The 57,671-nt window shown below is 54.4% G+C and carries 51 protein-coding genes and 1 other RNA gene (2 of these 52 only partly in view); 35 read left to right on the forward strand and 17 right to left on the reverse strand.

The features are described 5' to 3' along the window. The 11 genes from G006_RS0118195 to G006_RS0118245 all read left to right on the forward strand — a co-directional run. Positions 1-27: the 3' end of an RNA polymerase sigma factor gene (locus tag G006_RS0118195; RefSeq protein ID WP_020484655.1), read on the forward strand. It extends 483 nt beyond the left edge of the window; only the last 27 of its 510 coding nucleotides appear in the window; its start codon lies beyond the left edge, outside the window; the stop codon is at positions 25-27. Between the two features lie 64 nt (positions 28-91). Then, on the forward strand, positions 92-1,066 hold the full coding sequence (locus G006_RS0118200) for a FecR family protein (RefSeq protein WP_033194336.1): 975 nt from the start codon (positions 92-94) through the stop codon (positions 1,064-1,066). 104 nt (positions 1,067-1,170) lie between these two features. Continuing rightward, positions 1,171-3,630 carry a TonB-dependent siderophore receptor gene (locus G006_RS0118205; protein WP_020484657.1) on the forward strand — a complete coding sequence of 820 codons (2,460 nt, stop codon included), beginning with the start codon at positions 1,171-1,173 and terminating at the stop codon, positions 3,628-3,630. Between the two features lie 367 nt (positions 3,631-3,997). Then, the gene (locus G006_RS0118210) at positions 3,998-5,260 is read left to right on the forward strand and encodes a PepSY-associated TM helix domain-containing protein (protein ID WP_020484658.1); all 1,263 of its coding nucleotides are present in this window, start codon (positions 3,998-4,000) and stop codon (positions 5,258-5,260) included. 149 nt (positions 5,261-5,409) lie between these two features. Then, positions 5,410-5,931: a sigma-70 family RNA polymerase sigma factor gene (locus tag G006_RS0118215; protein WP_026147148.1), complete on the forward strand. Its 522-nt coding sequence runs from the start codon at positions 5,410-5,412 to the stop codon at positions 5,929-5,931. A gap of 90 nt (positions 5,932-6,021) precedes the next feature. Continuing rightward, a complete protein-coding gene (locus tag G006_RS27230) occupies positions 6,022-7,011 on the forward strand; it encodes a FecR family protein (RefSeq protein ID WP_020484660.1) in 990 nt (329 codons plus the stop codon). A gap of 191 nt (positions 7,012-7,202) precedes the next feature. Further along, entirely contained in the window at positions 7,203-9,692 is a 2,490-nt protein-coding gene (locus G006_RS0118225; RefSeq protein WP_020484661.1) for a TonB-dependent siderophore receptor, read from the forward strand. A 208-nt stretch (positions 9,693-9,900) separates the two neighbouring features. Next, positions 9,901-11,130, forward strand: coding sequence for a PepSY-associated TM helix domain-containing protein (locus G006_RS0118230; RefSeq protein ID WP_020484662.1), 1,230 nt, complete (start codon positions 9,901-9,903; stop codon positions 11,128-11,130). 265 nt (positions 11,131-11,395) lie between these two features. Further along, positions 11,396-11,902 (forward strand): RNA polymerase sigma factor, encoded by a 507-nt coding sequence (locus G006_RS0118235; RefSeq protein ID WP_020484663.1) that lies wholly within the window; start codon positions 11,396-11,398, stop codon positions 11,900-11,902. Positions 11,903-11,992: 90 nt separating this feature from the next. Continuing rightward, positions 11,993-13,051 (forward strand): FecR family protein, encoded by a 1,059-nt coding sequence (locus G006_RS0118240; RefSeq protein ID WP_020484664.1) that lies wholly within the window; start codon positions 11,993-11,995, stop codon positions 13,049-13,051. 296 nt (positions 13,052-13,347) lie between these two features. Continuing rightward, positions 13,348-15,705, forward strand: coding sequence for a TonB-dependent receptor domain-containing protein (locus G006_RS0118245; RefSeq protein ID WP_020484665.1), 2,358 nt, complete (start codon positions 13,348-13,350; stop codon positions 15,703-15,705). Between the two features lie 229 nt (positions 15,706-15,934). Here G006_RS0118245 and G006_RS0118250 read toward each other — a convergent pair whose 3' ends face one another. Genes G006_RS0118250 through G006_RS26690 form a run of 5 tightly spaced genes read right to left on the reverse strand, consistent with a single transcriptional unit; the run spans position 15,935 to position 23,033 of the window. Continuing rightward, the gene (locus tag G006_RS0118250; RefSeq protein ID WP_020484666.1) at positions 15,935-16,570 is read right to left on the reverse strand and encodes an NAAT family transporter; all 636 of its coding nucleotides are present in this window, start codon (positions 16,568-16,570) and stop codon (positions 15,935-15,937) included. A 32-nt stretch (positions 16,571-16,602) separates the two neighbouring features. Further along, positions 16,603-17,925 carry a sulfate adenylyltransferase subunit 1 gene (locus tag G006_RS0118255; RefSeq protein ID WP_020484667.1) on the reverse strand — a complete coding sequence of 441 codons (1,323 nt, stop codon included), beginning with the start codon at positions 17,923-17,925 and terminating at the stop codon, positions 16,603-16,605. Further along, positions 17,925-18,860, reverse strand: a complete 936-nt coding sequence (cysD, locus tag G006_RS0118260) for a sulfate adenylyltransferase subunit CysD (protein ID WP_020484668.1) — start codon at positions 18,858-18,860, stop codon at positions 17,925-17,927. The genes G006_RS0118255 and cysD (G006_RS0118260) overlap by 1 nt, the downstream gene beginning before the upstream one ends. Before the next feature lies 1 nt (position 18,861). Next, the gene (locus G006_RS25935) at positions 18,862-21,444 is read right to left on the reverse strand and encodes a YbcC family protein (protein WP_020484669.1); all 2,583 of its coding nucleotides are present in this window, start codon (positions 21,442-21,444) and stop codon (positions 18,862-18,864) included. Next, positions 21,441-23,033, reverse strand: a complete 1,593-nt coding sequence (locus G006_RS26690) for an NADH-quinone oxidoreductase subunit L (RefSeq protein ID WP_020484670.1) — start codon at positions 23,031-23,033, stop codon at positions 21,441-21,443. Before G006_RS26690 ends, G006_RS25935 begins: the two co-directional genes overlap by 4 nt. A 188-nt stretch (positions 23,034-23,221) precedes the next feature. Between G006_RS26690 and G006_RS25940 the strand changes: the two genes are divergently transcribed. From G006_RS25940 to G006_RS0118320, 9 genes are all read left to right on the forward strand, one after another. After that, a complete protein-coding gene (locus tag G006_RS25940) occupies positions 23,222-24,151 on the forward strand; it encodes a LysR family transcriptional regulator (protein ID WP_051067722.1) in 930 nt (309 codons plus the stop codon). A 400-nt stretch (positions 24,152-24,551) separates the two neighbouring features. Beyond that, positions 24,552-24,866 carry a hypothetical protein gene (locus tag G006_RS0118280; protein ID WP_020484673.1) on the forward strand — a complete coding sequence of 105 codons (315 nt, stop codon included), beginning with the start codon at positions 24,552-24,554 and terminating at the stop codon, positions 24,864-24,866. A gap of 340 nt (positions 24,867-25,206) precedes the next feature. Next, positions 25,207-25,893 (forward strand): molybdate ABC transporter permease subunit, encoded by a 687-nt coding sequence (gene modB / locus G006_RS0118285; RefSeq protein WP_020484674.1) that lies wholly within the window; start codon positions 25,207-25,209, stop codon positions 25,891-25,893. Between the two features lie 11 nt (positions 25,894-25,904). Then, a complete protein-coding gene (modC, locus tag G006_RS0118290) occupies positions 25,905-26,981 on the forward strand; it encodes a molybdenum ABC transporter ATP-binding protein (protein ID WP_409521193.1) in 1,077 nt (358 codons plus the stop codon). A gap of 362 nt (positions 26,982-27,343) precedes the next feature. Next, positions 27,344-29,380, forward strand: coding sequence for a TonB-dependent receptor plug domain-containing protein (locus G006_RS0118300; protein WP_051067723.1), 2,037 nt, complete (start codon positions 27,344-27,346; stop codon positions 29,378-29,380). 27 nt (positions 29,381-29,407) lie between these two features. Then, on the forward strand, positions 29,408-30,496 hold the full coding sequence (locus tag G006_RS0118305; RefSeq protein ID WP_020484678.1) for a lipocalin family protein: 1,089 nt from the start codon (positions 29,408-29,410) through the stop codon (positions 30,494-30,496). Between the two features lie 153 nt (positions 30,497-30,649). Then, positions 30,650-31,315, forward strand: a complete 666-nt coding sequence (locus G006_RS0118310) for a YfiR family protein (protein ID WP_235048887.1) — start codon at positions 30,650-30,652, stop codon at positions 31,313-31,315. Between the two features lie 4 nt (positions 31,316-31,319). Beyond that, complete coding sequence (locus tag G006_RS0118315; RefSeq protein WP_020484680.1) at positions 31,320-34,352, forward strand: hybrid sensor histidine kinase/response regulator; 3,033 nt, start codon at positions 31,320-31,322, stop codon at positions 34,350-34,352. A gap of 2 nt (positions 34,353-34,354) precedes the next feature. Then, positions 34,355-35,278, forward strand: coding sequence for a diguanylate cyclase domain-containing protein (locus G006_RS0118320; RefSeq protein WP_020484681.1), 924 nt, complete (start codon positions 34,355-34,357; stop codon positions 35,276-35,278). 47 nt (positions 35,279-35,325) lie between these two features. On the opposite strand, the gene G006_RS0118325 is transcribed toward G006_RS0118320, so the two are convergent. Continuing rightward, complete coding sequence (locus tag G006_RS0118325) at positions 35,326-36,180, reverse strand: SIR2 family protein (RefSeq protein WP_020484682.1); 855 nt, start codon at positions 36,178-36,180, stop codon at positions 35,326-35,328. 249 nt (positions 36,181-36,429) lie between these two features. Between G006_RS0118325 and G006_RS0118330 the strand changes: the two genes are divergently transcribed. Together G006_RS0118330 and G006_RS0118335 are read left to right on the forward strand one after the other, a co-directional pair. After that, complete coding sequence (locus G006_RS0118330) at positions 36,430-37,614, forward strand: WD40/YVTN/BNR-like repeat-containing protein (protein ID WP_026147152.1); 1,185 nt, start codon at positions 36,430-36,432, stop codon at positions 37,612-37,614. 5 nt (positions 37,615-37,619) lie between these two features. Next, the gene (locus G006_RS0118335) at positions 37,620-37,898 is read left to right on the forward strand and encodes a MoaD/ThiS family protein (RefSeq protein ID WP_026147153.1); all 279 of its coding nucleotides are present in this window, start codon (positions 37,620-37,622) and stop codon (positions 37,896-37,898) included. Positions 37,899-37,937: 39 nt separating this feature from the next. Here the strand turns inward: G006_RS0118335 and G006_RS0118340 are convergent, their stop codons facing one another. Continuing rightward, entirely contained in the window at positions 37,938-38,489 is a 552-nt protein-coding gene (locus G006_RS0118340) for a hypothetical protein (protein ID WP_020484685.1), read from the reverse strand. 148 nt (positions 38,490-38,637) lie between these two features. Between G006_RS0118340 and G006_RS0118345 the strand changes: the two genes are divergently transcribed. Together G006_RS0118345 and G006_RS0118350 are read left to right on the forward strand one after the other, a co-directional pair. Continuing rightward, positions 38,638-39,120 carry a YajQ family cyclic di-GMP-binding protein gene (locus G006_RS0118345; RefSeq protein ID WP_020484686.1) on the forward strand — a complete coding sequence of 161 codons (483 nt, stop codon included), beginning with the start codon at positions 38,638-38,640 and terminating at the stop codon, positions 39,118-39,120. A gap of 200 nt (positions 39,121-39,320) precedes the next feature. Continuing rightward, positions 39,321-39,977, forward strand: coding sequence for a redoxin family protein (locus tag G006_RS0118350; protein WP_020484687.1), 657 nt, complete (start codon positions 39,321-39,323; stop codon positions 39,975-39,977). Between the two features lie 239 nt (positions 39,978-40,216). Here the strand turns inward: G006_RS0118350 and G006_RS0118355 are convergent, their stop codons facing one another. Beyond that, complete coding sequence (locus G006_RS0118355; protein WP_020484688.1) at positions 40,217-40,957, reverse strand: hypothetical protein; 741 nt, start codon at positions 40,955-40,957, stop codon at positions 40,217-40,219. Between the two features lie 489 nt (positions 40,958-41,446). Between G006_RS0118355 and G006_RS0118360 the strand changes: the two genes are divergently transcribed. The 5 genes from G006_RS0118360 to G006_RS0118380 all read left to right on the forward strand — a co-directional run bounded on the left by G006_RS0118360 (position 41,447) and on the right by G006_RS0118380 (position 46,230). Beyond that, positions 41,447-42,952 carry a helicase HerA-like domain-containing protein gene (locus tag G006_RS0118360; protein ID WP_020484689.1) on the forward strand — a complete coding sequence of 502 codons (1,506 nt, stop codon included), beginning with the start codon at positions 41,447-41,449 and terminating at the stop codon, positions 42,950-42,952. A gap of 82 nt (positions 42,953-43,034) precedes the next feature. Then, on the forward strand, positions 43,035-43,409 hold the full coding sequence (locus G006_RS0118365; protein WP_020484690.1) for a VOC family protein: 375 nt from the start codon (positions 43,035-43,037) through the stop codon (positions 43,407-43,409). Positions 43,410-43,458: 49 nt separating this feature from the next. Beyond that, positions 43,459-44,145 (forward strand): helix-turn-helix transcriptional regulator, encoded by a 687-nt coding sequence (locus tag G006_RS0118370; RefSeq protein WP_020484691.1) that lies wholly within the window; start codon positions 43,459-43,461, stop codon positions 44,143-44,145. 118 nt (positions 44,146-44,263) lie between these two features. After that, the gene (locus G006_RS0118375; protein ID WP_020484692.1) at positions 44,264-45,685 is read left to right on the forward strand and encodes a phosphomannomutase; all 1,422 of its coding nucleotides are present in this window, start codon (positions 44,264-44,266) and stop codon (positions 45,683-45,685) included. 98 nt (positions 45,686-45,783) lie between these two features. Beyond that, positions 45,784-46,230 (forward strand): hypothetical protein, encoded by a 447-nt coding sequence (locus tag G006_RS0118380; RefSeq protein WP_020484693.1) that lies wholly within the window; start codon positions 45,784-45,786, stop codon positions 46,228-46,230. A 101-nt stretch (positions 46,231-46,331) separates the two neighbouring features. Here the strand turns inward: G006_RS0118380 and cysN are convergent, their stop codons facing one another. From cysN to cysD (G006_RS0118405), 5 genes are read right to left on the reverse strand one after another with little or no spacing between them, the layout of a single operon-like run. Continuing rightward, positions 46,332-47,957, reverse strand: coding sequence for a sulfate adenylyltransferase subunit CysN (gene cysN, locus G006_RS0118385; protein WP_020484694.1), 1,626 nt, complete (start codon positions 47,955-47,957; stop codon positions 46,332-46,334). A gap of 56 nt (positions 47,958-48,013) precedes the next feature. Continuing rightward, the gene (locus G006_RS0118390) at positions 48,014-48,391 is read right to left on the reverse strand and encodes a type II toxin-antitoxin system death-on-curing family toxin (RefSeq protein WP_020484695.1); all 378 of its coding nucleotides are present in this window, start codon (positions 48,389-48,391) and stop codon (positions 48,014-48,016) included. Positions 48,392-48,393: 2 nt separating this feature from the next. Next, positions 48,394-48,597, reverse strand: a complete 204-nt coding sequence (locus G006_RS0118395; protein ID WP_020484696.1) for a hypothetical protein — start codon at positions 48,595-48,597, stop codon at positions 48,394-48,396. Positions 48,598-48,616: 19 nt separating this feature from the next. Beyond that, positions 48,617-49,048, reverse strand: a complete 432-nt coding sequence (locus tag G006_RS0118400) for an excalibur calcium-binding domain-containing protein (RefSeq protein ID WP_020484697.1) — start codon at positions 49,046-49,048, stop codon at positions 48,617-48,619. 27 nt (positions 49,049-49,075) lie between these two features. Beyond that, the gene (gene cysD, locus G006_RS0118405; RefSeq protein ID WP_026147155.1) at positions 49,076-49,984 is read right to left on the reverse strand and encodes a sulfate adenylyltransferase subunit CysD; all 909 of its coding nucleotides are present in this window, start codon (positions 49,982-49,984) and stop codon (positions 49,076-49,078) included. Positions 49,985-50,074: 90 nt separating this feature from the next. Between cysD (G006_RS0118405) and G006_RS0118410 the strand changes: the two genes are divergently transcribed. Both G006_RS0118410 and G006_RS0118415 read left to right on the forward strand, forming a co-directional pair. Beyond that, positions 50,075-50,497 carry a hypothetical protein gene (locus G006_RS0118410; protein WP_020484699.1) on the forward strand — a complete coding sequence of 141 codons (423 nt, stop codon included), beginning with the start codon at positions 50,075-50,077 and terminating at the stop codon, positions 50,495-50,497. A gap of 115 nt (positions 50,498-50,612) precedes the next feature. After that, a complete protein-coding gene (locus G006_RS0118415) occupies positions 50,613-51,983 on the forward strand; it encodes an O-linked N-acetylglucosamine transferase, SPINDLY family protein (RefSeq protein ID WP_020484700.1) in 1,371 nt (456 codons plus the stop codon). On the opposite strand, the gene trxC is transcribed toward G006_RS0118415, so the two are convergent. The 4 genes from trxC to G006_RS0118435 are packed head-to-tail and all read right to left on the reverse strand — an operon-like array spanning position 51,978 to position 54,682. Next, positions 51,978-52,412 carry a thioredoxin TrxC gene (gene trxC / locus G006_RS0118420; RefSeq protein WP_020484701.1) on the reverse strand — a complete coding sequence of 145 codons (435 nt, stop codon included), beginning with the start codon at positions 52,410-52,412 and terminating at the stop codon, positions 51,978-51,980. The two genes, G006_RS0118415 and trxC, sit on opposite strands and share 6 nt — an antisense overlap. A gap of 56 nt (positions 52,413-52,468) precedes the next feature. Then, entirely contained in the window at positions 52,469-53,422 is a 954-nt protein-coding gene (locus G006_RS0118425; protein ID WP_020484702.1) for a zinc metalloprotease HtpX, read from the reverse strand. A 3-nt stretch (positions 53,423-53,425) separates the two neighbouring features. After that, entirely contained in the window at positions 53,426-53,734 is a 309-nt protein-coding gene (locus G006_RS0118430; RefSeq protein WP_020484703.1) for a chaperone modulator CbpM, read from the reverse strand. Between the two features lie 3 nt (positions 53,735-53,737). Continuing rightward, positions 53,738-54,682, reverse strand: a complete 945-nt coding sequence (locus G006_RS0118435) for a DnaJ C-terminal domain-containing protein (RefSeq protein WP_020484704.1) — start codon at positions 54,680-54,682, stop codon at positions 53,738-53,740. A gap of 260 nt (positions 54,683-54,942) precedes the next feature. Here G006_RS0118435 and ssrA point away from each other — a divergent pair. The 4 genes from ssrA to G006_RS0118450 all read left to right on the forward strand — a co-directional run. Continuing rightward, positions 54,943-55,323, forward strand: a transfer-messenger RNA (tmRNA) gene (gene ssrA, locus G006_RS27990). 162 nt (positions 55,324-55,485) lie between these two features. Beyond that, complete coding sequence (locus tag G006_RS0118440) at positions 55,486-55,794, forward strand: nucleotidyltransferase domain-containing protein (RefSeq protein WP_020484705.1); 309 nt, start codon at positions 55,486-55,488, stop codon at positions 55,792-55,794. Then, on the forward strand, positions 55,791-56,249 hold the full coding sequence (locus G006_RS0118445; RefSeq protein WP_020484706.1) for a hypothetical protein: 459 nt from the start codon (positions 55,791-55,793) through the stop codon (positions 56,247-56,249). Before G006_RS0118440 ends, G006_RS0118445 begins: the two co-directional genes overlap by 4 nt. A 56-nt stretch (positions 56,250-56,305) precedes the next feature. Continuing rightward, positions 56,306-57,671 carry the 5' portion of a class I SAM-dependent DNA methyltransferase gene (locus G006_RS0118450; RefSeq protein WP_235048888.1) on the forward strand. It continues 425 nt past the right edge of the window, so 1,366 of the gene's 1,791 nt are visible here — the first part of the coding sequence; the start codon lies at positions 56,306-56,308; its stop codon lies off the right edge, out of view.

The raw sequence follows: 57,671 nt of genomic DNA on the forward strand, positions 1-57,671 counted from the left end.
TGCCGGCAGGCTGTTGATAGCCAATGAGCTTAGTGTGGATTTAAGCGCCGTGGATCGTTATAGTAAATATCCCGCTCCAAACAACGCCGTAATGAACGAAACTTCTTCAACTCGCCGAGAAGCCTTGCAGCAACAAGCCGTTGCCTGGCACGTGCGCCTAAAGTCCGGTGCTGCCAATGACACGGTATTGGCTGAGTTCGAAAACTGGCGGTCGCAAAACCCCGAACACGAGCAAGCCTATCGTGATGTCGAGACCCTTTGGCAACACCTGCCGCGGCCGCTGCTCGCTGACCGGCAACGCCGCCGCGCGCTGGCGATAAGGCAGCGGCGAGGGCGTAGGCTAAAGCGCGGATTGGGCTTGGCTGCGGCCGCTTCGCTGCTGCTGAGCGTGATGAGTGGTTTTTATCCGGATTACTTGCAACATCCGCTGGCAGACTACCGTACCCGCATCGGCGAGCAGACCTCAATTACGCTGGCCGACGGCAGTATCGCGCACCTGAATACCGATACCGCCATCGATGTGTCAATCAATGCCAATGAGCGACGCATTGAATTGCTGCGCGGCGAGGCCGAATTTGACGTGGCGCATGACGAGCACAAGCCGTTTCGGGTCGTATCCGGTTCTACGTCCACAGAAGCGTTGGGCACCCGCTTTATCGTCCGTTACGACGGCCAAGCCGGCGCGGTTACGCTATTGCAAGGCAAAGTCCGGAGTAGCAGGCCGTCCGCGCACGGTGCGCAAGCCGATAGCGCCACACTGCAACCCGGCCAACAACTATGCTTCAATACCGAGATGCTGGGCGTGCCGCAAGCAGTCGAATTAAGCAACGCCGACGCCTGGCGCCGCGGCCGCTTGTTGATGAATTTCGTACCGTTAAAACAGGTTATCGCCGAAATCAACCGCTACCGGCGCAGCCAAATCCGTTTATTGGACGACAGTCTGGCGGAACGCGAAGTGAATATCGCCGTAGACATCAAGCAAATCGATGTCTGGCTACAGGCTTTGCAGCAAACTTTGCCAATCAAGGCCGTTGAAGCGGGGCCGTTCGTGTTTTTGCAGTCTTGATGGCCGGCTTTGCTGCCTGCGACAATTTGCCACACATCCTTTAGTACGGCTCAGCCAGCCGCCAATCGTTCTCAGCTAAAACCCACTCAAACTGAGGACACATCATGAGAAAAACCGGAAACCCAAGCCGGACGCGAAAAGCCCAAACTAAAGGCTCATCCGCCATCGGCGCATTGCCGCTTTGTCTGGGCTTGATAACCGCTGCGACGCTGCCGACGGCTCAGGCCGAAAGCCTCAGCGCCACTAGCGAAAGCCGCACCTACAACATCGCCGCGCAGCCTTTGTACTCCGCACTCAGCACACTGGCTGAACAGTCCGGCGTGCAGTTTGTTTACAACTCGGAGTTGGTGAAGGGTATCGATTCGCAAGGCGTCAGCGGACAGTATTCGCTGGAAGGCGCATTGAAACGCTTACTGTCCGGGTCGGGGATTAGTTATCGATTCAGTAGCGGCAACACTGTCACGCTGCAAAATACGGCCGAGTTGGAGCCGCAATCGGCGACGACGATGCCGGCTGTGACGGTCATCGGCAAAACCGATCTCGACCCCGACGATCCCTATAACCTCAGTTATACCCGCACCAACACCGCGTTGGCGACCAAAACCGACACGCCCATCATGGAAACGCCTGCCTCCATTCAAGTCGTCAACAAGGCGGTTCTGCACGACCAACAGTCCTACCGCTTACAAGACGCGATCAAGAACGTCAGCGGCGTACAGTCCTATCATTCGTACGGCGGCGACCACGAACAATTCGTGATGCGCGGCTTCCTGCAAAGCACCGTTAACTATCGCAACGGCATCCGCATACCGTTCACTAAATTCGACCTGGCCAACGTCGAGCGCGTGGAAGTCATTAAAGGCGCATCGGCGATGCTGTTCGGCTTCGGCGATCCCGGCGGCTTGATCAGTACCGTGACCAAGCAGCCCAGCTCGACGCCTTACTATTCGCTGGAACAACGTTTCGGCTCCTACGATTTCTATCGTACCGAAGCCAGCGCCACCGGTCCGATCAGCAAGGAAGCCGGCCTGAATTACCGGCTGGACATGTCGTATCTGGATGCTGGTTCGTTCCGGCAAAACATGGGTAACGACCGGATCTTTTTCGCGCCCACCCTGAGTTGGGCAGCCACGGCGGACACCAAGTTCACCTTGTCCTACGAATACTTCGACGAGAACAACGCCTATGACTACGGTATTCCGGCGGTCGGCAATCAATTGGCGCGAATTCCGATTTCCAGAGCCTTCGTCGGCCGCTCGGATTTAAGAAACTCCACCACCAATAATTTGGTCGATTTTCGGATAGACCATCGCGTCAACGATCAGGTCAAGTTAAACGCCGGCGTAGTCTCATCGCAATACCAGAAATATTGGCAGGGCTTTTATACCGGTCGCGTCAACGAGACCCCCGGCAACTCCTTCGGGAACGCCACGCGCAATTACTGGTTTAGTCCGGAAAACGCCGAGTCGCTGACGGCCTGGGTCAACGGTACTTTCGATTTCGAAACCTACGGTGTCAAACACAAAGTATTACTGGGCGGCGAATACTATAACAGTCAACTGAAATACGAGGTTGCCAGCGGCAATGTGGACACGATCAACATCTTTAACCCGAATATCGCGGCCGTTTCCGACGTCCAGTTAAACCGAATCCGCAACGCCCGGTTCAACGACGTCATCGCTACCGAGAATACCTCAAAGGCCATTTACGTTCAGGATCAAATGACGCTTTGGGACAAGCTGCACATCATGGGCGGTTTCCGCTACGATTGGGTGGATCGGATGCAAGACCTCAGTTGGTGGGCGCCGGCCGGCAAGGACGCTCGCAATGACGATGTGGTCAGCCCCAGGGTCGGCATCGTTTACCAACCGTTAAAATGGTTGTCCTTGTTCGGCAGTTTCACCGAATCGTTCGGTCCGGCCAATGATTACGATACCGGGGGCGCCAAGCTTTACGATTTATTTGACGCTACCCAGTTCGAGGGCGGGGTGAAAACCCAGTTTTTCGACGGCAAGCTTAACGCCAGCGTGGCTTACTTCGATTTGGAGAGGACCCAATTTTTCCAAGACCCTAACAGCAATCTGATCAATGCGCAGGTGCCGGTCAAGGGCAGCAGCAAGGGTGTCGAAATTGATGTGCAAGGGCAACTTTATGAGGGTTTGAGCGTGATAGGTACTTATGCCTACACCAACGCCAAGGTTACCGACGACGTGACGGCACCCGCCAACATCGGCAAGCGCATGCCCTTCGCGCCCAACCATCAAGGCAGCGCTTGGTTGAAGTATGACTTCGACGGCGAATTGCTGAAAGGCTTTAGTGTCGGTGCCGGGGTTTATGTTTCCGGACGTCGTTATGGCGATGCTGCAAACAGCTATTTCGATAGATCCTACGCGCGACTGGATCTAATGGCGGCGTACAAGCGCAAACTGGGCGACATGAATTTGACGACACAGGTCAACATCAACAACGTCAACGACGCTGAGTATTATGTGCTACGTTCGCGCCGCACCAACTTGCCCGCCGAGCCATTGGCCGTGATGGGGTCGATTAAGTTGGAGTATTAAACTGCTCTGTTGGTCATGTAGGTCGGGTTAGGCGTTAGATCGTAGGTTGGGGTGAGGTAACGAACCCCAACATTTTTGGGCTCTAAATTACCGGTCTCTTTGATGTCCTGTTGCCGATAGCTGGAGGATGATTTTGAGGTTGTTGTGTTGGGGTTCCTGTCGTCACCCCAACCTACGTTCTCCCGGCAAAATGGGACTAGGGATTTTCCGGAGCCCAAACGTCTTATTCAGCAATCGCCACCTTTTGATTTTTCCGGTTTCCGCATGCATCGGACTAAGCCGATGGACTCAATCGGGTTTTTCATAAGGCGGCGGTTTTTTCCTCGCATATTTTTCGCAACCTTTACCTGACCGGCTTACTATCGCCATGAACGCCATCCATCAACCATCGCGCTCGACCATTCCGGCGACTGCGCAAAATTCGGCCTTGTCCCGCCTGAAAGCCCGCCGCAAACGCTGGCTGGACGTGCACTTGTGGCTGGGTGTGAGCTTGGGATTTTTGCTGTCGATTTACGGTATCACCGGCAGTTTTCTGGTGTTCTACGCCGAGATCGACGAATGGCTGCATCCCGATTTGTTAACGGTTGAGCGTCAGCTGGACGGTCAGTACCGGCCGCTGGCCGAAATCTTTGCCGCCGGTAAAACCGTCATGCCGCCGACGGCCAAACACGTGTTTTCGGTGTACCCGCGCAACGAGAACGCGGCTTTCAAGCTGCGTTACCAATTCCCAGTCTCCGACACGGAAAATGAACGCTGGATTGTTGGTGTCAATCCTTACACGGCACAAGTGACCGGAAAAATGTTGCTGACCCGCGCCGGCGATTGGTTACCGGCAACCTTCATCGATTGCGTGTTCGAATTGCACTACGCCTTGTTGATTCCGTCCGAGGACATCAGTGCTGTAATCGTCGGTGTCTCGGCGGCATTGCTGATCATATCGACTTTAACCGGAATAATCGTCTGGTGGCCGTTGACCGGCAAATGGCGGCAGGCGCTGACTTTTAAATCCGGGGCCGGCAAAGTGCGCTTCAATTACGATCTGCATAAAATCAGCGGCTTTTACTCGGCACTGGTGATGTTGCCGGTCCTGTTCTCAGGGATTTATATGGTGCTGCCGCATAACGTGGTGCCGGTTTTGGAGTTGTTCTCGCCGGTGACATATCGCTATTGGTTTCAGTCCAAACCGCCCTATCCCGACGCACCGGCGATAGGCATGGACCAGGCGGTGGCGATTGCCTTTAAACAGTATCCGCAAGGCCGGCCGCACTGGATTTATGGGGCTGCGGAACCGACTAAAACCTATACGGTTTGCCAGGACGGCGTCGACGCGCCGGGCAGTATCTTGCAACGCCGCTGTACGGTGATCGACCGCTACACCGGCAAGATTCTGGATCTGGACGACCCCAGCCTGCCGACAGCCACAGCCGGCGAAATCTTTACTCATTGGCAGTGGCCGTTGCATTCCGGCCAAGCTTTCGGTATGACCGGGCGGATTTTGGTGTTTATTACCGGACTGGCGTGCCCGGTGTTGTTTGTCACCGGTGTGATCCGCTGGTTGCAAAAGCGGCGAGCAAACAGCCTACCTGCGAAGATTAATAGCGACCGAAGCGAGTCAAATAACACAGTTTAAAATATCGAGGTGCTAACCCTCGCGGAGCTTAGAGCAAAAATTCTTCAGCATTCCAGGCGTCACCTATGCTGAGGGCCCATCAGTTCAAGTCGGGCGCGGATATTGCTATTCAAAAAGCCACACCTTGGCCGCCCTGCGTTATTTGTCCCATGCTTGAATTAACCGCTACCGACATTGCCGACCTGATGCATAAGCATCGCCGCGAATTATTGGGTTTTCTGTCGCAACGCATCAGCTGCGCGGAAACCGCGCAGGATATTTTTCAGGAGACGTTTATCCGCTACGCCGGCTACGGCGGCAAAGACCGCGTCGAAAACCCCCGCGCCTTTATTTTCCGCATCGCCGCCAATCTGGCCACCGATTATCTGCGCAGCCACAACCGCCATTCAGGAAGAGACGTCGAAGACTCCACCGACGACGAGGCGGAGGGCGGCGAGCAATCTGTCTTATCCGTCGAACGGACCGTCATGTCGCAACAACAACTGGAGCATTTGATCGCCGCGCTGGACGAGTTATCGCCCAAATGCCGGGAAGTATTTATTCTGCTGAAGCTCAAGCATTGCAGTTATGCGGAAGTGGAGCAAAGGCTGGGCATCTCGCAGACCATGATTTTCAAATATTTGACCCAGGCGTTGCGCCATTGCCGGCAGAGGATCGGCGAGCTGGATTGACCGGGATTCTTTTCTCCCCAAACGCGCCTGTGTTTATCCGGCCGGCGTTTTATAATCCGATTCCCGAACCGACCGCGGCTTTGCCTTTTTATGAACCAACCCATCCCGCCTTTACCCGACGCCGACGCGAATGCGCAAGCCGAATACTGGCGGGCTTTGCGCGAATCGCCGTTCTTCGACCGTGAGCAGGATTTGCGCTGGCAAGCTTGGTTGGAGGCCAGCAGGGAAAATCAGGAAGCCTGGCGGCAGACACAGCAGTTTTTTGACTGTATAGCGGGCTTAAACCCGGCGCAAATCGACCGAATCGAACGGGAAGTAAGGGCCTCGAACGGAACGCAACACAAAACGCCTGCCCGAACACTGCCCAAGCGCAGCCTCTGGATGTTGCCGATTGCCGCCTGCCTGATGCTGGCCTTGTGTTTGGGTTGGGCATTCAGCGCCGGTTTCTTTGCCGATTTCCGTACCGGTACCGGCGAGCAGCGCCGGATTCAACTCAGCGACGGCTCTTCGGTAATCCTGAATACTGCTTCGTCGTTGTCGGTGGAATTTTCCGAAAGACAACGCCTTATCCGCCTGCACGGCGGCGAGGCTTATTTCAAGGTGGCCGCCGATGCGGCCAGGCCGTTCGAGGTGGTGACGAGTGGTGGCCGGGTCAGGGCCTTGGGTACGGCTTTTGATGTTAAACAATGGCAGGGCGACCTGGCGGTGACGGTCTACGAACACAGCGTGCGCGTCGCGTTCGCCGATGGCGAGACCGTGGAAAGTCTGGCGGCAGGCCAACGCGTTGTATCGGCTGGCGGTAAAGCCGGACTGCCGGAACCCGTCAATCTTAAACAGGCCGGTGCCTGGCAGGAGCGGCGCCTGGTGTTCAAGGAAAAGCCGCTGCGACAAGTGGTGGATGACCTGAACCGCTACCGTCCCGGAAAAATAATCATCGCCGATCCGGCTTTGGCCGAGCATCTGGTCACCGGCATATTCGACGCCGACGACCCGGAGGCGGCATTGAATGTCATCGAAAAAACCTTGGCGGCCAGCGAAACCCGCTTGACCGACGCCTTGGTGATCTTGCGCCGCCAATAAGTTTTCGCCGCGTTGTTTTCCTGGTCAATGGCCGCGAAACCGCGCCGTTTGGCCTTCGGCTAAATAAATTTTCTCATCCGGGTTATAAAACCGACTCGCTCGGTCGTCTTTGCTTACGAACCCACACGGCTACCGCGAAGGAGCGCCTTCTTCGCCAGCCGTTTTCAGCGTATTTAAAGCCAGGAGGCCGGATGAGTCAGCGTTATTCCTTTGTTAACCCGCTCTGTTTTACCCTTTTTGCCGCGACCCTAAGTGCCAGCCCCTTGTGCGCGGCGGAGAGTGAAATCAATTTTGTAATCCCGGCGGCGCCGTTGGCCGACGCCCTGCTGCAATTTTCCGAGATCAGCGGCGTCAAGGTGTTCTTCAGCTCGCAATTGACTGACAGTCTGCGCGGTAACGCCGTGCAAGGTCGATATACGCCGCAACAAGCATTGCGCAAACTATTGGACGGCTCCGGTCTGGCCGCGAAATCAGCGGGCGACGGTACCGTAACCTTGGAAAATTCGACAAAGTCGGTAGAACCGCAATCGGCAAATTCTATAACTATGCCGGCGGTGACGGTCACAGGCAAATCCGGCTATGCCGACAGCGACCCTTATAATCCCGACTACAACCGCACCAGCGCCAGTGCCGCCACCAAAACCGATACGCCGATCATGGAAACCCCGGTATCGATTCAGGTAGTGCCCAGGGCGGTGATGAACGATCAAAAAACCACGACCATTAAAGATGCTCTAGAAAATGTCAGCAGTATACGTCCGCAATCCTCATTGGGATTAAGTAATGCCTATATAGTCCGCGGGTTTCGGAACGGCCGAGTTTATCGAAATGGTCTGGTCGCCAACGGCCTGGGTATTGGCGAAGGCGCTCAATTCGATTCCGGCAATCTGGAACGTATCGAAGTGCTCAAGGGTCCAGCAGCAGTTTTATTTGGACGTATCGAACCGGGTGGCTTAGTTAATCTGGTGACCAAAAAGCCTCGCGACGAAGCTTATTATTCCGTAGAACAGCGTTTCGGCGCGTACGATTTCTATAGAACCGAATGGGATGCCACCGGACCGGTGACCGGCGATAAGTCATTAAGCTATCGTTTTTCCGGCGCTTATCAAAACAACAAATCGTTTCGGGATTTTAATTTTAATGACCGGGTTCTGGTCAATCCTTCCGTGACTTGGCGACCCAGCGATGCGACGGAAATGTCCCTGGAGCTGGAAGCCTTACATGAGGATTACCAGGTGGATAGAGGCTTGTTTGCTATCGGTAATCGCCCGGCGCCGATTCCGGTTAGCCGGTCCTTTATCGACCCTAACGATCCCGTCGATACTAACTCCAAGGTAAACCTAGGCTTCAATCTAAGCCATGCTTTCAACGATAACTGGACCTTGCGCAATCGCTTCCTGGCTTCGTTTATTTACGATAAAAATACCTCAGTCAAACCCGCCAACGGCTTTACCGTCGAACAGTTTCTCGATCCGAGCACGGGTAATCGCCGCTATGCGCGGAATATATTTTCTCAAACCTCCGACAACGAAACCTATACGACCAATCTGGATTTGACCGGGAAATTTAACTTATGGGGACTCAGCCATCAGACTTTGGTCGGTGTCGATTATTTAAGAGCGGTTGGCAGCTATGAATTTTATGGCAACTACCAGGACCCGGTGCCGGGTTTGGAGATCGATATTTATAATCCCCAATACGGTATCGATCCGGCCTATTACGCCAATGCGCTGGCTACGCCCTCCGACGGCGGGACTAACCATTACCTGTTCCGGGACGACTGGTACGGTGCGTATTTTCAGGACCACATTACCCTATGGGATAAAGTACATATCCTGGGCGGCGGCCGTTACGACTGGGCGAGAACCGGTTTGGGCATAGGTGATTCGGCCAGCACCGCCGATGCCGCCTTACCGTCGCGCCGGGATGAAGGCTTTAGTCCACGGGTGGGTGTTCTCTATCAACCCTGGACCTGGGCCAGTATCTACGGCAATTGGACCACTTCTTTCGGCGCCAATAATGGCATAACAGCCACCGGCGCGACGATTAATCCGGAAATCGGCGAACAATTCGAAGCCGGGGTTAAAACCGAGTTTTTCGATCAGCGCTTGTCCACGACCTTGGCGTATTACCATTTGACCAAAGAAAACTTGATGACCCGCGATTTCAACAGCCCGGACCCGTTCGCTAGTGTGGCTATCGGTAAAGCTCGCAGCCAAGGTATCGAGCTGGATATAGCCGGACGGCTTACCGACGAGTTCAGTATCATCGGCAATTATGCCTTTACCGATGCCCGGATCACTAAAGACTTTTCCGGTCTGCAGGGCAACCGTCTGAACAATGTGCCCGAGCATTCCGGCAGCTTATGGCTCAAATACGATATTCATCACTACGAACCGTTGAACGGTTTGAGTTTTGGCCTGGGTTTGTTTGCCGCGGGACAACGGCAAGGCGATAACGACAATACCTTTGTTTTACCCGGCTACGCCCGTTTGGATGCCTTTGCCAGCTATACGTATCAACTTGGTAAATCCCGGTTGATTACGCAATTCAATATCCGCAATCTGCTGGATAAAACCTACTACGAGTCTACCGATCCCTTCCAAAACGCCCCGCCGCGCGTTGGTATTTACCCTGGTGCGCCACTGACGGCCATGGGGTCTGTGCGCTTGGAGTTTTAGTTCGTTCCGGCAGGCAAATTCGACATCTGAACAGGTCGGGTTTACACGCTCGACCTCTATGTTGCTAATTCACTTGACCCGCTCGCGACATCCGAGCGGACAAAAATTGAGCAAATGACAATTGGCGTGGGGATTTTCTTTGCTGAGACGTCCTATAGATGACCACCCGCCTTTGCCATCACGACCAAATTTGTTTTCGACTAAAACCATGGACATCAAAGCCAACAACCTAACGGTGATAACTCTTCGCCATACTTCAAGCCAGCGCCTGACTATTTTGAAAACCCGGCGCCAACGCTGGTTGACTGTCCATCTCTGGCTAGGGTTGACGCTGGGCCTGTTGCTGTCGATCTACGGCATCACCGGCAGTATCTTGGTATTTCACGCGGAAATAGACGAATGGCTTAATAACGAACTGTTGACCGTAGTCCCTTCGGAACAAACCGCCAGTTACCAACCGTTAGCGGAAGTTTTTGCTGCCGGACGAGCCGCCATGCCGCCGACGGCCAAATTGAGTTTCGCCACCTATCCGCGCAATCAATTGGCCGCGTTTCAATTGTCCTATGTCTTGCCTATTAGCCCGGACATCACCCAAAACTGGCAAGTGTATGTCGATCCATACTCCCCGAGGGTAACCGGCAAGCGCTTGATGCGAAACTCCAATGACTGGTTGCCCAACACCTTCATTGATTTGATTTTCGAACTGCACTATGCGTTGCTGATTAGGTCCGAGGGAGTCAGTACCGTAATCGTTGGCGTTTCTGCGGCGCTGCTGATCATCTCCACGTTGACTGGCCTGATCGTCTGGTGGCCGCTGACCGGGAAATGGCGGCAGGCGCTGACGTTCAAGGTGGGTGCCGGCAAGGTACGCTGCAATTACGATTTGCATAAGGTTAGCGGTTTCTACACACTGCTGGTGCTGATTCCGGTGTTATTTTCCGGGATTTACATGGTGCTGCCGCATAATGTGGTGCCGGTTTTAGAGTTGTTTTCGCCAGTGACTTACCGTTATTGGTTTCAATCCGCGCCACCCGTTGCAAATGCGCCGGCCATCAGCATGGATAAAGCTGTTGAGATGGCCATGCAACGTTATCCGAGTGGCCGGCCACATTGGATTTACGGTGCAGTGGAGCCAACAGATACCTACACGGTTTGCCAGGACGGTGTTGATGCGCCCGGCAGCATCTTGCAACGCCGTTGTACGGTGATTGACCGCTACAGCGGCAAGATTCTGGATCTGGACGACCCCAGCCTGCCGACTGCCACTGCCGGCGAAATTTTCACCCACTGGCAATGGCCTTTGCATTCCGGCCAAGCCTTCGGCATGACCGGGCGGATTTTGGTGTTTATCACCGGATTGGCTTGCCCGGTGTTGTTTGTCACCGGTGTGATCCGCTGGCGGCAAAAAGCCGCAACCCGGCGCAAACGGAAGGGCTGAAATCGATCGGTCATCAGGTACTGAAACGATTGGGCAATATGTTCGACCAACAAGAGATGTCTGAATTTGCCCATGTCAGTCGCGCATCGCAGCGGGAGGCTAGTTTAAAAGTGTGTCATATGCCGCACTTTGGTCGTTGCGCTTTCGGGGATTTCGCCATCAATGCTGCCAACTGATGGGGCAATCGCTACATAACGCTGGTTTCTAAGGGTAGTGGCTTAAAATTTGCTGTAGCAGAAGACGTTTCATTGCCGACTATGTGTTCATGGATGCAATCACCGATTCCGACTTACTGGCTAGCTTTCTGCTCTATCGGAAGGAGCTCCAGCAATTTTTGACGCATAAGGTCAATTGTGCGGAAACCGCGGCCGATTTGATCCAGGAAACCTATTTGCGCATCGCCCGCTATTCCGCCGTCGGCGAGATCGCCAATCAGCGGGCGTTCGTGTTTCGCATCGCCGACAACCTGGCCCTGGACCATTTGCGCAGCAGAGCCCGGCAAGAACAACGCGACGGCGGTCCGGTCGGCGAGGATATCGCTTGCAGTCAACCGCAACCGGATAGCACGCTGGAGGGGCAACAACAAATGGAATTGTTCGAAACACTCATCTACGAACTGCCGCCGCAATGTCGCAAGGTGTTCTTGTCGTGCCGCGTGGAAGGCAAGCGTTATTCCGAAATTGCCGCCGAGCTGGGCATATCGGCACGCACCGTGGAAAGTCATATGTATAAGGCCTTGAAGCACTTGAAAGACCGCATCGATTTCCTTTGATGCGCCGTGCGCTCGTATCATGCAACTTAACCCCGTTTTAAAATCGTGGCATCATGCCTGCCTCGGCTCAACGCTTCGCGCCCCCTAACCATGTCCGATAAGCCCCAATCCCCGTCTTCCGGTTCGCTTGCAAACCAGGCATTCGCCTGGTTTGCCCGCTTGCAAGCGGATGACGTCAGCGACGAAGCGCGTCGCCAATTTGAAATTTGGTACCACGCCGATCCCCGTCACGCCGAAGCCTACGACAAATCCCGCAAGCTATGGGACTTGCTGCAACAGCCGGCGGAGCGGGTTCAGCAACGTCTACAAGCGGATGCCGCCCAAACCAAAACGGAACCCTCTCCCGCCGGGACGACTGCATGGATGCAGGAGGTAGGGCAACGTCTGGAACAGTTGCCGAGAGGGCTGGGTAAGGGGCGTTTGTCATCGCCAGCTAGTAGCAGAAACCTGCACCGGGTTGCCTTTGGTTGTCTCGGGCTGTTGCTGTTGGTTGGCGGCTGGCGCTTGCCAGAGCAATGGCAAAACTGGCGTAGCGATTACCATACCGCAGCCGGCCAACAACTCGGCGTCGATTTGGCGGACGGCTCGCGGCTGACCTTGAATACCGATACGGCCTTGGTAGTTCGTTATAGCGACAGCCTGCGGCAAATCGAATTGTTACGCGGCGAAGCCTATTTCGAAGTCGCGCCTAATAAGCAAAGGCCGTTTGTCGTCGACGGCGGCCAAGCGACCGCGCGCGCGGTCGGTACCGCCTATAGTGTTCGCAGACAAGCCGACGAGCTGCGCGTCGTCGTCAGCGAAGGCACCGTGGAGGTCGGCGCCGATAGCGCCAAGGCTTTGGTGCACGCCGCCGAGCAAGCCGAGTATCGGCAAGGCCGGTTGCAAGCCGTCGCCCAGCTCGACAACGACGATGCTCTGGCCTGGCGACGGCGCCAAACCGTATTTCATCGTCAGCCGTTGACGCAAGTGCTGGCGGAAGTTAACCGCTATCGGCGCGGCCGTATTGTCGCTGTCAATCCGCAGTTGGCCGAACGGGTCGTCAACGGCGTCTTCAACAACGGCGATCCCGATGCAGTGCTGGCCGCGCTGGCAACCACGCTGCAAGCCAAGGCCTTGCGGATGCCGGGCGATTTGGTGTTGTTGTATTAACCTGGTCGGCGGGCGCTTTGCGCTAATAGTCAACGACTATAAAAAATATTCAGCATAGGTTAACAAGGCGCTTCAATACCGGCTTTCCCCCCTTTGATAAAGTAATCAAAGGGCATAAAGGAGAAGGTTGGAATGAGGGGATTAAAATCAATTTACATCCCTCACCCTAGCCCTCTCCCAGAGGGAGAGGGGATTTTTAAAGGTTCCCCAAAATATTTTTTTTCAGCACTAAGGGTAAGCCTGAGTCTGCGTCGTCTTTGTCGGTAACACCATCCATCGACGAAGGAGATAGACATATGAAATATCCCGCACCGGCTTGCCGTGCCCCACTCTACGTAGCGTTTGCTGCCGGCCTGTTGACTTCTACTGTTACCCTAGCTGCCGAGCAAAGCTTTGATATCCGCTCTCAAGCGCTGTCCGCCGCATTGACCCGTTTTTCCGCGCTCACCGGCCTGCAAGTGCTGTATGAGGGCGACATTGCCGAACGCATCACCGCGCCGGAATTAAAAGGCCGTTATACGCCGGAACAGGCTTTGCAGAACTTGCTGCGCGGTTCCGGGCTGCACTACCGGTTCAGCAACGGCAATACCGTCACCTTGGAAAAAGCGGCGGCGGTGGAACCGCAGTCGGCGGCCGGTACGACAACCTTGCCGAGTCTAACAGTGACGGGCAAAGCCTTAGGCAGCGAAAGCCTTAGCCTGACTACGCCGTCGATGCAAGAATCGCAAACCAAACTCAATCGAGTGGCGGGCGGCACCACGGTGATCGACGGCGAACGGATCACCGAAGGTGCGCCTTTGTCGGTCAGCGATGCCCTGGCGACGGCGCCGGGGGTTTATGTGGGCGACATTAGCGCCGGCGCGGCCGGCGGATCGCGCATCTCCATCCGCGGTTCGGACGGCAATTCCGATATTTCGCCGATTCGCGGGATCAAAATTCTGCGTAACGGCATGCCGTTTACGCACGCCAACGGGACTTTCGATACCGAGTCTCTCAATCTTTATGCCATCGATCATATCGAAGTCTATCGCGGTGCCAATGCCTTGGAATACGGCGGCAGCAATCTAGGCGGTGCTATCAATTACATCACGCCGACCGGTTACACCGCCGATTCGCTGAAAATCGGTATTGTCGGGGGGACTAACGATTATTACCGCCCGTATTTCAGCGGGGGCAAAGCGTTTGAAAACGGCCTGGATGTTTTTGGCACGTTTTCCTACGTCAATACCGATACGACCCGGGAAAACAATCATCAAGAGCAGTTTTTGGGACATGGCAATATCGGCTATCGCTGGAACGAAAATCACGAAACCCGTTTGTATTTCGATGCGCAAAACCATAATTTCTTGTGGCCGGCATCGCTGAGCAAGCGACAAATCGACCAAAATCCGCAACAAAACGCCAACGACTGGTCCTTGCCTAATGGCTTTTCATCCTACCGCTTCGATTTGAAACACTCGGTAAAATTGAATGGCGGCGACCGCTTCGATATCGGTACTTATTATTCGATCAATAACTATCGTTACGACTATACCGATAGCGGGAATCATGACCAGTGGCAGGATGTCGGCTTCAATTGGCGCCATGAACTCAACGGTCAATTATTGGGTTTAAAAAACCGGGTGGTATGGGGCGGTCTAACTCAGTGGCAATTCATCAACGATAAAAACTACGGTATCGTCGGCAGGCAGCTTGGGCCTTTGTTGACGGCGGAGCGCGACCGCTGGCTGAATGTCGAAGCTTTTATGGAAGACCAATTGAGTTTGACCGACGCGTTTACCTTGATAGCCGGCATTCAATTAAATTATCGCGACGTGAATTACGAGCGTTACGAGGGCTATGTAGCCAGTGCCGCCAGACCCAGCAATCAGGCCAATCAAGATTTTTTCACAGCCAATCCTAAACTGGGCTTTACTTGGCAAGCCACCGACGAAGCGCAAATTTACGGTAATGTCAGCCGCAGCTCCGAACCGCCAAAAATGGCCGATCTTGCCAATATTTATCTACAACCCAAAAGAAATCTGCAAACCGCCAGCACCGTGGAAATCGGTACGCGCGGGCAAGCCCAGCGCTTGAAATGGGACTTGGCTTTTTACCAGTCATGGGTCAACAACGAGTACTTGATTGTTTCCAATCCCAGAAATCCAACGGCCTTTTCCTCCACCAACGCTGATAGTACGACGCTGCATCGTGGTGTCGAACTCGGCTTGGAAACTACTTTGCCGCTAAATCTGGCAGCGTCCGGCGACAACCTGCGACTCAGCGGCAACTACACCTGGAACGACTTTACGTTTGACAGCGACCCCGCGCTAGCCAATAACCACTTGCCCGGCGTTCCCGAACACAATGCTTTCGTCGAAGCGCTGTACCAGCATCCCAGCGGTTTTTACATCGGCCCCAATGCCCGCATCGTCAGTTCCAACTGGGCGGACTTTGCCAATACTTTGGCCGCCAAGCCTTATGCGCTGTTGGGTGCGCGTATGGGCTGGGATGATGGCAAACATTGGAAGCTGTTCGTGGATGGTCGAAATTTGACCGACGAACATTACGCGTCTTCGGTTTGGGTGATAGGGAATGCCAATGGTGCCGATTTGGAACAATTTAATCCCGGCGCCACCCGGTCGGTGTTTGGCGGGGTGGAATACCGGTTTTAATCTCGAGGTGGTTTCAGGCTCCAGACAAAGCTATTAACCCGGCCCTATTCATCACGGGGATTCCGTTCGGGTTGAGTTCGTCGAAGGATGGACGGGAAAATCCGGGCATCCGCCGCCCCAAACCGTTCATGCTTCGACTGAGCTCGACAATTGCTTCTGCATCCATGCAAGTCGAGCACGAACGGTTTGGCCGGTAAGTCATTTCGGGAAGTTATTTTTAGTGCAATCCTCAGCCTCTCGCCAAAATAGGAAATAGCTCCGTAATGCCGCCGGCGATAAATTCCACAGCGGTCGAGGTCAACAACAAGCCCATCACCCGCGTCACCACATTCATGCCGGTTTGTCTCATCACGGCGATAATGCGCGGTGCCAGCAACAGAATCAGCAACACGATCAAACTGACGGACGCGATCACGCCGCTGAACAACAAATAGTGCGCCAAGGACAAATCGCGATGTGCATAGACGATGGTGGTGCTGATCGCGCCAGGCCCTGCCAACAAGGGAATCGCCAAGGGCACCACCGCTACCGAGGACTTTTCGTGCGACTCGGCGTCTTCTTCCGGTGTGTGCCGAGAACGATCATCGCTGACTCGCAGCATCGATATGCCCATCAACAGCAACAACAGACCACCGGCCACCCGAAACGCAGGCAGGCCGATGCCGAAGAAATTCAGGATAGGCTCTCCTGCCAGCAGCGAGGTGAACAACACCATCGCCACCGCAAATGCGGTGGTCATTGCTGTCTGCCGACGTTGCCCAGCTGATTTTGTCGCAGTCAACGACAGAAAAATCGGCATGGCACTGATCGGATTGACTACGGAAATCAAGCCGGCGAGCAATTGCACATATTCGTTCCAATTCATTTGGAGGATTCCTGTTTTTAGACCCTATAGCGTTAAATAATCACGCCAGCCGCTACCGTGTGCAAAGACGCCGGATCGATGACGATGAAACTGCCGGTGGTGCGGTTATCGACATACGCATCGACTAACAATGGCTGTTGCAATTTCAGTTTGACCCGCAGTATGTCGTTCATAACCGCCGTTTCCGGGGTGGCCTGGTGGTCCAGCGTGTTGACGTCAACCCGGTAACTTAACTCTTCGAAGAAAGCATTAACGGTGCGGGTGGTATGTTTAATCAGATACTTAACCCGCGATTGCAGTGGCTGCTCTGACAACCAGCACATATCGGCAGTGAGTGTCTTGACGACCCGCGGCGGCTGAATGGCGTTGGACAGCATATCGCCGCGCGAAATGTCGATTTCACTATCCAGCGCCACTACCACCGCGCGGTCTGTGCTTGCGACGGCCAATGACTGTTCGGCCACATGCAAACCTTTGACGCGCGCCCGCTGGCCGGTCGGCCACACCGCTATTTCGTCGCCAATGTGCAGCTGTCCCGAAGCCAGTGTGCCTTGATAACCGCGAAATTCCTTATCGTTTGCACCGTTGGCGGCATTGCCCAGCATCACCCGCACCACACGCTGCACCGGCAGCCTTAGCGGGGCCCGCTCGGCATCGCGCCGGGCCGGGACGGCTTCCAAGTATTCGAGCAAACTGGGACCGTGGTACCAAGGAATCGCCTCCGCGCGCGTCGCCACGTTGGTGCCATTTAAAGCCGATAGCGGAATGGCTTGCACGTGATGACGACCCAAGGCGCTGACGAAGGCGTTGAACGCATCCACGATGCCTTGATATACCGCAGGTTGCCAATCCACCAAATCCATTTTGTTCACTGCCAGCACTAACTCGCGGATACCGAGTAAATGTGCCAGATAGGCGTGGCGGCGGGTCTGGGTGGTGACGCCTTTCCTGGCGTCGACCAACAAAATCGCCGAGTCGGCGCTGGAGGCGGCTGTGACCATGTTGCGGGTATATTGCTCGTGGCCGGGCGCATCACCGATGATGAATTTACGCCGCGATGTGGCGAAATAACGGTAGGCCACATCAATCGTAATGCCTTGTTCCCGCTCAGCGATCAGGCCATCGGTCAACAACGACCAATCGATAGCCGCCAGCCCGCGTTTTTGCGAAGTGGCTTGAATCGCCGCCAATTGATCGGCGGCGACATTGCCGGTGTCGTACAACAAGCGACCAATCAGCGTGCTCTTGCCGTCATCGACGCTGCCGGCGGTGATAAAGCGCAGCAGCCCGGAATTAGCGGGTTGCACGGTCTCGTCAAATTGGCTTTCAAGTGTCACATAGCTAGGTGCGTTCATCAGAAATACCCCTCTTTTTTACGTTGTTCCATCGCCGCATCGGAGGCGCGGTCGTCCAGGCGGGTCGCGCCACGTTCGGTCAGCAGGCATTGGGCGGTTTCGGCGATGATGTCGGCTACGTTACCGGCTGACGATGCCACCGGCGCGGTGCAGGAAATATCGCCGACAGTACGGAAACGGCAGCTGATGGTTTCTACGGTATCGCCGGCCTGGGCCGGTGTCAGATGCGTTACCGGCACCAGAATGTCGCCGCGTCTCACCACTTCACGCGGATGGGCGAAGTAAAGCGCCGGCAGTTCGATGTCTTCGCGCTGGATGTATTGCCAGACATCGAGTTCGGTCCAATTTGAAATCGGGAATACCCGTAGATGGTCGCCCAGTGCCACGCGGGTGTTGTACAAAGACCAGAGCTCAGGGCGCTGATTTTTGGGTTCCCATTGACCGAACTCGTCGCGCACGCTGACGATACGTTCCTTGGCCCGGGCTTTCTCTTCGTCACGTCGGGCACCGCCCAGACAGGCATCGAAACCAAATTCGGCGATTGCTTCCATCAAAGTCACCGATTGATAGGCATTGCGCGATTCCAACGCATGCCGCAAACGTACCGAGCCTTTACGGATCGAGTCTTCGACGCTGCGCACGTGCAACTGGCAAGCGTAGCGTTCGGCCATCCGGTCGCGATAGGCAATCACTTCGTCATAATTATGACCGGTATCGATGTGCAACAGCGCGCAGCCGATGCGCTCGGGATGAAACGCCTTGTAGGCCAGATGTAACAACACCGCCGAATCCTTGCCGCCGGAAAACAACAACACCGGATGGCGACATTCAGCAATCACCTCGCGGAGGATGAACAGCGCCTCGGCTTCCAGTAAGTCCAGGTGGTCCGCCGCTGCGTGTGTCTGGTTAAAGGGTGTGTTTACTCGCTCGTTCATATTATCTCTCCTTGCCATAATTGGTGACGGCTTGCCAGTGCTGCGGCTGTAGATAGCGATAGCAGCGGTTGTCCAACGGATCGATGCGCGTCAGGTGTAACCAGTGGTTGTCTACCAATTGCCGAACCTCGGCGTGGTTTGCCAATACTTGCTCGATCATCTCGGCGGGTGCCTCGATGACCACGGTCAAACGCACCGGCTCGTGGCGCAGGGTTTTGCCGTCATGTAGCGATTGCCAAGGCAAGCCGGTGCGCAAATCGCCGCCGTTGCCTTCGAGAATGCCGATGGTGCCGACCACATTGTGTAACGCTTTGTTACCGCTGCCGAAGCGGCGGTTATCCACGGTCGAGGCGTAGTACTGCAGATTAATCCAGCTGGCCACCACCATTGGCGCGCTCATGATCAGACTCAAAATCGCAGTATCCGAGTCTTGCCGGTAATCGTAGTTGTGTAGAAATACCCGACCGTCGAATTCAAAGTGATACGTACGTTGTCTGGGCGCGGCAATAAAAGCCGTATTCCCCGCCAGACCCCATTCCGGACGAATCTGCGACCAATCGCGGCTGCGTTGAGTAACGGCTTTCATTAGCGCAGCGGCATCGTGGCGGGGTAATCCCAAACCCGGCGCGCGCTCCTGGCGAGTGAGTTGTGAAGCCTGATTCAGCCAGCGCTGTAATAGCAACAGGTCTTCGCCGAAGCAATGCGGGATTTGCTCAAGGTCGAACAGCCGCACCTCGTCCGTGGTCGTATCGTGCAAACCGGCGACAAACCAGGTGTCTTTCGGGATAGTCAGTCCCTGCGCTGCCAGGCCGGCGCGGACCTCGCGATCATTCAACACCGCCGCCGCCACCCTGGCGTTGGCTTCGCCGCTGTGTCCTCCGCATGCGCCGCAATCCAGGCCGGCAGCGTAAGGATTGTTGACGGTGGTGCTGCCGTGGCCGCATAACAACACCAGCCGGGCAAAACCGTCTGTCAGGCTCATGCCCTGCAGCGCTTTGCGCGCCAGTTCGATGCGCTCACCAAGGGCGATACCGGTTTCGACTACTGACCCCTTGGCAATCAGACGGCCGCGCTGGCGGGTAATGACCGGGCCGATGCGGTGGACGATGGCTTTGTCCAGACCGGCGATACCCGGTTTCACTACCGGCCGGGTCAAACCCAGGCTGTCGCTTAGCAATTTGCCGGCGAAGCTCAGACCGGAAATTTCCACGTAAGAGAAACACGACACCGCGGAATTTTTAAAGCCCTTCCAAAGTCTATTCAAGCGCTTGCGCAGCCAGCGCTTTTCCAGGATGCCGCGCAGTTCGCCGACATCGGCATCGGTTACACTTTCCCGAATCCGGAATCTAGGCTTCAGCAAAACCGGACATTGCGGCTGACCATGATGGTGCCCAAGAGCGATGTATTCGATGGGGAAACCGAAGAAACCGGCAAAGCCCAGGGTCTCTATGGTATTGGATTGCATCTCCAGGGAACGCCGATAAATCTCCGAGCGCACGTCGATACAAAATACCGCCTGCACGGTTTTGCGGTCAGTATAGCCGGGACCTGTTGCCGCAATCCCGCTGGCGAGTTTGTCGAACAAGGGACGCTGCTTCGCTAATTCGTAAGCCCACTGCATGATATGGCGCGCCTCTAGCGCCGCACCGGTATTGGTGAGCGACAATGGCGAATCGCGCCAATGAGCTTGCCATGTCTCGACATCTTTCGGGCTGGCAACCGTAACCCACAGCGCATAGTCGTAGCTAAGTCTTATGGCCAGAAGTTGTAGCAAAGCCTCACGGGTTTGCTCAGGGCTGGCTTGCCAATGTTTGTAACGCACCCAGGCGCTCCAGCCGGCGATGGTCAGCAACTGCCGGTGACAGGCATCGTCGAGTCTGCTAATCGGCAAGCCCATCGCTGTCAGTATCTCAGAGATCGCTTCGCTGGCCTGCTCCGGCAAGGCATTTATTGTCTGGCGAAATGAACTCAGACCTGCCAGTTCCGGGGTGTGATCGATTGCCGCGGCCCGACGCCATGCGGCATACAGCGGCAGTCCCCGCCACGGCATGCGCCAGGCCGATTGGCCTTGATCGAAGTAAGCCGCGCACCATTTGGATATTTCCTCGGTAATCAATACCGACCACTGGCTGCCACGCATGGCGTCCAGATGCTCCGCCAAGGTCTGCCAGCGCTTGCCGGTCAACCCGAAATCCTGGCCCGACGCTTCATGCAATAGGGACAGGCATTGTTCTAGCGACATACTGCTGCCGGCAAGTTGTAGTGCCTGCCTGACATCGGACTCTTCAATGCGGCCCGAACGATAGTGTTCGGCGTAGAAACTCGCCGGCATCAGCATCTCGCCTTGACCCATCCGCGCGCTGACTTCACAAGCATCAGCAAAGCTGCGCTCAGTTAGACCCAGAAACGGATTGACCGCGACGAACTGTTGCAGGGGCCATAACGGCGCGATGCGGGTGCAGGCGCTTTCAACGGCTGCAACTATATCCGGGGTTTGGTAGGTATGCGTGCCATCGGCAACGCTGACTATCTCGGCATCAGCGAATGAGGGCTGTGTTTTAAATGACAATACGGCTGAGTTCATTGCGACATTCCTCCAGAGTGACGATGGCTAAGACTGACGGGCTTGGACCCATACCGATGAATCATGCGGTTGGTCAGAGTACTGATGTAAAAGCCGTTGTAGATATGCACGTAGGCTGCTTGCCAAACCTGGGCAGCCGCCGGGCCCGGGTACTGAATCTGTAACATCAAAATCGTGAAAAAGCCCGCCAGTACGATGATCAGCAAAACACTATCGAACACGCTGTCTATCGGCATCTGGTCAGCAATGTCTGCGCGCAGTAAATGCAAGAAGCCGGTTTGCAGGGCGAAATACAAAAGGCTAACCCCGGCGGCAATCAGCAGGGCTTTGCCGATTTGCGCTGGACCGGTTTGATGGGCCACGGCATTCCACAACAAGTAGGTCAAGGCCATTTGCAAGATGGCACCCAACAGCACAATGCCCGGCTCTTCCCTAAATGTCAGATCGAACAAGCCGGCACTGCCAACGGTCAAGCCCAAGGCCGCTATGAACGCCAGCAACAGTTCGCCTGGATGGCGACTGTCGCGAATCGGCGGAGCCCAGGCCGCGCGAGCAATGTCCACCACGCTGCCGCTGGATAAAAAGGCGTGCGCCTTGTACAAGGCGTGGGCGACGATATGCAGCATCGCCGAGGAAAATGCGCCGAGCCCACATTGCAACATCATGAAACCCATCTGGCCGACGGTGGAAAAGGCCAGCGATTTTTTGATACTGGTTTGAGTCAGCATCACCAATGAGCCGAAAAGAGCAGTAATGGTGCCGATGACTGCCAGCAAGTGCAGTGCGACGGGCGCCTGCACCAGTATGTGGCTCATGCGTATCACTAGAAATCCGCCGGCATTGATGATGCCGGCATGCATCAACGCCGATACCGGCGTGGGGGTTTCCATGACCTCCGGCAGCCAGCTGTGAAATGGAAACTGCGCCGATTTGATCACAGCGCCAATCACCAGGGCAAAGGCTGCGGCGTTCAACAAGCCGGTGTCCGCAACCGGTCTGTCTGCAAGTGCGAACAATTCCCTGAATTCAAGGGTGCCGAAGACTTGATAAAGCCAAACCCCTGCCAAAATCAGCGCGCAATCGCCTAAGCGGCTGAAGACAAACTTCTTGCGCGCGGCGATACGAGCCCCCTGGCGTTCCGGATAAAACAACAATAATCGGTGCAAACACAGACTGGTGAGAATCCAGGCCAGCACAAATAATATGAAGTGGCCGGCGATGACTAGGGTCATCACTGCCGCGATAGTCCAGGCCAGCCACTTAAAAAAACGGCCCTGACCAGGATCGCCATCCAGGTAATGACGTGAATAGCGGATGACCACGGCGCCTATGAACGCCACCAGCATCAGCATGATGACCGAGAGTCTGTCGATGTATAAGCCGTTATCTGCGACACCAGCAGGTAATGAAACCGGATAGAAAATGCCGATGCCGGAAAGCCCGGCTGTGAGTACCGCCATGATGGATAAAGCGCCGCACAGTTTGCCCATTTGCTGCGGGTGGCGTGTCGCCCAGGCGGAGGACGGAGTGCCGGATAGAAACAACAGCAGCGGAGTCGAAACAGCCAAGTAACTGATCAAGGATGTCATGGCAGCAACTCCTGTCTAATTAGCAATGTGGCGTTGCTGTCAGATTGTTCGATGCATAAGATTGCCCAGCTGATAGTACGGTTCATGAGAATCTCCGAAGTGTTGAGAGTGAGGTCATGCTAGCAATCGGCTATTGATTCATCCAATATATGTATTTAATCTAAATGTTCTTTTTTGTTAATGACTAAATGGCCTCACTGAACTATCACCATCTGCGTTATTTCTGGATGATCGCCAACGAAAACAATTTGACGCGGGCTGCTGAACGCTTACATGTGTCACAGTCGGCGCTGAGTATTCAATTGCGTCAGCTAGAAGAATCGTTTGGGCAAAAGTTGTTCGAGCGTGAGGGCAAACGCCTGCAATTAACCGAAGCCGGACGGATTGCCCTGGATTACGCCAACGCCATTTTTCGGGCTGGCGATGAATTGATCAGCTTGATGCATGGCCGTTCGGCGGGCGAACGGCAGTTATTGCGGATTGGTGCAGTGTCTACGCTGTCGCGTAATTTTCAGCTGGAGTTGGTCCGCTCCTTAGTCCTGCGCAGCGATGTCGAACTGGTGTTGCATTCCGGCAGCCTGCGCGAATTGCTGGCGCAAATGCATACCCACACCATCGATCTGGTGCTGTCCAACCGGCCGGTACCGCGAGATGCGCAAACCAATTGGCATTGCCATCTATTGGATGAACAGCCGGTCAGCTTGGTCGGTAAACCCTGCGCCGACAATCTGCCGTTTCAATTCCCGCAGGATCTGCATGGCAGACCCCTGCTGTTACCGAGCATTGAAAGCGAAATTAGGGCCGCGTTCGATTTCTTGCTGGAACAAGCCGGCGTGAGGCCAATTGTGGTGGCCGAAGTCGATGACATGGCGATGCTGCGCTTGCTGGCGCGCGAGTCCGGCCATTTGACCCTCGTACCGCCGGTGGTTGTGCTGGATGAATTACGCCAAGGTCTGTTGGTGGAGCGCTACCGTATCGCGGATATTCGCGAGCGCTTTTATGCCATCACGCCGAGCCGGCGTTTCCCGAATGCTTTAGTCAAAGATTTGCTGGCCAACTCGTCTGAATCAAGGGTTTCGGACGTTGATCACGTTTCAATAGCTGGCGGCGAGGCTTGAGTCGAATTAACGTGCGTAGCGGGTTTGCATGCCAATTTGCCGAGGCATTTTGGCAATGCGTGAAGTGCGCGAGCAAACCATCAATCTATTAGCGGAATGTTTTGCCTGGGTACTAAGTCTAGTGACTGGGAAAGGCATCGCTCCCATGAAAACGTCTGCACTTGTATCGCTGACAATTTTTTCTGAATGTTGCGGTCTTGTCGCATTCCTGTCTCAAAACAATACACTCAAACTGTGACACATCCCTGAAAGTCCCTGTGTTCCGGGGCTTGCGGGCGCTAAGTTCCGTGGCATTGATATTGCTGTGGGTCAATTGAGAATCACTGGGATTTTCAAGAGGGCGGCAGGCGCGTGCCAAAGCCTATCGCCGATTTTTTGGCAATGTCATTAAGGTGATGAAATGAGTGAAGTGATATGGGTCGGATTGATTATGCTGATTGTGGCTGCCTGTGCATTCGCGCCCTTGGGGTGCATGCTGTCGGCTTATGCAAAGTCCAGTAAATCCAGCGGCACTAGCAAAGCAGTAGGTGATGTCGGTGGTCCGGCGAAGGGACTGCCCGAGGATTCGGTCCTCAAACGGCATTTTTTGACGCAATTGCAAAGCGAGATTGAGGCAACCTTGTTTCCGCGGCCAACCGATTCGATGCTGCAACGGCATTACGATGCCTTGGTGGCGGCCAAGCTGGAAAACCGCTTGCAGATTATCGGAAAATAAGCCCTTGTTGTTGATTTAACTGCAATAACTTTAAATCTTTAAGATATACCCTCTTTGAAAAAGAGGGGGAAGCAGCAAGTCGAAGACTACTCCGGCCCTTAAAATCGTCGCTTCCGCCTTTGCGGGCACGACGACGCCAGGGAAATTAAGGGCCGGGTGAATAACTCAATCGGGATAGGCGCTGATAATGTCGCGCCTATTGTGCCGATACTCATCGTAGCTGCGGTTTTGCTGAACGCCATTGCGTATTTTGCTGGCGTTCTACCAGCCCGATTAGCGAAAATAGACCGCAGATGTGTCGCCTCGTAGCGATTTCCCCGTCACTTAGACCAAGCCTTGCATGCTAAACGCCGCCGATCTCGACACCTTGTTTTTGACCTTTCGCGTCGCCAGTCTGGCTACCTTACTGTTGCTATTGTTGGGTACGCCGCTGGCTTGGAAGTTGGCGCGCAGCCGCTCGCGCTGGAAAGGTGTTATCAATAGCATCGTAGCTCTGCCGCTGGTGCTGCCGCCGACGGTATTGGGCTTTTACTTATTGGTGTTGATGGGGCCGGCTGGGGTGGTAGGGCAATTCACCCAGTGGTTGGGTATAGGCACTTTGCCGTTCAGCTTTGGTGGTTTGGTGGTGGCGTCGGTGTTGTATTCGTTGCCGTTTGTGGTGCAGCCTTTGCAGAACGCCTTCGTGGCAATGGGCGATGCACCGCTGGAAGCTGCCGCGACCTTGGGAGCCGGGCCGCTGGATAGATTTTTCAGCGTGGCGCTGCCTCTGGCGAAGCCGGGTTTTTTAACCGCTGGCGTGTTGGGGTTTACCCATACCGTCGGAGAATTCGGCGTGGTATTGATGGTGGGCGGCAATATTCCCGACAAAACCCGCGTCGTATCCGTGCAAATTTACAATCATGTCGAAGCCTTGGAATACGGGCAGGCGCATTGGCTGGCCGGCGGCTTGCTGATCTTCTCTTTCTTGGTGTTACTGCTGCTGTACAACAGCCAACAAACCCAAACCCTGACGCAATCCTTGAAATGACTATGTCCCAAGTGCCCAGCATTCAGGCCCGCTTGCGCCTGGCTTACGACCAATTTGATTTGGATGTGGATTTGCAATTGCCTGCCAGCGGTGTGACGGTGCTGTTCGGTCACTCCGGTTCCGGTAAGACCACCTTGCTGCGTTGTATCGCCGGGTTGGAACGGCCAACGCAGGGCTTTTTGAAAATCGGCGACACCCTTTGGCAAGATAGCGAGCAAGACTTTTTCCTGCCCACCCATAAACGTAATCTGGCTTATGTGTTTCAAGAGGCCAATCTGTTCCCGCATCTGTCGGTGCGCGGCAATCTGGATTATGCAGTGCGGCGCTTGCGAACCAAAGATAGGGCATTTTCCTTAGAGCAGGCTATCGAATTACTGGCGATAGGGCCGTTGCTGGACCGCTTGCCAGCCCGGCTGTCCGGCGGCGAACGGCAACGCGTAGCCATTGCCAGAGCCTTGGCCGCCAGTCCGGATGTGTTGTTGATGGACGAGCCGCTGGCCTCGCTGGACGAGCAACGCAAGCAGGACATCCTGCCGTATTTGACCGGCTTGCATCAGAATCTGCAAATCCCGATTCTGTACGTCACCCACTCCTTGCAGGAGGTCAATCAACTCGCGGACCACCTGCTGGTGATGGCCGCCGGTAAGGCCTTAGCCTGCGGGCCGCTGGCGGAAACCCTGACGCGGCTGGATGGGCCTATGGCTTTGGATCGGCAAGCGGCCAGCGTCTGGCAGGGTAAGTTGATCAGCCACGAAGCCGAGTATCATCTCAGCCATGCCGAATTCGCCGGTGGCAGCCTGAGTTTGCCGTATTTGGATATGCCGATTGGTAGCTCGGTGAGAATCAGAATTTACGCCCGCGACGTCAGTATTACCTTGCAACCGCCGGAAGCTTCCAGCATCTTGAATATTTTATCGGCCCAGGTTTTGGCGCTTAGCGAAATGGGGCAGGGCCAAACCGTGGTGCAACTGGCAGTCGGCGACGAGGTGCTACTGGCGCATATCACCCAAAAATCGGCGATGTTGTTAAACGTGCAGCCCGGCATGGCCGTCTATGTGCAAATCAAGGGTACTTCCATCGTTCGGTAAGCATTTCCGCTCACTTTTACGGTCCGGCGTTTGGCCGCGCTGATTTGTTCATCACCGTCATTCCCGTCCGAATCGGAACCCGGAACATTCAAAGTTCAGGAGCTTCGCTTTCGCAGAGATGGCGCTGCAACCAGCGTTGCCTTAGCGCGGAGCCGATTACTTGTCGCTGGCGCGCAATTTTGCCGCATGAAATGTGATAGCCCTCAAAAAACGCAATGAATTTTTCGATGTTGGCGCATTGCAGACCCTTTATCGGCATTTAGCGACTATCTTGTAAACGGTTTGCCGGAGCGGGTATCGCTGGATGGATAGCCGACGGCCCCCCGCGTCAAAATAGTTGTCACCTCAAAATAATAAAAAAAATGAAAGCAAAGATATGGCTTGATGGTCGGTATCAAATACAAGCGACGAATCGATTAAACCTGTTCCTGTTCGGTATGGCGCTTAACGTCAATATCTTCGGTAGCGCGGTGGCAGATAACGCGCCGGATATCGAAGCTTTTTCCATCAACGAACTGATGCAAATGGAAGTGTCGTCGGCTTCCAGAAAGTCGCAGACCGTATCCGATACCGCGGCGGCGGCGTTCGTGATCAGTCAGGAAGACATTCGCCGTTCCGGTGCCACCAGTATTCCCGATGCACTTCGCCTGGCGCCCGGCCTTGAGGTAGCGCAAATCAACGCCAGTGTCTGGGCGGTTACCGCGCGCGGCTTCAATAGCCGTTATGCCAATAAATTGCTGGTACTGATGGATGGTCGTAGCGTTTATACGCCGCTGTTTTCCGGGGTATTCTGGGATTTACAGGATACGCTGATGGAAGACATCGAGCGTATCGAAGTAATCCGTGGGCCGGGCGCGGTGATGTGGGGCGCCAATGCGGTAAACGGTGTGATCAATATCATTACGAAGAAGGCCAAGGACACCCAAGGTAATCTGTTCGTGGCCGGCGGCGGCAACCAGGAGCGCGGCTTCGCCGGTTATCGGCACGGTGGTCGTATCGGCGACGACGGTAGTTACCGGGTGTATGCCAAAACCTTTGAGCGCGATACCTTTGTTAACGCAAGCGGAGAAAGGCTGCACGACGACTGGCGCTCGGTGCAGGGCGGTTTTCGCATCGACGACCGCATCTCCAATGACAGCCGTTACACCGTGCAAGGCGATGTTTACCGCAAGACCATAGGTAATACCGTGGTACCGCAAACCGTGTTGCCGCCGTTTAACCGCGAGTTCAATTTCGACGACCATGCCGATGGCGCCAACCTGCTGGCGCGTTGGGAAGGCAATTTCAGCGACGGTTCTGAATTCATGCTGCAAGGCTATTATGACCGGGTCGCTTTCAGCGCCGCAGCGCTGTCCGACAGTCAAGATATGTTGGATATCGATTTTCAGCATCGCCTGCATCCCAATGCCGACCACGATTTGATGTGGGGCGCCAGTTACCGGTTTATTCACAGTACCACGGTCAATACCTCGGCTATCGCCTTTACGCCCAACAGCTTGGGTTACCACAACGGCAGCGTCTTCGTGCAGGACGATATCACGTTGATAGACAACACCCTGCGCTTGACGCTGGGCACCAAGCTGGAAGAAAGCCATTTCGGTAATACTCAAGTGCAGCCTAATGCCCGGTTAATGTGGACACCGGACCAAGTGCATTCGGTATGGGCCTCGGTTTCTAGGGCGTCGCGGACACCGGCGCGCGGCGAAGCCCAGGCCAATGTGGGGCTGGGCGGCGTGCCGACCGGTTTGCCGGCGCCTTTCGATCAGATTCAAGTCATCGCTCAGCCCAACCCCAATCTCCGCGCCGAAAAAATCTTCGCCGCCGAAATCGGTTACCGCACTCAGTGGACCGAAAAATTCTCCACCGATATTACCGCCTTCAGCAACCATTACAGCGATTTGGTGCTATTCCGCCGCGGGGAGTTGGTAGGGCTCACCCAGTCGTTGATCTGGAGTAACGCTCAGCAAGATTTCACCACGCGCGGCATCGAGATCGCCAGTGAATGGCATGTGTTGGATTGGATGCGCTTCAGCGGCAATTACAGTCATCTGAAAATGGAAATCCCCCAGGATCCGCTCAATCCGGATATTGCCGGCCTGAGCCCACGCCATCGCGGCTCCTTACGCTGGCAGATGGATTTGCCGGAAAAAATCAAGCTCGACTTTACCCTGCGCCACGTTGGCCGCTTGCATTCCACCAGCCAGGCGGTGCCGGCCTACACCACCTTTGATGCCAGACTGGCTTACGAACCCTATAACGGCGTGGAGTTCGCCGTCATCGCCCAAAATCTGTTCTCGCCCAGCCATCCCGAATATAAAGATTCATCCGCGCTGTCCTTGCCGAGTAGTGCTGTGGAAGTGCCGCGCTCGATCTACGGCAAACTCAGCTGGCGCTTTTGATTTTTCAACCCGTAAAGAGTATCGACCATGCGTAAGCTCTGGAAAAAATTGCCCTGGATTATTGCCGGGATTGTGTTGATTGTCGGCCTGCTGAAGCCGCCGTTATTGCCTTGGCTGCTGTTAGTATTGACCGTGCTGGCGTGTTTATTTCTGCCGCGCCGCGGGCTGATCGGTCCTGTCGAGCTACCGGCCGACGATGCCTTTTTACCTAGTGAACAAGTGCAGTGGTGGTATTGGACCGGGCATTTATTCACCGACGACGGCCGTCGCTTTGGCTTTGAAATCGTGTTTTTCTCGTTCGACAGTTTGGTGATTTTTCGCGATCAGCTGGTGCAGGCGGCGGTTACCGATGTGAATGGTCAACGTTTCTCGTTTGAAGAGTTCGTCGAGTTTCATTTGCCCAATCGAACCCCAAACGGTTTCAAGCTGACGTCCGGCGCCGACAATAAAGTCACAGCGGTCGGTGGCGATGGCCATGATCGTTTGCATGCGCAAGTCGGCGACTATGTGCTGGACCTGGAGCTCAATGCCACTCAGCCGCCGGCATTACATTACGGTGGCGATCCGCATCCCTATCGTTTCGGCGGCTATACCTATTACTATTCTCGGCCGAAAATGGCGACCACCGGTACTATCAGTATCGGCGGCCAGACTTTTCAGGTCACTGGCAACAGTTGGTTCGACAGACAATATGGCGAGCTCTACCAAGCCATTTTGCAAGGCTGGCAATGGTTTGCGATCGAATTGGCCGACAACCGGCAAATCATGTTGTTCGACTTCAAGGGTAGCGACACTTCAGTGGAAAAATCCGGCTCGATTACCGATGCGCGAGGGCAAACCGTCACGCTGGCGGCGCACGAATTCACGGTAACCGTGCTCGGTGAATGGACCAGTCCCAACACCGGCTGTACGTATCCTTCCGGTTGGGAAGTCGAGGTGCGTGGGGAAAAATTTACCGTGCAGCCTTTGGTGCAGGATCAGGAATTGCGCGCGCAGCATACTTTTTGGGTGGGGCCTATATATTGGGAAGGCGCGTGCAGCGTGGCCGGTTCAGCTGCCGGTAATGCCTACGTAGAGTTGAACGGTTTTTGCCGTTGCCCTGGTAGAGGTGGTTAAATTACTGAATCATTCGACATCGAGCTTAGAAACGCAAGCCGGTCCCTGACTGGATTGCTGGGGTTTGCGTTTCTACCTTAACAAACTTGATTGCCGGCTCCCGCCAAACAACATCATCGTTAATCTACCCGGACGGTTCTTAACCAAAACCTGATGCAAAAAGGATCTCGCATACATTACGAAATGGCCGGACAGAAAAGTTTAGGTTACGCGTCGGGCGTGATGCGGGGCATTATCAAAAACTATCTGACCAAGCGTTTTTTCGCACCGCAATCCAGACGCTATAGGGCGCGCAAATGGATTTTCGCCTGTTTTTGCCTTTTAGTGCCTGGCTGGCAGGTGTTGCCGGCCGCCAGCCTGTCGGAGGCGCAGATCAAAGCCGCCTATCTATACAATTTTGCCAAATTCGTGGAATGGCCGGCCGACGCATTGCCGCCTGGTGCGGACATTTTGCTATGTGTGGTCGGCAATAGCTTGCTGGACAGCGAGTTACAAGCCCTGGACGGGCGCAAAGCCGGCGAACGCACCTTGCGGTTTGTCCAACATAACTATACCGATCCGGATTTGACTAATTGCCATCTGTTGTTTCTCGGCAGCTCAGAGAAAGCCCACTTTGTGGTGACCTTAAAAGCACTGCGCGATGCGCCAGTGTTGACCTTATCCGATATCGACGACTTTGCCGAAAAAGGCGGCGGTATCAGCTTGCTGTTTCGTGAAAATAAGGTGGTATTTGAAGTGAATCTGGAACCGATTCGTAATGCCCGGCTGCATTTACCCGGCCAACTGTTGAATATAGCCGCCATTGTTTACGGGAGATAGTTTGATGCGCGTTTTGCCCAATTTTGCCAACTGGTCTCTGCGGCGCAAACTGGTGTCCATCATCATGTTTAGTTGTGCGGTATGCCTGTTCGTCAGTCTGTCGGTGATGGTAGTTAGCTCGGTGGTGAGCCGCTATCGCAGCGTGTTGCACGAATTGTCCAGTTTGGCGGACGTGTTAGCCGAAAACGGTCAAGCCGCGCTGGTGTTTGCCGATAAAGCCGAAGCCAGCAGGTTGCTGGTGTCTTTGAAAGACCGGCCAGAGCTCAATGCAGCCTGGATGGTGTCCGCCGATGGCGGTGTAATCGCGTCATGGAGCCGGGGAACGGCGGATGTCGGCATACCCAGCGACTACCGGCGACCGTTTCGCGAACTGCGCACCAACTTCTGGAGCCGGCGCGCCGAGCTATTCACGCCGGTGATCAAAAATACCGAGTTGGTCGGCTATGTGTTGTTGCAAGCCGATTTCACCGCGCAATGGAACGATCAACTGGTCGATTTAGGCAAGAGTTTGGGGGCTGCGGGGCTGGCGCTGATATTGGTTTATCTGTTGGCAATCCGCTTGCAACGCATCATTTCCAGGCCGATAGAGGAGTTGGCTACTGCCGCGCGGCTTATCGCCGAGGATAAAAATTACACCTTGCGTGTGGCGCAGCGCGACCGAGACGAGATTGGCGATTTGGTGCAGGCCTTTAATACCATGTTGGGCGAGATCCAATTGCGCGATGAAACCCTTACCGGCCATCGCGACCGCCTGGAAGCCGAAGTGGCGCAGCGTACTGAAGAGTTATTGCAAGCCAAAGAAGAAGCGGAAGCTGCATCGCGCTCCAAAGGCATGTTCCTGGCGAATATGAGTCATGAAATCCGCACGCCGATGAATGCGATCATCGGCTTGTCGGATTTGGCGTTGAACAGCGATCTGTCGCCTAAGCTGCGCGATTATCTAAGGAAAATCCACACCTCATCGCTCGCCTTGCTGGGGATTACCAACGACATTCTCGATTATTCCAAGGTCGAAGCCGGCCGCATGGAATTGCAGACCGAAGCGTTTAGTTTGGAGGATGTGCTGGAGAATGTGCTGAATCTGTTCATCGTCCGCGCCGAGGAAAAAGGCCTGGAGCTGGTGCTGGAACTGGATTCCGCATTGCCGCCGCGCTTAATTGGCGATGCGCTGCGCTTGGGGCAAATATTGAACAATCTGGTTGGTAATGCGGTGAAATTTACCGAGGCGGGGGAAATTCATATCAAAGTTTCGCAGTTGGCAAAAACCCACGGCTACTCCACCTTGAGTTTTTCGGTACGTGATACCGGTATTGGCATGTCTGCGGAACAGCTCGAGCATTTGTTTCATGCCTTTACCCAGGCCGACGGCTCGATTACCCGCCGCTTTGGCGGTACCGGGCTGGGATTGACCATCAGCAAGCGGCTGGTGGAAATGATGGGCGGCAATTTAGCCGTGCAGAGTCAGCTTGGCGAAGGCAGCTTATTCGAGTTTACGCTGCTGCTGCCGTTTCCGTCCGAGCAGAAAGCGCGGCCAATTCCCGGCCATCTGCAAAGCATGCGGGTGTTGATCGTCGACGATTTGGACATTTCCCGACAGATGTTGCGCGATATTTTGCTGGCCTGGGGCTTCCAGGTCGAGGAAGCCGCGTCCGGGGCCCAAGCCTTAGAAGCACTGCGCGCTGCCAACGATGTCAATCGGGATTTCGAATTGGTGCTGCTGGATTGGAAAATGCCAGGCCTGGATGGTGTGCAGGTTACCCGGGAAATTCGGGAGATGGTGCGCCGCACCGAGATTCGCAGCGCCCCGGTCGTAATTATGGTGACCGCCTTCAGCCGCGAGAAATTGTTAAGTGCGGCGGGCGATGCGATACCCGACGATATTTTGGTCAAGCCGGTGATGCCATCGACCTTGCTGGAAGCCTTGACGCGTTTGCAGGGCGGCAACCCTGAGCAGGGCACTGAACAAAGCCGGCCGCTGCTGGCGGGGATGGCGGCTTCGATACGTGGGGCACGCATTCTGTTGGTGGAGGACAACGAGGTCAACCAAATGGTAGCCCGGGAATATCTGGAAAGCTCCGGCTTACACGTCACCGTGGTTAATAACGGCCGGGAAGGGGTCGAGGCGGTCAGGAAAAACCGTTACGACGCCGTATTGATGGATTTACAAATGCCGGAGATGAGCGGTATCGAAGCTACTCGGCTGATCCGCCAGGATGCGCGCTTTGCCGAATTGCCCATCATTGCCATGACGGCGGCGGTACAGGAGCGCGAGCGCAACGATTGTTACGCTTCCGGCATGAACGATCATATCGGCAAGCCGGTGTTGCCGCAGACTTTGATGGCGGCGTTGGTACGTTGGATCAAACCGTCGGGACGAAGCGTATCTCTCGAGCCGGCACCGCCGAAGTCAGCGTCTATGGTCTCCTGCTTATCCAGGGAACTGCCTGGATTCGATATGGCGTATATTCGGATTATGATCGGCGAGGACAGCCGTAAATTACAACTTTTGTTTGAGTGTTTTAGGGATAAATTTGCCGATACAATGCAACGCCTGAGAGCCTTGCATAGCGCCGAAAAAACCGAGCAGGCGGTCGATTTGCTGCACAATTTGAAAGGAGCCGCCGGCGTGCTGGGCGCTGTCGAACTAAGCCGGGCCGCGGCGAATCTGGAGGAAGCTTTGCATGCCGGCATGCCGTTCGACGCGTGCCTCGCCGCTTGCGAGACCAGTTTGGCGGAAACCCTGAACACGATTGCCGATTTCACCGCTAAGGGTGTTGTTGCAGAAGAGCAGAGCCAAGCCGCCGATTGGGTAGCGGCAAACGAGTTGGCCGGCCAGTTGCGCGACTTGTTGGAGGGGAGCGATTTTGTACCGAATGACTTGATCGAGCAATTGAAGAGCGCGCTGCCTTGCCCGGAAACCCAGTTACTGATAAAAAAAATAGAAAAACAGGTCGGCAATATCGACTATGGGCGGGCTCGAGTGACGCTTGCCGAGTTGGTAACTTTGATAGCGTCACAGCGACAAAACAGAGGATAGTCATGACTACCGAGATCTCCAAGCCCTTGATTTTGATCGTAGACGATACGCCGACCAACATTCAGGTGTTGGCGGAAAATTTGATCGACGAGTATCGCATCAAGGTGGCGGTCAGCGGTGAGGCGGCGCTGGAGGCCATCGACCGGCAAGGTCCGCCCGATCTGATCCTGTTGGATGTGATGATACCGGGCATGGACGGATATGAAGTCTGCCGGCGTCTGAAAAGCGACCCGCAAACAGCGGCTATTCCGGTGATATTTGTGACGGCGATGAATGCGGCGACCAATGAAGAATACGGGCTGAATCTCGGTGCGATGGACTACATTACCAAGCCGTTTTATTTGCCGGTGGTTAAGGCACGGATTCGTAATCATATTCGCCTGAAACGGATGACCGATATGTTGGAAGCGATGGCCTGGATGGACGGTCTGACCGGCATCCCCAATCGTCGGCGCTTCGATCAGGTGTTGGAAAACGAATGGAAGCGGGCGCAGCGCAATCAGTTGCCGTTGGCATTAGTCATGGTGGATGTCGATTACTTTAAAGCTTATAACGACTGTCATGGTCATGGCGCGGGCGATATATGCTTGCGGCAGGTGGCAACGATATTGGCGGCCTCGGTGAGTCGCTCTGGCGATTTGGTGGCGCGTTACGGCGGGGAAGAGTTTGTCATGCTGATGCCGGAAACCGACGCCGAAGGCGCCCGACGCGTGGCCGAACTGCTATGCCGGCGCATTGAAGCGCAGCAAATTCCGCATACCGGCTCCAGCGCTTCGCCTTGGGTGACGATTAGCGCTGGTTTTGCAGTAGTGGTGCCGGATCTGCAACAGATGCCGTCCGAATTGTTGGACGAGGCTGATCGGCAGTTATATTTGGCTAAAGAAAACGGTCGAAACGGCGCGCGCGGAAACTATTCGACCGTTTAGGTTTAGCCCGGCCGCGTGTTCTCACCGGCCGAGCTTGCGGGATTTTTTTAAGCGGCGACAGCCGAAGCTTGTACCGATTGCAGGAAGTCCTGGCAGTCGGCGTTAATCAGCTCAAAGCCCATTTTGGCGCTAAAGCGTTTTTCCTTGTCGGTAGGGTTTTTTCTTAAAAACCAGCCTCTGTGTTCGTCGGCGCCGTAGGTGATGTCGCTCATGACCATCCGCTCGGAATCGCGATTGAGCGGCAAACCCAGCAGCAGGTATTTTTTGCCTTTGCGGTAATCCTTTAAAAAATCCGGGATCGCGAAACCGCCCATCAGCTCGGTGATGTAATCGACATAGTCGGCATCGGAGGCGATGTAATTGGATTCGGGTTTTGGCGTGCCCATAGGTTTAAACAAGATCGGTAGATTTCTATCGACTTGTTCCTGCGGAATTTCGAAATAGCTGCTGCCGTCGTAATGAAAAATTTTGAACCGAAAAGCGGTAGCGACGATCCGCGCGACACCGATAATCAGAGTGTGTTCCTCGTCCGCATAGCTGTCTTGCAATTGGGTGTCGCGGTTAACGTCGACCACATATTTGGGCCGCCATTCTTTCAACCAATCATGCATGGATGCGCGGGTGTATTGAATTTGTCCGTAAGTCTTGTCGAGAAACTGCGAGACATAGTTGCGGCCGCGCTTCAGTTCCTGGTTCATCGCCGCGCGCGGAAACTCGTACATCAGTTTCGGCGCCATGGGTTTGCCGCCATTCATCGCCAAAATCAGGCTGTTGCTGTCGGCGGGCATCGGCTCTTGCGTCAGTTTGCTTTTGGCATCGAACACCGCTCCCGGCCCCAGATAGGGAATGACTTGATTATCGTACAAACCGCTTAGAATTTCGGAAAATACCGTATTTGACATGGTTGGCCCCAGCTAAATGAAAAGTAATACTTAGCTCAAGCAAAATTCAATCCAGTTTGCTTATTAGCTTACAGGCCTTGCTCTGCATGGCTTGCAGCTTTTTGCGGCGCGGGTGGAAAGACAACAACCGTATAAACCTAGATGAAATTGTCGTAACTGCGACAAATTTGCGCAGCGATGGACGACACGCGGCTGCGTTTGAAGTATTCGCTCGAATTAAAAACATCCATTGCAAAGAGAGGTATAGCCATGTCCGATATGCTTATTTTGGGTACCCGCAAGGGTACGGTCATATTTGATCGGACGAAAGGCGCTTGGCGTCCGCGTCCCATTGCCCATGCCGGCATTCCGGTTTGCTACGCCGCGCGCGACCCGCGTGACGGCACCTTGTGGGCTTCGCTGGATCATGGCCATTGGGGGCCGAAGCTGTCGCGGTCGCGCGATGGCGGCGAGACCTGGGAAGATGTGTCGTCGTTAAAGTATCCCGAAGGCGCGCGCTACATCGTCAAATACCTCCCAACGCCGGATTTCGATCCCGAGGCCCCGGTTGGACAGGCCGAGTATCAGCATGCCACGGTGTTCAAGATCTGGCATCTGGCCTTCGGCAGCGCCGAACAAGCCGGCAGGATTTATGCCGGTACTATTCCCGGCGGGCTCTTTGTCAGCGACGATGGCGGCGACAGCTGGACGCTAAACCGGCCGTTGTGGAATCACGAGAGCCGAGGCGGCGATTTGTTTGCCGGCGAGGCGACCAGCGAGAATCGCTGGGGCGGCACGCCGGCCAGTATCGATTACGGCGTATTCGAACCTGGCATTCATTCCGTCGTTGTCGATCCTCGCGACCCGAATCGGATTCATGTCGCGGTATCGTCGGCTGGCGTATTGGAATCCGCGGACGGCGGCCGGACTTGGCTAGGTCGAAATGGCGGCTTGTTGATGGACTATCTGCCGAATCCGGCGGCGGATTGGGGTCACGATCCGCATTTCATGACCCACTGTTGCGGGCAACCGGAGCATCTTTGGCAACAAAATCATTGCGGCGTGTTTTACAGCGACGACGGCGCTCGGCACTGGCGCAAGGTCAGTCTACCGGATGCCGGCGTACATTTTGGTTTCCCGATTGCTGTCGATGAGCGTGACGGTCGCATTGCCTGGGTAGTGCCGGCACGGGCGGATTCGGAACGGATGGCAATTGGCGGCGGCTTGTGTGTGGCCCGGACCACAGACGGCGGGCAGACTTGGCAAACCTTTCGCGCCGGCCTGCCGCAGGAGCATGCTTACGATATTGTCCTGAGGCATGGGCTTGATATTGCCGGCGATTGCCTGTGTTTTGCTAGTACCACCGGCAACGTCTATTTGTCGGAAGACCGGGGCGAGACCTGGCAGTGTCTGGGTAACCATTTTCCGCCGGTCTATTCGGTACGTTTTGGTTAGCCGCCATGCCGACTGTAAAAATGACTTCGCATCTTTACCGCTTCTTTCCTGGATTGGAGGGCAGCGCAATAACGGTGCCGGCCGGTTCGGTGGCGGAAGTTTTACAAGCCGTCAACCAGCTTGCTCCAGGATTCACCGATTACATACTGGATGAACGCGGGGCGTTGCGCCGCCATGTTTACCTTAGCGTTGACGATACCATTGTGGTCGACAGAAAGACGCTTTCGGATCGGGTCTCGGAGCATGGGGTTGTCTATATTTTTCAGGCACTGAGCGGCGGTTAAGTGCTTTTGCCGGAAACCATCGGACTGTCCAAGCACAGACTAGTGCCAGCCACCGTATTGTGTTGTCGGGTCGCCACGAAAACCGGATGTGGTCTTGTTGGCATCGGGCACATGCGCGGTACTTTCCGCTGCTTGCACCATATTGTTATGGGTATAACCGCCCATAGCCTTGGCTTGTTTGGCGATGGCGGTGGTCGTGGGGTTTATGTCGTATTTGCTGGCGTCGGGATGGATCACCACGCTGATTAATTGTGCCTCTTTCGGCGCGTTGGGGCCCGGTGTGTAACTTAGAATGACCGGTAAATCGGTGCCGGCGGGTACTTGAATTTCATAGCGCTGGCTATTGTTGAGTTCGGTGCTGGCAAGCGTTTTCCCGCTTTCGGATAGTAAGCTGACAGTGCCGGTTTTCAGCGGTCCGGCGTTGTCGCTGACCGCGCCGAGCAACGATGTAGTGCGCAGGGTTTGTTTGACGGCGGCTTTGCTGGGAGCGCTTGATTTTGCTTGGTCCTGGCCGCAACCGGTCATTATTCCGGAGATCAGCAGGGTAAGGCCGGCGATCAGGGCAAGTGTGAATGTAGTCGGGTTTTTCATCTGTGTCTCCGTTGACGTCAGTTTAAGATACCCGCTAAATCGGCCAGCGACAAGTAGGGTTTGCGTGCCACGGGCGCTCAGATAGCAGTTGAATAAAGCCGCTAAGGTCGTTATAGTTGCCCAACTTTTATACTTGTAAATCAATGCTATGCCTTCATTCGACATCGTTTCAGAACTCGACAGCCACGAAGTGACCAACGCAGTGGACCAGGCCAATAAAGAAGTCGCTACCCGATTTGATTTCAAAGGCTCCAATGCCTGTTTCGAACAGCAGGACGACAGCATCGTGATGAAAGCCGAATCGACCTTTCAACTGCAACAAATGTTGCCGATTTTGTATGCCAAAATGGGTAAACGCGGCATCGATATTTCCAGTTTGGAAAGCGGCAAGATTCAGGACACCGGCAAAACTGCTCAGCAACCTATCACCTTAAAGCAGGGTGTGGGTACCGATCTGGCGAAAAAAATCGTCAAGCTGATCAAGGATAAGAAACTAAAAGTCCAGGCCGCGATCAACGGCGATAAGGTGCGCGTGACCGGCAAAAAACGTGACGACTTGCAGGAAGTGATTCAAATGTTGCGCACGGAAGAATTGGAGCAACCCTTGCAGTTCAATAACTTTCGCGACTAGTTTCGGTTCCGAAGCTTTTAAGTTAACTAAGAGGGTTGTCGGCCGTCTCGCGGATTTGGATTCTTCAAGGACTTCCGTTTAATTCCTTCCGGCTGACCATGGAGGCCGGATAACAAGTTGATCCCGTTCGTGCCAGGCTTGCACAGTGAACCCCATCAACTTGTTCGAAGATTTCGTTAAAACTATCGGGGGAGAGCGATATGCGAACGGTAATGATCGGTCAAAAAGTGCCGCCCCTATCGGTTTCCGAATGGGTGCAGGGACAGTCTGTCAATTTCGAACAATTGCGTGGTCAAGTTGTGTTGGTGGCGGTGTTTCAAGTCAACTGTCCCGGCTGTTTTTTGTCTTGTTTGCCGCAGGTCTTGGCGTTAAAACAACGTTATGCCGAGAGCGGTTTGACCGTGCTGGGGTTGGCTACCGCGTTTGAGGACTTCGATAAAAATAATCTGCAAAACTTGAAACGTCTGATCGAAACCGGCGAAGTGGTCGGCGAAACCTTGCGAGTGTTAAGTGGGCGAGGTCTGTTGCAGGACGGCAAGTTACCGTATCGCCTCGATTTTCCGGTAGCAATGGATAGATTGACCAAGCGTGAATTCGGCAGTATTGAAAGCGAAATTGACGCCTTTATCAGCCAACGCTTAAGCGATTTGGAGCAAGACATCGGTTTACGCCAACCGCATGTGCGAGCGCAGGTAAAACAATATCTACAAACCCTGGATTATCACGCCGAAACCTTCGAATTTTTCCAGTTACAAGGCACCCCATCCTATATTCTGGTTGATAGAGCGGGCTTGCTGGTCCAATGTAAGTTTGGCGCTTATCCCGATCTGGAAACCGATATTCTCAAGCTGTTGTAACTCCCGTTCGGGTGCGCTAGGTTCGCTGCGTAGCCGCCAGATAGTGCGTAAACGGTATTGAATGCGGCCGGTGAATGTCACTCTGGCTCGCGCGGGGCTTTAGACGCAGCAGTTACAAAGCCAGCGACTGCTTGTGACGAAATCTTAAGGCGACATCCGTGTCTAGTGTTAACGTTTTTTAGCAAGCCAAACCTGCCGTTTCCGGATAAGTCAGGCTGGGGTATAGCAATACAACCGTCTTACGGGCTTACTTTGCGACGCAAACCAATCAGGCCTGCCAAAGCTGAGGCAAACAACCAGACAGCACCAGGAACAGGCACTGCGGTTGATCCGCCTTCAACAAACGGCGTAAATACCAGACTTTGTGATGATTGTTTTTTCTCGATCAATGCGGAATCACCTACATTGAAAGATTCAGCGGTTAAGTCGTTTTGGATTCTGACGCGAACATCGGCATTACCCCAAGCAACAGGCGTATTCAACGTAGCCGAGGCCGACCAAGTGCTTAGCGGGCAGCCAGTTGATGTGGCGCATGAGTCTGTCAATGGCCCAGCGGAAAAATTGGTCGCGATATGATCCACCCCATTCCACAGATTGGTTAAACGCAATTGACCGGATGCATCGACCGAAGGCGCCAAGGTGATGCTGCCGGAACGATTGACCAGACGGTAGTCGCCGTTTTCCACCAGGCTTACGCCACTCAAACTCAGATTCGCATCGGGTCTGATGTCAAACTGCACGTTGCTGTTGGTGAACACCGTACCTTGGGTACCGGTTGCTTGGGCTTTAAAGTTCAACGGCGAGAACAAAACGCTATTGCCGTCACCCGATAAAGTCGGGGCGCCAAACAAGCCTAAATTGGTGTCGTCATAGATAGCCGTAAAGCCGTTACCGTCCAACGAAATTAATGCCGCCGAGGCATTCCCGCTGAATATTGAAATTACCCCGGCAAATGCCAGGAGCGAAGTTTTAAATTTCATAAAAGTCCCTAATAACTTTAAAAAGGCAAGTTGACTTCAAGTCGAACCATTAGCTTTCACTAAAGGCCTATCAAAGTCGGTTAAAGTGTGCTGGCCGCATTGTGTTTGGAACTTTTCAATGCGTTGCCGCTTCCATTGCCAGCTACCTACGTTCAGCCTTTTGTCGAGAAGATCTCGAATAAAAACAAAGTCGTCGGTATTCTTCCTAGAAATTCTGTCTTGGCGACCTAGCAGAGTTCCGGTCGGTGCGCAATCGTACGAATTGTCCAAGTCAAAACGGTTACCGAACCGTGAAGGTTTGAAGAAATGTATTACAAAGGTATTCTGCCCATAGTAGGGATGGCTTACTGAAAGCCCAGTAGGAGGCTTTGATTCTTTGAGACAAAGCAGCTCTAGCGAGGGACGCTAATGCCAACCTATACCTAACAATTCAGGTCATGGTATGGTTGCGCGACTTTTTTATCCTTGCCGCTTTTTCAGGAAATGCCCATGACCGAACCCTTGCTGATCGCCAAATCCCAACTTGCCGAACTTTGTCTGTTGCCGGCCATGGCTAACCGCCACGGCTTGATCGCCGGCGCTACCGGGACGGGTAAGACCATCACTCTGCAAACCTTGGCCGAAGCGTTTTCGCAAATCGGTGTACCGGTATTCATGGCCGATGTGAAGGGCGATTTGTCCGGTATCAGCCGGGTCGGTGGGGACAATGCCAAAGTTGAAGCGCGGCTGGCCGAGTTGGGCATAGCCGCCAACTATTCGGCGCTGCCGACTCTGTTTTGGGACGTGCTCGGTAAAAAAGGCCACCCCCTACGCTCGACCGTCTCGGAAATGGGGCCTCTTTTACTGGCGCGAATGCTGGACTTGAACGAGGTGCAAAGCGGCGTCCTCACTGCTGCCTTTAAAATTGCCGACGACAATGGCTGGCTGTTGCTGGATTTGAAAGACCTGCGGGCCTTGCTGCAATACGCGTCCGAAAACGCCTCGGAGCTGTCTAGCGAATACGGCAGTATCTCGGCGGCCAGCGTCGGCGCGATCCAGCGCGGTTTGCTGCAACTCGAGCACGAGGGTGGCGAGAATCTGTTCGGCGAGCCAGCCTTGGATTTCAACGACTTTCTGCAAACCGACGGCGGTAAGGGCGTGATCAATATTCTGGCGGCGGACACCTTGTATAACTCGCCGCGCGTTTACGCCACCTTGTTGCTGTGGTTGTTGTCCGAACTATTCGAAAATCTGCCGGAAGCCGGCGATCTGGATAAGCCCAAGCTCGTGTTCTTCTTCGACGAAGCGCATTTGCTCTTCAACGATGCGCCGTCGGCACTGCTGCAAAAAATCGAACAAGTGGTGCGCTTGATCCGTTCCAAGGGCGTGGGTGTGTATTTTGTCAGTCAAAATCCCTTGGATATTCCTGACGTGATTCTCGGCCAGCTCGGCAATCGGGTGCAGCATGCCTTGCGGGCGTTTACGCCGCGCGACCAAAAAGCCGTGAAAGCGGCGGCGGAAACCTTCCGGGCGAATCCAGGTTTGGATGTTGAAACAGCTATTACCGAGCTGGGTGTTGGCGAAGCCTTGGTGTCTTTCCTCGACGAAAAAGGTACGCCGATGCCGGTAGAGCGAGCAATGATCAAGCCGCCTAGTTCCCGAGTCGGCCCTGCCAGCGATGCCGAACGCCAGGAGTCTATCAGCACATCCGTGATTGCCGGCCATTACGAAAAACAGGTTGATCGCGAATCGGCTTACGAAATTTTGAAAGGCCGCGCGGAAAAAGTCGCTCCGCCCGAGCCCGCCGCCGAGAATGGTGGTTCCGGCTCAGGTTTCAATTGGGGCGAAGTATTGCTGGGCGGCGTGGGCGCGGCTACCAAATCGCGGCGCGGTCGCAGCGGCGGGCAAAGTGTGCTGGAAGCGGCCGCGAAAAGCGCCGCCCGCAGTATCGGCCAGGAAGTGGGCAAGCAAATTATTCGCGGCGTGTTGGGCTCGTTATTAGGTGGTCGGCGCTAAGGCCTAAAACATTGCTGACATAACGCTGTCAGGAGGGCTGTTTTAGGATGACGGCTCTTTTAACCACAACGAGGAGAACATTATGGTCAACAACTTAGCAACTTGGTTTGAATTACCCGTCATCGATATGCCGCGCGCACAGGAGTTTTATCGCGGCGTTTTAAACGCATCGTTCAAGGAGGAGGAAATGAGCGGCTATCAAATGGCGATTTTTGACGCTGAAGAAGGCGCGGTCAGCGGTATGTTGATATTGGGCGACCATTATCAGCCCAGCGCAACCGGCGCGGTGGTGTATTTCAACGGCGGCGCCGATCTGAACGAGCCCTTGGCCAAGGTAGAGGCAAACGGCGGTAGTGTATTGATGCCGAAAACCCCCATACACGATGGCGAATGCGGTTATTTTGCGATGTTGCTAGACAGCGAAGGTAATCGTGTTGGCCTGTATTCCCAAGCTTAACGGCAATTAAAACGGCGGGCAGTTTCAACCTTGACTGCCCGATCTACGGATGCGCCGCGCCGATCGTCTGTTTCAAATCGTCCAAATCCTGCGTAACCGGAGGCTGGTTACCGCCAAGGCGCTCGCCGAGCGTCTGGAAGTTTCCGAACGCACCATCTATCGCGACATCCAGGTCTTAAGCCTGTCCGGCATTCCTATCGAAGGCGAGGCCGGTGTCGGCTATATGCTGCGCCATAGTTTGGATATTCCGCCCATCATGTTCAGCGCCGCCGAACTGGAAGCCTTGGTAATCGGCGCGCGGATGGTTAGAACCTGGGCCGGTAAGGAGCTGGGCCATTCCGCTCAGTCGGTGCTGGATAAGGTGACGGCGGTGGTGCCGGCCGAACTGCGTGAGCAACTGGAGCGCAGCAAATTATTCGCGCTGCGTTTTTCGCAGCGCGAAGATTTGGATGTGACCATGGATATTTGCCGCAAGGCGCTGGACGGCAAGCGTTTGCTATCCATGGATTACCGCCGTGCCGACGGTACCTTCAGCCAGCGGCGGATCAGGCCGCTGGGCTTATATTTTTGGGGCAATGTCTGGACCTTGGTGGGTTGGTGCGAACTACGCGGCGACTTTCGCAATTTCCGGCTGGATCGTATCCTGCGGGCGCTGGTGCTGGATGAAGTATTTACCGACGACGCCGGCCAAACCTTACAGGATTTTATTCGGCGGATGCATTGCCTGCCGCAGTGAGATTTCCGGTAACGCTACGATTCGGGTTGCCGAAAATCAGGTTTTCTCTATCATGTCCAATTAGACCGGTAGAATTGCCGGTATTTTCATTTCATCGACTCTCAACTGCTCCTGACTCATGACAACAATCAACATCCAACAAATGATGGCCGACAGCGGCGTGGCTTTCGGCACCAGCGGCGCGCGCGGCCTGGTTAAGCAAATGACCGATGAAGTCTGCGCGGCGTATACGCTGGCGTTTATCCAAGGTTTAAATCTGGTCCGGCCCGGCCAAAAAATTGTTTTTGGTATGGACCTCAGGCCGTCCAGCCCTGAAATTGCTCAAGCTTGCATAGCAGGCATTCGTCAGGCCGGCTGCGAAGTGGATTTTTGCGGCGTGTTGCCGACGCCGGCGCTGGCTTTGTATGCGTTGGCGAACGGTCTGCCAGCGATTATGGTTACCGGCAGTCATATTCCGTTCGACCGCAACGGCATCAAGTTTTATCGGGCCGACGGCGAGATCAGCAAGGCCGACGAAGCAGCGATGACTAGCGCAACAGTGGACGTGCAAACTGTTTCCGCCGAGCTGCCGCCAGTCAATTCGGCTGCGCTGACGCAATTTCGGCAGCGTTACACCAGTCTATTCGGTCACGATTTGCTAAACGGCTGGCGAGTCGGCGTTTACGAACATTCCAGCGCCGCCCGCGATGTATTGAAAGACGTGCTGGCGGAATTGGGCGCTGAGGTAATCGGTTTGGAGCGAACAGATACCTTCGTACCTATCGATACCGAAGCGGTTGGGGAGGCGGATCGGCAGCGCGGCCGCAACTGGGCCGCCGAATATAAACTGGATGCACTGATCTCCACCGACGGCGACGGCGACCGACCCTTGATCGGCGACGAAACCGGTGAATGGCTGCGCGGCGATATTGTCGGTTTACTCTGCGCAAAGTTTCTGGGTGCGGACACGGTGGTAACGCCGGTTAGCTGCAATACCGCCATAGAGGCGTCCGGCTGGTTCAAACAGGTGATACGCACGCGAATCGGTTCGCCTTACGTGATTGCGGGCATGGAGCAAGTGCCAAGCGGCGGCGTGGCCGGTTTTGAAGCCAACGGCGGCTTTCTGGCCGGGAACGGTTTGTCCGTGAACGGCAAAGCCTTGGCACCATTGCCGACTCGCGATTCGCTGCTGCCGGCCTTGGCGTTACTGGCGATGGCTAGTACCCAAGGCGTGAAGTTATCGGGACTGTTGCAAGGCTTGCCGCAACGCTACACCGCCAGCGACCGTATCCAAGACTTTCCGGTAGCTAATAGCCGGGCTTTGCTGGAGCGTTTGCAAGCCGAACCTACGGCTTATCGTAGTTTGTGGGGCGATGAATTGGGTGAACTGGTTCATAGTGACGTCACCGACGGATTACGCTTGAGTTTTGCGAATGGTGAGATTGTGCATCTGCGCCCCTCCGGTAATGCGCCGGAACTGCGTTGTTATGCCGAAGCCGACGACATGGCGCGCGCTGAATCACTGGTTAGTTCCACGTTAAAACGGATTGCCGGGGTTTGAGAAATTGTATGGCACGTCAGTAATAGCGTTAATCAGCCGTTAAGTTTGGCTGGGGTATTCTGTCCCCGCGTTAATAACTATTACTAAGGAGTTTCACCATGCAACACAAAAATGTATTTTTGGCTTCACTGTTGTTAATTTCTGGCTCCGCTTTCGCCGAAAGCTCTGTTTTAGGCGGTATTGCCAAGCAAGCCGCGACCAACGCCGCCACTGCGGCAGTGCCGACTGCGGTGCCGGGCGCGACAACGGCAGTCCAGGCTGTCGAATCCGCGGGCGCGGCAAAACAGGCTGTACAAACAGCGCCTGGCGTGGTTAAGGATCAGGCCCAGGATGCGGTGAAAGACGCCGCGCAGCAAAAAGTGGAGCAGGCGGTGCCGGCGGAAGCCAAGCAAGGCGTGGAAACCTTGAAAGCCGGCAAGGAAGCGGCAACGGATCTGAAAGGCAAAGTCGATGCGGCACCTAAATCAACCGGCGAAGCGAGCAGCGTAGTAAAAGGCAAGGCTAAAGAAAAAGCCGCCGAAAAAGCGCTGGATCTATTGAAATAACAACTGTAGCTTGACGCGGAAACCTCTGCATTCGAGGTTTCCGCCCACTTAATCGCTAAAATCCTCATCCTGCTCACCGTCAAGCCGACGGTGAGTCCTCATTATCGAATCACTTCCCGATTTTTCAATGCAACGTAAATCTCATCGACGTTGTATTGATCGCAATCGAAGCTCAAATCGGCAACAGCCGGTTTTTCATCAAGGCATAAGCACAATAGACCGGCGTTCTTGATAGCAGTGGTCAGTGCGTCGTTCGCTTGCTCCAATACCGTGGTGGCGTGGCCCGTATCGAACAGTTTGCGTTCCAATTGATAAGCCACTTGTTTGGCATTGGCTCCGTTCAAGGCGATGATGCTGGCGGTTTGGCTGAAACGTATCGCCCGTTCGGCCGCAGACACCGGCGACCAGTCTTCCGCGCTGGCGTCGCCAGTGATCATGCCGGCGCCGACCGTGACGTTAGTCAGGCGGTCTATGACGATGAACGAACCGGTGGTTTTATTGTGTTTGTAAGGGTCGAACACCACCGGCGCATTGACCGTCACGGTGCAGGAGCCGATTTCGTTGAGTTTTAACTCCATAGCATCGTGGTGTTCCAGCGTGTTGACGTCGATGCGATGATGAATCATGGATATCGAGCCTGACACGCTGCGTGTCGCCAGTTTAATCACGTATTGCCGGCCAGGCACCATGGCTTGCTCGGTCATCCAGACGATAGTGGCCTTGAATTTGTCGGCGATGCTGGGTGCAGCTTGTTGCTTGCCAAGGATAATGTCGCCCCGGCTGACGTCGATTTCGTCTTCCAATGTCAAGGTTACCGCCATCGCCGCAAAAGCTTCGTCCAGTTCGCCATCGAAGGTGACGATGGATTTGATTTTGCTGGTTTTGCCGGACGGCAGCGCGGTAATCGCGTCGCCTTTATGAAATACGCCGGAGGCGACGGTGCCGCAAAAGCCGCGAAAATCCAAATTAGGGCGGTTGACGTATTGCACCGGGAAGCGGGCGTCGTCGAAGTTGTGGTCGCTGGCGATCTCGATACTATTCAGTAACTCCATCATCGGCATGCCGGTAAACCAGGGCATGTTGACGCTGGGGTTGACCACGTTATCGCCGTCCAAAGCCGACATCGGGATGAAATGCACGTCGTGTAAATCCAGGGTTTTGATAAACGCCAGATAGTCGTCTTGGATTTTCCGATAAGTGTCTTCGCTATAACCCACCAGGTCCATTTTATTGATGGCGACGATGATGTGTTTCAAGCCCAGTAGCGAGGCAATGAAGCTGTGGCGTTTGGTTTGAGTTTGCACGCCATAACGAGCGTCGATCAATATGACCGCCAAATCGCAAGTCGACGCGCCGGTGGCCATGTTGCGCGTGTACTGCTCGTGCCCAGGGGTGTCGGCGATGATGAATTTGCGGGTGGAGGTGGAGAAATAACGGTAAGCCACATCAATGGTAATGCCTTGCTCGCGCTCGGCTTGCAAACCATCGACCAGCAAGGCCAAATCGATCTTGCCGGCGCCGGTGGTGCCGGACTTCACGCTATCGGCTTGCACAGCCGCCAACTGGTCTTCGTAAATCATTTTCGAGTCGTGCAACAGGCGGCCGATCAGGGTGCTCTTGCCGTCGTCGACGTTGCCGCAGGTTAAAAACCGCAGCAGCTCTTTACGTTCGTGTTGCGCCAAGTAGGCGTTGATGTCGGTGCTAATTAAGTCGGATTGGTGGGACATGGGATTCCTAAGTGCCTTATTTGTTTAAAAGGTGCCGCGCTTTTTTTATAAAGCGCTTACTTGCAATATTGTTTTAATAAGTCGGCTAGTTCGTCACGACTCAATTGCCGGGTTGCTACATTAATTACCCATTCGTAGAGCTGGGTGTTGTCCATCGCCGGTTGTTTATGGTTGGCAGCCAGAAAAACCAGCATACAAGCAGCGGCGGCTCGCTTGTTGCCGTCCAAAAACGGGTGGTTATTGGCGAGCGAATAGCAATATTGAGCGGCAGTTTGAAAAATGTCGCTGCTGTAATGCCAGGTTTGTTGGGCTGCACCGAGCGCCGATTCCAGCAATGATTCATCTCTAATGCCTTGCGTACCGCCGAAGCGTTCTATTTGTTGCCTATGTATCGTTAATGCCAGGGTTTTCGAGATAAAAAACAAGTCGGGCATTGTTACTGCGCTAGTTTTGCAAAGGCGTCGGCATACTGATTCATCAATTGTTGATGAATCTTTAGGGCCTCTTCATCGTTAATTACGGTATCCGGTAACGATTGCGTTTGTTTATGTTCCAAAAACAAGACGAAATCCAATACCTCCGCTTGTAAGCGGGGTTCCAGCCTTACAAGGTGTTCTTGTATTTCTTCATGTAATTGCATGAGTTACTCGCTAAAAGACTTATCGGCACCACTGTTTTTCACAGGGAATGCCATCATTGTTGCCATCCATTTTGGTGTCCGGGCAGTTGTTGATGAAAAAAGTCGCTTCTTCGCATGAGGTCATTTGCGAGCAATACGTGCGACCGTCGCATGCGTATTTTTGCGCTTGGTGCTCTACTAAACTGGTCGTCGGCGCACTATCTGGGGGCTCGGGGTTTGAGTCACTCTGAAAAAAGCTCTTAACCTTATCGGCGATTTTGGTGCTGGGCGATTGTTCGTTTTTGACTTCTGCAAGCGGCTTCAAATTCGCGGTCTTGCGATCAACTTTGGTATCGCAAGCGGTGTCTGAATAGACGATGCGGCCATTTGTATCGGTGCATTTATAAACTACGCCTAAGCTATCCGCCGCATACAGAACGATGAACATCAATAACAAACTTTTGATCGCCATGTTCGCTGTCAACGCAGTGCCGGTCTGCTAGAAGTAGCCTTCGCGTTTCTTCTGTTCCATAGAGCCGGCTTGATCGTGATCGATCAAACGGCCTTGGCGTTCAGAGGTAGTGGTCAGCAACATTTCCTGGATGATTTCCGGCAGCGTGGTGGCTGTCGATTCAACCGCGCCGGTCAAGGGATAACAACCCAACGTGCGGAAACGCACCATTTTCATTTCGACTTTGTCGTCCGGGCCGATCGGCATGCGCTCGTCGTCGACCATGATCAGCATGCCGTCTTTTTCGACCACGGGCCGCTCTTTGGCAAAGTACAAAGGCACGATGGGGATGTTCTCCAGATGGATGTATTGCCAAATGTCCAGCTCGGTCCAGTTGGATAGCGGGAAAACGCGGATGGACTCGCCTTTATCGACTTTGCCGTTGTAGATGTTCCAGAGTTCCGGGCGTTGATTTTTCGGGTCCCAACGGTGATTTTTATCGCGAAACGAATACACCCGTTCCTTGGCGCGGGATTTTTCCTCGTCCCGCCGCGCGCCGCCGAAGGCCGCGTCGAACTGGTATTTGTTTAGGGCTTGTTTCAAGCCGTCGGTTTTCATCACGTCGGTATGTTTTTTACTGCCGTGGGTGAACGGGCCTATGCCTTGGGAGACACCTTCTTCGTTGATATGCACGATTAAATCCCAGCCCAGATCTTTCGCCATGTTGTTGCGAAACTCGATCATTTCCCGAAATTTCCAGGTGGTATCGACATGTAATAAGGGGAAGGGCGGTTTGCCGGGGAAAAAAGCTTTGCGCGTCAGATGCAGCATCACTGCCGAATCTTTGCCTATCGAATACAGCATGACCGGCTTTTCAAATTCCGCCGCCACTTCGCGAATGATATGGATGCTTTCTGCTTCGAGCTGTTTCAGATGGGTTAATTTATAATCGGTCATCAAATATCCGGGGCGCACGGCCATGTTTGCTGTGAAGTGTAAGCCCGCTATTTTAAAGGCAAACCCCCATCGACGCTATCGGCAAAGCTTATGAGACAGATACACGGACTGGAAAAATTGGTAGAGCAACAGCCGGGGCGACTCAATGCGCAAATACTGGCCGAGCTATTGCTGACCGATTTGCACCAGTGCCGTTGCAGTATTTACGGCACTATCGGCGATGACGACAGGGTATTGCTGGCGGAGCTGGCTTTGTTGCCGGGCGGCATTGAATACGAGATGTTCGATCAGCGTATCGATTTGGTCGTCGCCGGGCCGATACTGCGCAACGATTGCGTGCCGTTGACTTATCGCCTGCAAGGCGAGCAGTTTGCGCTCAGCGGCCGCTGCTCGATGATCGCCAGGGTCTGTGGTGTGGATTTATATTTGCAGCGCAGTTATACCGGGGTGGTCGGCGACATCGCCCGCCAGAAATTCGCTATTCCGCTCAAGCCGCTGTTGCAAATGCTGTAGCGCTTTAGTCGGCACCCCGATAAATCCGGCACTGCGACGGATTTGGGGTACCATGAGGTTCAGGTCCCGCGCATCTTCGCGGGCCATTGGGCAGGATGGCGACGGAGTCAGACAGATGAAATTCTATGATCGCAGTCGTAGCCTTTGCGAGTGGGAGCGGGTTGAGGAATGGCGCGAGAAAATGCGCGTTAGCCTGGCGGCTCAGGAAAGCAATAAAGTGTCGCCGTTTCATTTATTGTCGATACCCGGCGTATCGGCAGCAGAGCAGCGCTTGTGCGCCGATCTCTGGTTGAAAGATCGCATCGATGCCAGTGCGCTTGAGCGCGCCGATCTGGCGTTTAGTTATACTAATAATAATCGGCCAAAAATTCGTTTGGGTTATTTGTCCAGCGATTTTCACGAACACGCCACGGCTTTTTTACTGGCGGAGTTGTTCGAGGCGCATGATCGAGAGCAGTTTGAAGTGTATGCCTATTCGTATGGCCCGGACGACGGCCTGGGCATGCGCCAACGCCTTTGCGAGTTTTTTGACAGTTTTGTCGATCTGCAAGCTCTGTCTTTATCAGAAGCCGCCCAAGCCATTCACCACGACAATATCGATATTCTGATTGACCTAAAAGGTTACACCCGCGGCACCCGCACCGAGATTCTCAGCTACCGACCAGCGCCGATTCAGGTCAACTACCTGGGGTATCCCGGTACCTTGGGCGGCGACTTTTGCGATTACATCATCACCGATCCGTATCTGACCCCGGCGGCCAGTGCGGCCGATTACAGCGAAGCCTTTGCCTACCTGCCGGATAGTTATCAACCGCACGGCCGGCATGCGGAAATTGGTAAGCCGACCAAGCGCGCTCAGCATGGTTTGGACGAGCACGGCTTTGTATTTTGCTGTTTCAACCAGGCCTATAAAATTACCCCGGACGTGTTCGATATTTGGTGCCGGCTGTTATACAGCGTCCCGGGCAGCGTGCTGTGGCTGTTAAAAAACTCCAAAGCCAAGGGCCGGCTCAGAAACGAAGCCTATCAACGCGGCATTGCGCCGGATAGATTGATATTTGCCGACGATTTGCCGCAGGTCGAACACTTGGGCCGCCTGGCCTTGGCCGATCTGGTGCTGGATACCCAACCTTACAACGCGCATACCACCGCCAGCGATGCCTTATGGGTGGGGGTGCCGATAGTCACTTGCGTCGGCGATACCTTTGCATCCCGGGTAGCCGGAAGTTTGCTGCACGCGATTGGCTTGCCGGAATTGATAGCCGCCGATTTGGAAGGCTATTACGATTTGGCCCTGGAACTGGCGACCAACCCGGCACGCTTAAGCGAAGTCAGGCAAAAATTGGCAGACAATCGCTTAAGCACACCACTGTTCGATATCAAGGCTTATACCCGGCATTTGGAAGCCTTGTACAAAACCATGTGGCAGCGGCACGTCGCCGGCGATTTGCCGATAGCCATCGGCCAAACCGAGCCGCGTTTATAGCTGGCTGTTTACCCAGCGCACGATGTCTGGCGCGCTCAGTGCGCCGGCTTGTCTGGCCAGTTCTCGACCGCCTTTAAACAAAATCAAAGTGGGAATACTGCGAATGTTATAACGGGCGCTGAGCGCCTGCTCGGCTTCGGTGTCGACTTTACCCAAGCGAATCCGTGGTTCCAAAACCTGCGCGGCTTGGGCAAAGGCCGGAGCCATCATTTTGCACGGTCCACACCAGTCTGCCCAAAAATCCACCAGCAGTGGAATGTCGTTGCGCGCCAGATGTATTTCAAAACTTTTCTCAGTCAACGCCAAAGGATGGCCGCTGAATAATTCTTGGTGGCATTGTCCACATTTTGGGCTTTGCGACAGACGGGCCGCCGGCAGGCGGTTTACCGCTTGGCAATGTGGGCAGACTAAATGTAGGGATTCGCTCATATTGTGTTCTCGAATATAAGTATCGGCGAATTGATTCGCCCGTCAAAATTAACCGACTATCGCCACAAACCGCCGATGCGCCAACGCGCTGGCCGGACAATCACCCGGCTACCGTAAGCCGGCGCGATGAACGGCTCGTGCCAACGGGTTTGCGGCCGGCTGGGGCTCAAGGCTTGCAGGCGGCGTACCCGTTCAGCGGTCGGCGGATGAGTGCGCAGCCAAGACGGTTCCGGATTGCCCCAGCCTGGCAGTAGTATCGACTTCCAACCGCCGCTGACTTGTTCGATATGCGCCAAGGCTGTCGCCAATCCCAGTGGATCGCCGGTCAGCGCCGCCGCATTCAGGTCGGCATCGTATTCGCGGATGCGCGATAAGCCCAACTGCATCAATAAGGCCAAATGCGGTGAAAACAACAGCAGCAACAAGCCAGGCCAATTGATTTGAAAGCTGATTTCGCCGAACAGCAGCAAAGGGATGGACAGCAACAAAAACAACTGTCCGGTGGCGGCGAATAAAGCGGTAATCCGGCTAATCGCATCGGCCAAGCCCATCACCCGCAAATCGTTATTGGCGATATGCGCCATTTCGTGCGCCAACACGCCGGCCAGTTCCCGCGAGTTAAGTTGCTTGAATAATCCATCGGTCAACGCAATTGCCGATTGTTGGCGGCTTCCGACCGCAAAGGCGTTGATAAGCGGGCTGGGAATGTAATACGGCGCTGGGACGCTGGGCAGTTCGGCGCGTTCGGCCAGCACCTGTAGCATTTGCCACAGCGCCGGCGCTTCTTGCGGATGGATAGGCCGCGCGCGATAAAGACTTAGCGTCAAGCGCCAAGCCGCCGCCGGTTCGAAGATCAGCGCAAATACGCCGGTCGCCAAGGCGATCCAGATGCCTTCTTCCCCAAACAACAGGCTGCCGGCCAAGGTGCAGATTGCCAATAGTGCCAACATTAATAGCACTGTTTGCAGGCGGTTAAGCCAGCTATGACGATGCCATTCGATGCTCTGCATAGCCTACTCCAGGCCGGCCCGGCGCAAGCGGCGGCGCAATTCGTCGATCTCTTCCTGCATATCCGCCACCAGCGCGGCCAGCTCCGGTACCGCTTCGAAATTGCGTTCCAGACTGACGATACGTCGCACCCGCACCAGATGCGCACTGGAAAAACGCCATTCGCTTTGCTGCTGCGGTAGCGGGTTGAGTAAGCCTTCTTCAATATGCCGGGTAATCCATTCCGGCTCTACCGCGCAGATGGCCGCCAGCTGCTGCAATGTCAGGCCGCTGTCTTCCAGAACGGCGTCTATCAAGTTCTCGGCTGATGGCATGCTTTAACTCCTGTGCTGAGCGCGCGGGTCGAAAGCCAGTTCGCGCGCCATGGTTTCGTAAAGTGCTTTGGCTTTGGCCGTGTTGGCCGGCGGCAATACCACCTGAATATCCAACAACAAATCGCCCGGCGTCGCGCTGGGGATGCCCTTGCCGCGCAGCCGCAATTGTTGGCCGCTTTGTGTGCCTTCCGGGATGCGCACTTTCAGGCCGGTATCGAATAAATTCACCGGCACCATTGCGCCCAGCGCCGCTTCCCAAGGCGTGACCGGCAGGCTCATATGCAGATTGCTACCGTCCACCCGCAAACGCGGATGCGGATTGAAATGTACCTCCAGCAACAAATCGCCGGGTTTGCCGCTGCCCATGCCCGGCGCACCTTGGCCGGCTAGACGGATGATTTGGCCTTCGTAGACGCCCTTGGGAATTTTTACGTTCAAGGTGCGCGTATCCAAAACCACATGGCCGCCGGCATCCATACGCGGCACCCGCAAGCTGATTTGCCGGGCCGCGCCGTTAAAGGCGTCGGCTATATCCAGCAGTACTTTGGCGTGATGATCTTCGCCTTGGGCATGAAAACCGGCTTGGCCGTCAAAGGGCCCGCCGCGAGCTCGGCCGGCGCCCATCTTGCCGAATAATTCGCTGAAAAAGTCGCCGAAATCGGCCGTATCGGTGCTGGAAAACTCGAAGCCGGCATCCCAGTTCGGCGGTGGATGAAACTCCTGGCCCGGTTGATAGCCGCGTCCCAATTGATCGTAAGCCGCGCGCTTTTCCGTATCGGACAGCACGGCATAGGCTTCGTTGAGTTCCTTCATGCGCGCCTCGGCATTCGGTTCCTTCGAAACATCGGGATGATACTTGCGGGCCAGCTTGCGGTAAGCTTTTTTGATGTCTGCCAGCACCGCATCGCGACTCACGCCGAGAATTTGATAATAATCTTTATATTGCACGCAATGGCTCCTGTTGATGCTGTGACGAGGGCTTGGGCGTTATGGTTGTCTATGACTTATAGCGGATAGCCGGGCCTCCGACAACTTATAAAACAAGGTTTAGCAACATCGAACGATATAGGGTTTGAGTTGCCGCAGATCAAGGTTTAATTTGCGGCATTACTGTTCAGGCGATTGGGAAAAAGGCCCTCTTGAAATAATTGATTTAAAACCTATATAGCTGACAATTATTTTATCGATTTGATAAGATACAACTTCTTGGGGGCGACATGGCTTCGACGTGGGTAGCAAAACCTCAGGTGCATGCCGAGCACAGTACAGCTCGTAAAACCTACTGAAAACAAGTATTCGCAAACGACGAAAACTACTCAGTGGCCTTAGCAGCTTAAAACCTGCACCACTTCTCTGACCAGATGTACTTATGCGTCTGGAGTCTCCTTCGGGGGGCGCTCAGGGATCATATTACATAAGCTCGCGCCAAGGCTTAGTTCGGAGCCCGAAGCGCTAAATCCAATCGAAATCGCTGTTGATCCTCTTGGCCCGACGGGTAGTCAACAGTTAAATTAAAAGCGCGGGATAAGCATGTAGAGCTTGTGGCGGAGTGCTTGCGGACGCGGGTTCAATTCCCGCCGCCTCCACCAAGAATGAGTATTAAAAGTCCTAAGATGTACCGAACCCTGCGAGTTTCAAGACTTCGCGGGGTTTTTTATGTCTGGTAAAGTCTACTAAAATCACAGTACCCGTTCGTTTACCTGAGTATATGGCTGAAAGTCTTGCAAATGCTGTTGAAGGAGCAATAAACCATGCGGTTATCACAATCTCAAGCCCAAACAATACGTGAAAGCGTCTTAAGCAACTTCGGTGAAGATGCTCATGTGTGGTTGTTCGGCTCAAGAGCCCGGGATGACGAAAAAGGTGGCGACATCGATCTTTATATTGAGGTCCAAGCGCAATCGGCAGCGGACTTGATCAATAGTAAGTTGAAATTTCTACGTGATTTACACAAAAGGCTCGGGGATCAAAAAATCGACGTCGTGTTGCGTAAGGCCAATGGCTCGGTTGACTTACCTATTTATCAAATTGCTAAACAGACCGGGATTAAGTTGCAATGATTACAGCCATACAAGAGATACTAAAAATCTGTGACCGTCATGCCGATAGGTTGCGGTGGGCTGTAAGTCAACTGCAATGCCATGCCCCATTTGACGAACACGGTTTAAGTCGTTTGACCGATACTGAGATTGCCGTTTTGGATCAGTTTTCTGTCCGATTTGGGAAATTGCAGGATGCAATGGGCGCCAAGCTGTTCCCGGCGGTGTTAGAGCTGACAAAAGAACCGGGGGAATTAAAAGCTTTTATTGATAAGCTGAATCGCCTTGAAAAAATTGGTGCGATTCCATCAGCGGATGATTGGTTGTTGCTGCGTGAAGTCAGAAACACCTTTGCACATGATTACCCTGATGATCCTGAACTCAAAGCAGAAATCATCAATAAGGCGCTTGATCTAACAGCTTCCCTTCTTGATGTGTTGGATTCTGTAAAACGTTTCGTCCAACCTTATTTGTAGTGATTGGTAAACACCGATAACCCCCACAAGACGCCAGAAATAATTTAAAAAACCTAATGCCTATGGTCAACATCGACGAACAACAGTTTTTAAACAACCTCGATAAAAAACTCTGGACCAGCGCCGACAAACTGCGCTCCACCCTGGACGCCTCGCAATACAAACACACGGTACTCGGCTTAATCTTTTTAAAATACGTCAGCGACTCGTTTGACATTCGGCGCCAAGAGCTAACGGAGCAATTTAAAAACCCTGGCCACGAATACTACCTAGACCCCGCCGACTTTGGCGGCGAGGACAGCGCCGACTACCAAGCTGAAATCAACACCGAACTGGAACAACGCGACTACTACGCCGAAACCAATGTATTTTGGGTGCCGAAAGTAGCGCGCTGGGAGTTTTTGCAAAATCAGAACAAAGTCGTCATTAACAGCGTCATTTGGCTGACTAAAGCCGGTGACGTACTGACCCAAGCGCCGGCAGATGACACCGAAAAACGCCTTTGCACCCGCATCAGCTCGGTCGGGCAGTTAATCGACCACGCGCTGGAAGCCATCGAACACGACAACGCCAAACTCAAAGGCATCCTCAACAAACGCTATACCAGCCTGCAAATCGATCCTGCCAAACTGGGCGAGCTGATTGACCTGATCGCCACCATCCCCTTCAAGCATGCCAGCCTCAGCAGCAAAGACATTCTCGGCCATGTTTACGAATACTTTCTCGGCCAATTTGCCTTGGCCGAAGGCAAGAAAGGCGGGCAGTTTTACACGCCAAAATCCATCGTCAGCTTGATCGTGCAAATGCTGGAACCGTTTAAAGGCCGCGTCTACGATCCGGCGATGGGCAGCGGCGGCTTTTTTGTACAATCGGAAAACTTTATCCGCGAGCATCAAGGCCGTATTGGCGATGTGTCGATTTACGGCCAGGAATACAACCACACCACTTGGCAGTTGGCCGCCATGAACATGGTGATACGTGGCATCGACTTTAACTTTGGCAAAGAACCCGCCAACACCTACACCAACGACCAACACCCCGATTTACGCGCCGACTTTGTGATGGCTAATCCTCCGTTCAATATGCGCGAGTGGGATACCGGTGTCAGTGACGACGACCCGCGCTGGGTATATGGCAAACCGCCCAGCGGCAACGCCAACTTCGCCTGGCTGCAACACATGCTTTACCACCTGGCGCCCAACGGCAGCATGGGTTTGCTGCTCGCCAACGGCTCCATGAGCTCCAACACCAATAACGAAGGTGAAATCCGCAAAGCGCTGATCGAAAATGACTTGGTGGAATGCATGGTCGCCTTGCCCGGCCAGTTGTTCACCAATACCCAAATCCCCGCCTGCATCTGGTTTTTAACCAAAAACAAAGGTCCACGCACCTCCGCCAGTGGCAAAACCTTACGCGATCGCA

The sequence above is a fragment of the Methylomonas sp. MK1 genome, from assembly GCF_000365425.1.
Lineage (GTDB): Bacteria > Pseudomonadota > Gammaproteobacteria > Methylococcales > Methylomonadaceae > Methylomonas.

Coding starts and splice junctions, on each gene's coding strand:
- G006_RS0118200 (WP_033194336.1), top strand. CDS start 92: ATGAACGAAACTTCTTCAACTCGCCGAGAAGCCTTGCAGCAACAAGCC.
- G006_RS0118205 (WP_020484657.1), top strand. CDS start 1,171: ATGAGAAAAACCGGAAACCCAAGCCGGACGCGAAAAGCCCAAACTAAA.
- G006_RS0118210 (WP_020484658.1), top strand. CDS start 3,998: ATGAACGCCATCCATCAACCATCGCGCTCGACCATTCCGGCGACTGCG.
- G006_RS0118215 (WP_026147148.1), top strand. CDS start 5,410: ATGCTTGAATTAACCGCTACCGACATTGCCGACCTGATGCATAAGCAT.
- G006_RS27230 (WP_020484660.1), top strand. CDS start 6,022: ATGAACCAACCCATCCCGCCTTTACCCGACGCCGACGCGAATGCGCAA.
- G006_RS0118225 (WP_020484661.1), top strand. CDS start 7,203: ATGAGTCAGCGTTATTCCTTTGTTAACCCGCTCTGTTTTACCCTTTTT.
- G006_RS0118230 (WP_020484662.1), top strand. CDS start 9,901: ATGGACATCAAAGCCAACAACCTAACGGTGATAACTCTTCGCCATACT.
- G006_RS0118235 (WP_020484663.1), top strand. CDS start 11,396: ATGGATGCAATCACCGATTCCGACTTACTGGCTAGCTTTCTGCTCTAT.
- G006_RS0118240 (WP_020484664.1), top strand. CDS start 11,993: ATGTCCGATAAGCCCCAATCCCCGTCTTCCGGTTCGCTTGCAAACCAG.
- G006_RS0118245 (WP_020484665.1), top strand. CDS start 13,348: ATGAAATATCCCGCACCGGCTTGCCGTGCCCCACTCTACGTAGCGTTT.
- G006_RS0118250 (WP_020484666.1), bottom strand. CDS start 16,570: ATGAATTGGAACGAATATGTGCAATTGCTCGCCGGCTTGATTTCCGTA.
- G006_RS0118255 (WP_020484667.1), bottom strand. CDS start 17,925: ATGAACGCACCTAGCTATGTGACACTTGAAAGCCAATTTGACGAGACC.
- cysD (WP_020484668.1), bottom strand. CDS start 18,860: ATGAACGAGCGAGTAAACACACCCTTTAACCAGACACACGCAGCGGCG.
- G006_RS25935 (WP_020484669.1), bottom strand. CDS start 21,444: ATGAACTCAGCCGTATTGTCATTTAAAACACAGCCCTCATTCGCTGAT.
- G006_RS26690 (WP_020484670.1), bottom strand. CDS start 23,033: ATGACATCCTTGATCAGTTACTTGGCTGTTTCGACTCCGCTGCTGTTG.
- G006_RS25940 (WP_051067722.1), top strand. CDS start 23,222: ATGGCCTCACTGAACTATCACCATCTGCGTTATTTCTGGATGATCGCC.
- G006_RS0118280 (WP_020484673.1), top strand. CDS start 24,552: ATGAGTGAAGTGATATGGGTCGGATTGATTATGCTGATTGTGGCTGCC.
- modB (WP_020484674.1), top strand. CDS start 25,207: ATGCTAAACGCCGCCGATCTCGACACCTTGTTTTTGACCTTTCGCGTC.
- G006_RS0118300 (WP_051067723.1), top strand. CDS start 27,344: ATGAAAGCAAAGATATGGCTTGATGGTCGGTATCAAATACAAGCGACG.
- G006_RS0118305 (WP_020484678.1), top strand. CDS start 29,408: ATGCGTAAGCTCTGGAAAAAATTGCCCTGGATTATTGCCGGGATTGTG.
- G006_RS0118310 (WP_235048887.1), top strand. CDS start 30,650: ATGCAAAAAGGATCTCGCATACATTACGAAATGGCCGGACAGAAAAGT.
- G006_RS0118315 (WP_020484680.1), top strand. CDS start 31,320: ATGCGCGTTTTGCCCAATTTTGCCAACTGGTCTCTGCGGCGCAAACTG.
- G006_RS0118320 (WP_020484681.1), top strand. CDS start 34,355: ATGACTACCGAGATCTCCAAGCCCTTGATTTTGATCGTAGACGATACG.
- G006_RS0118325 (WP_020484682.1), bottom strand. CDS start 36,180: ATGTCAAATACGGTATTTTCCGAAATTCTAAGCGGTTTGTACGATAAT.
- G006_RS0118330 (WP_026147152.1), top strand. CDS start 36,430: ATGTCCGATATGCTTATTTTGGGTACCCGCAAGGGTACGGTCATATTT.
- G006_RS0118335 (WP_026147153.1), top strand. CDS start 37,620: ATGCCGACTGTAAAAATGACTTCGCATCTTTACCGCTTCTTTCCTGGA.
- G006_RS0118340 (WP_020484685.1), bottom strand. CDS start 38,489: ATGAAAAACCCGACTACATTCACACTTGCCCTGATCGCCGGCCTTACC.
- G006_RS0118345 (WP_020484686.1), top strand. CDS start 38,638: ATGCCTTCATTCGACATCGTTTCAGAACTCGACAGCCACGAAGTGACC.
- G006_RS0118350 (WP_020484687.1), top strand. CDS start 39,321: ATGCGAACGGTAATGATCGGTCAAAAAGTGCCGCCCCTATCGGTTTCC.
- G006_RS0118355 (WP_020484688.1), bottom strand. CDS start 40,957: ATGAAATTTAAAACTTCGCTCCTGGCATTTGCCGGGGTAATTTCAATA.
- G006_RS0118360 (WP_020484689.1), top strand. CDS start 41,447: ATGACCGAACCCTTGCTGATCGCCAAATCCCAACTTGCCGAACTTTGT.
- G006_RS0118365 (WP_020484690.1), top strand. CDS start 43,035: ATGGTCAACAACTTAGCAACTTGGTTTGAATTACCCGTCATCGATATG.
- G006_RS0118370 (WP_020484691.1), top strand. CDS start 43,459: ATGCGCCGCGCCGATCGTCTGTTTCAAATCGTCCAAATCCTGCGTAAC.
- G006_RS0118375 (WP_020484692.1), top strand. CDS start 44,264: ATGACAACAATCAACATCCAACAAATGATGGCCGACAGCGGCGTGGCT.
- G006_RS0118380 (WP_020484693.1), top strand. CDS start 45,784: ATGCAACACAAAAATGTATTTTTGGCTTCACTGTTGTTAATTTCTGGC.
- cysN (WP_020484694.1), bottom strand. CDS start 47,957: ATGTCCCACCAATCCGACTTAATTAGCACCGACATCAACGCCTACTTG.
- G006_RS0118390 (WP_020484695.1), bottom strand. CDS start 48,391: ATGCCCGACTTGTTTTTTATCTCGAAAACCCTGGCATTAACGATACAT.
- G006_RS0118395 (WP_020484696.1), bottom strand. CDS start 48,597: ATGCAATTACATGAAGAAATACAAGAACACCTTGTAAGGCTGGAACCC.
- G006_RS0118400 (WP_020484697.1), bottom strand. CDS start 49,048: ATGGCGATCAAAAGTTTGTTATTGATGTTCATCGTTCTGTATGCGGCG.
- cysD (WP_026147155.1), bottom strand. CDS start 49,984: ATGACCGATTATAAATTAACCCATCTGAAACAGCTCGAAGCAGAAAGC.
- G006_RS0118410 (WP_020484699.1), top strand. CDS start 50,075: ATGAGACAGATACACGGACTGGAAAAATTGGTAGAGCAACAGCCGGGG.
- G006_RS0118415 (WP_020484700.1), top strand. CDS start 50,613: ATGAAATTCTATGATCGCAGTCGTAGCCTTTGCGAGTGGGAGCGGGTT.
- trxC (WP_020484701.1), bottom strand. CDS start 52,412: ATGAGCGAATCCCTACATTTAGTCTGCCCACATTGCCAAGCGGTAAAC.
- G006_RS0118425 (WP_020484702.1), bottom strand. CDS start 53,422: ATGCAGAGCATCGAATGGCATCGTCATAGCTGGCTTAACCGCCTGCAA.
- G006_RS0118430 (WP_020484703.1), bottom strand. CDS start 53,734: ATGCCATCAGCCGAGAACTTGATAGACGCCGTTCTGGAAGACAGCGGC.
- G006_RS0118440 (WP_020484705.1), top strand. CDS start 55,486: ATGCGGTTATCACAATCTCAAGCCCAAACAATACGTGAAAGCGTCTTA.
- G006_RS0118445 (WP_020484706.1), top strand. CDS start 55,791: ATGATTACAGCCATACAAGAGATACTAAAAATCTGTGACCGTCATGCC.